Raw genomic sequence first — 46,175 nt, forward strand, 5'->3', positions numbered from 1 at the left:
CCGTAGCCGGACCCGCCCGCGCACCGCGACCGATCGACCTTCCCCGCCGGCCCCGCCCCCGCGGGGGTCGGCGGGCGTTCACCCCTCGGCGTCCAGTACCGCCATGAGCCGGGCGATCGTGGCCGCCTCCTCCCGCGCCCCGATCTCCAGGGCCCGGTCGTGGACCTGCCGCAGGGTGGAGACGACCTCCTCCAGCGGCGGCACCGGGACGGCCAGCTGCTCGACCAGGGTCCTCGGGTAGCGCCGGTGCCCCCCGAGTGTGCGGAGCGACATGAGCCGCCCCTCCCCCTCCCACCGGATGAGGGTCTTGGGGTCCACGCCGAGGACGCGCGAGGCCTCACGCGGGGTCAGCAACCTCTCCACCGGTCGTACGGAAACGTCTGGGGCGGGGTTCTCCGGGGCTCGCTCCGCCACCGGTCTCCCCCTTTCTTGTCGCGTCGTCACGGGCGGCACCTCAGATCCGGGCCTGCGGCCGGTCCAGCTCGAACCACACGGTGGTGCGGTTCCGGTCGTGGAAGGTCCCCCACCTGGCCGCCTGGACGTGCACGAGGCGGAGCCCCAGGCCGCCCTCCCTCTCCAGGTCGAGGGGGCGCATGTGCGGGGTGGAGCCGGCCTCGCCGCGCGGCCCCTGGTCGATGACCTTCAGCTGGACGCGGTCGGGGAACCAGTGGACGGTCACGGTCACGTGCCCTCCCTCGTCCCCGCTGCGCGAGTGGGTGATGGCGTTGTTGAAGAGTTCGCTGACCAGGTACTGGGCGGTGTCGGCGGTCGCGGGCGGCAGGACCGTGGCGATGCGCCTGCGCAGGACGGCGGCCTGTTCGGGGCGTCCGGCGACGGCCAGGGCGTGGCAGTCGGGGACCCCGCACGTGCGGTCGAGCACCATCGGCGCGCGGTCGTCGGGGTCCGTGACCCGGCGGGGCAGGGGCTCGGAGCCGCCGGTGTCGGGCTCGCGGTTCGGCACAATGCGGATGGCTGGTCGCACCTGTATTCCCTCCCTGGGTCGGCCACTACGCGCGTGGCCCGTGGCACCACCCTGGGGCCGCCCGTGGGCGGGTTCCAGCGAAATCACCGAACGGTCACACTTAGTCGTTACAGGCTCTATCGGGTCGTGTCCTGGTCTTGCATGGGTCGTAGTGGCGATAACCCGGAAATGGGAGTCGTAGTGAGCCTCAAGGCCAACCCCAGGCGCAAGACCCTGGGCAGGAAGATCGCGGCGGCACGGAGCCAGGCCGGAATGACGCAGGGACAGGTGGCCAAGGCGCTGAAGGTCGTCCAGTCCACGGTGTCCGCGTGGGAGAAGGGCAGGCGGAGGCTGCCTTCGGACCGGGCGGAAGAACTCGATGCGCTCTTCGATTGCGGCGGTGCGATAAATCGGGCCTGGAACGCGGCGAACGAGCCCGACGCACTACCGCCCTGGTACACGGAGGTCGGACAGCTGGAGCGGGAGGCGACCGAACTCCGGGAGTACCAACCGGTGATCTTCCCTGGACTGATCCAGTGCGAGAACTATGCGAGGGGACTGCTCTATGACAGCGGTCCTTGGTTCTCGGCAAAAGAGGTGGACCAGATGGTCACCCTGAGGATGGCTCGTCAGGAAGTCTTGGTGAAGCCTGAAAGCCCTCCGCTGGTGTCGATCGTGGTGGAGGAGCCGGTACTTCGTCGAACTGTTCAAGGTGGCAAGGGCGTGCTCCTGGAACAGCTGAGCCGCGTCGTTGGGTTAATCGAGAGGGGCGAAATCCGCTTCCAGGTCATCCCGAGCGACGCGGAGTGCCATCCGGGCGGTTCGGGGCCCTTTCGTCTCTACACGTTCCCCGACAAACCCGTGGTGGCCTCAGCCGAACACATGGAAGGTGAGCAGCTCATGGATGGCATGATGCAGGTGCAACACTGCGCGACGCTCTTCGGCGTTCTCCAGGCCGAAGCGCTGTCGCCCCGTGCGAGCCGGGAACTCATCAGGAAGGTCAGGGAAGAACTCGATGACGAAGCGTGAGCCCCACTGGCACAAGAGCAGCTACAGCGGTGCCTCGGGGAGTTGCGTCGAGGTCGCGGAGGGGAAGGCTGTTCTGGTGCGCGACACCCAGAACCGACCCCTCGGCCACATCGACTACACCGCCGAAGCGTGGGCATCATTCCTGCGCGGGGTGACCACCCACCGCGCCTGAGCCGACGAGGCAGAGGAGCCACCGTGAACGCCTGGCACAAGAGCACCCACAGCGGCGAAGCGGGCAGATGCGTCGAGGTCGCCGAAGGAGAGTCGGTCCTGGTGCGCGACACCGAGAACCGACCCCTCGGCCACATCGACTACACCCCCGAGGCCTGGGCGGCGTTCCTCGGCTCCACCACCCTTCTCCCCTGATCCCGGACACGACGACGGCCGACCAGCCCTCTGGTCGGCCGTTCTCCCGTTCCCGCCCCATGACGGGGTGCCTCCGCCGACGCACGCCGTCCGGCTGACGGGCCGACGCCCTCGCCCTCTGGGTTCACCCGGTCAGTGGTACTCCCACATGACCACTCGCGCGCCCGCAAAGTCCCTCTTCTCCAGGTCGCTGCGCCGGATGATCCAGAACGGGCAGCCTGTGCAGTCGGGGTCCGCCTGCATGGGGTACTGCGCCTGGGCCAGCAGGACCCACTCCTCCTTCGCCCTCTCCTCCGGTGACTGCATGACGGGCGGGTCCTGCGGGGAGTAGGCGTAGCCGCCCAGGAGCAGATCGACCGCCCACACCTGCTTCCGCTTGTCGTGGTGTTCCAGGCCGTACTGCCGGTAGACCCGTCGGAGCTCCGGGTCGTGGAGGGCGTCGTCGCCGTCCGTCGGCAGGCTCAGAATGGTCCGGGCGTAGAGCGGGCGCGGGTCCGTGTGGGGGGTGGCCCAGTATGCGGCCCCCTCCTCGTCCTCGATCTCCCCGAGGTCCTCGCGCAGGGGCTGGGGAGACCGTTCCTCCGTGACCGTCCCGACCGGGACGTACACCACGTAGTCGCCGTCGGCGGGCTCGTCGTCGTCGAGCGGGTCGTGCTTGTTGGCGAAGAACAGCAGGTGGCCGTCCTCCGGCAGCGGGATGTCTAGGGCGTCCCGTGGCAGGGCCGCGCAGTCGACCGACGCGACCAAGTGCGGGTAGGAGCCCCATGCGGCGTCCGGGGGAAGGGAGGGGAGACCGCCGTACCGCCCGGCCAGGACCCCGCCGTCCTCCGCCGAGGACGTCAGCTCGATCTGGGGGCGGGCGAGGCCGAGGGCCAGGTCGATGGCGTGTTCGGGCACACCGGCCTCGCGGGCCGCCTGGCGATACTGCTCAGGACTGTCCATGCCGGACATGCTGCCCCATTCGGCGGACACTCCGCCGCGCTCCGCACACGCCCCGGAACCAGGCCCCCGGGTCCCGGGCGGCGGCCCTCGACCCAGAAGCCCATATCCCCTGATCACGGACATAAAAACGGCCCACCGGCGAACCGGTGGGCCGTTTTCTCAACTTTCCCCGCCTTACTTTCCGATACCTCCCCCACCCCACCCCCCGACCCCCTACTCTCTGTCTCGACAAGCCACCTGCACCAAATGACCCCGCAACGGCTGAACACCGTTCGGGGTCGTGGCCAGCAACTCCAAACCTTTTAGACCCAAGGATTGCCAGCATGCGCCAGTTTAGCGCTGCGGCCCTGACCCCTGCCTTTCGGCTGGTCATGGCCCTGTTCATCGCCCCTCGCGGACGCCACGCCTCCCCCGGGCTGTTGCGCCGCCGCCGGTCCACCCGGGTCCGCCGCTACGCGCCCGTTCCCGTTCCGGCCCCGGTGGCCGCGCCCGACACCGCCACGGCCGCCGCTCCGACCCCGGGGACCCCTCCCCGCCCGGTGCGGGACCTGGCTCCCCCGCGCCACACCTGCGAGGCCGGGGACGTCGCCCTCGTCCGGCCCTACTACGAGGCCCACGAGCGGGAGAGCGATCGCGAACGGGCGCTGCTCCGCGTCCAGGCCGAGGCCAGCGCCCGCCTCCACGGCTGGGTCCCCCGGCCCCGCACCTCCGGCGACCTCCTCGCCGCCCCGTCCCCGCTGCCCCTCACTGCGTACGGGCCGCCGGTTCCGCTCGCCGGGACCGCGACCCCGGAGACCTGGGACGACCTGGCCGCCGCCACCCACGGGTGGGGCGGTCTGCGGGCCCGTCAGGGGGTCCCGGCATGAGGCCCCGCGTCTTCTGGGAGCACCGCGTCTACCCCGGGCACCTGTCCGGGCTGGGCGGGGTCCGCGCGGACCTCGCCGCCGACCTGGCCGGGTTCGATCCGGACACGGTGGACACGCTCACCCTCGTCACCAGCGAACTCTTCGCCAACTGCTGCAAGTACACCGACTCCGGCCACGAGGGCGGCGAGGTCCTGCGCGCGCTGTCCATGCCCGACCCGGGCACCCTGCGCGTGGGCCTGTCCGACTTCGGCGGGGGCGGCGGCGTCCCCGCCGTCCCCCGCGAGCGGACCGCCGACGAGTGGGACCGGGCGGAGGGGGAGCGCGGCCTGCTCATGGTCGAGAACCTGGCCTCCGCGTGGGGCCACCACCGGCTCGCGCCCTGGGCCGACCTGGGCACCCACGTGTGGGCGTCCCTGACCTTCGACCCGGCCGGGGTCCCGCCGGGCCTGCGCCCCTACGTGTTCACCCGCTGAACCGCCCCGGGGGGTCCCCGTCCCGTCCGCCGCGACGGGGACCCCCGGGGCTCAGCCGGGCAGCGAGTCCCAGAACCGGCGCAGGACGGCCGCGCCCCGCTCGGGGTCCTGGAGCATCCAGTAGTGGGTCAGCCCGTCCAGCTCCTCGTACTCCGCCCCCAGCTGCCGGGCCACGTCCCGGTCCTGGTCCGGGCGGGCCATCGGGTCCCCGGTCGGCACGAGCACGAGCCCGCGTGCCCGGACGGGCCCCTCGAACCCCTTGCCCCAGTCCGCGTGGAAGTTGGGCCACGCCGACCGGTAGAGCGCCAGGATGGCGGCGCTCATCACCTCGTCGTGGGCGGCGTCCACCTCCTGCGCGAGTTCCGCGCTCATGCCCCGGGACCGGAGCACCTCCCCGAAGGTCGCCCCGCTGCCGGGGACGGCCTCGCGCAGCCCGGCCAGCGACTCCTCCCCCTCGGGGCTCTTCTGCCACAGCGTGGCCGCGTCGTGCCACGTGTACCCGGGGTGCCAGCCGTGGGCGACGTCGGAGACCCAGCTGCGGACCGGGACGTCGTGGGCGGAGACCGCGCGCATGGCCAGGTGGGCGCCCCAGTCGTGGCCGACGAGGTCGACGGGCCCGCCGACGGCGCGGAGTTCGTCGGCCAGCCAGGCGGCGTACTCCTCCTTGCCGTGCATGCCGTCCGGCCGGGCGCTGCCGAAGCCGGGCAGGCGCAGGGCCACGCTCGGCTCGGGGACGAGGGCGCGGACGGCGTTCCAGAGCGACGGCGTCTCGGGCACACCGTGGACGAAGACGATGGTCATGCGGTTCCCCCCAAGGAAGTTGATAAGCTATCGATTTCACCGTAGCACGAGAAGTTGATGAGTTATCGACTTCCTGGACCCGGGGGGCAGCCATGCGGGCGGACGTCGCGCGCAACAACCAGAAGATCTTCGAGAAGGCCCGGGAGGCGGTCGGCGCCGGGGAGACCGACCTCAAGCTCAACGAGCTGGCCCGCCGCGCGGGGGTCGGCGTCGGCACGGTCTACCGCCTCTTCCCCACCCCGCGGGCGATGCTGGAGGCCGTGGTCGAGGAGGCCGTCACCGACCTCAACCGCGTGGCGGCCGAGGCGGTGGCCGACCCCGACCCCCGGCACGGCCTCGACGCCTTCCTCCGGGCGGCCCTGACCGCGGCGCTCGACCAGCCCGGCCTGTTCGACGTCCTCATCACCGTCGAGGACGAGCGGGAGTCCCTGCGGGAGGCCAAGGGCGAACTCGTCGCGGCGGCCTCGCGGCTCCTCGGACGCGCCCGCCCGGAGACGCCCCTGACCGGGGAGAACCTGCTCAAGCTGCTGTGCGGGCTGATCCACGCGATCACCGAGCACCCGGCCGAGCGCCGCCGGGCCGCCGCCGACGCCTACCTGCTCCTGCTCCGGAACGGCCTGGTCCCCGGCCCCTCCGCCTGAGGCGCGACCGGCCCGCCCGCCTCTCCCGATGATCTTGTACTTATAGCGAGGTTGGGCGCCCAACCTCGCTATAAGTACAAGATCATCGGGGTGGGGGCTCGGGGTGCGTCTCGGGGCCCGCCCTGGCCGGATGCGGGCACAAAGCCCCACAGGGGCGGATTTCTGGGATCATCAGGCCGTTCGAACACACGACCTCTGGCGGAGCGTGAAGCCATGGCCACCCCCCTGCGCGACGGCGATCCCCTCAGGATCGGCCCCTACCGGCTGGCGGGACGGCTGGGCACGGGCGGCATGGGGAGGGTGTTCCTGGGGCGCTCACCGGGAGGACGCCTGGTCGCGGTCAAGACCGTGCACCCCGAACTGGCCGAGGACCCCGAGTTCCGGCGGCGGTTCGCCGCCGAGGCGACCGCCGCGAGGAAGGTGGGCGGGTTCTACACCGCGCAGGTCGTGGACGCCGACCCCGACGCCGACCCGCCCTGGCTGGCCACCGCCTACATCCCCGGCCCCTCCCTCCACCGTGCCGTGGCCGACCACGGGCCGCTCCCGGCCGAATCGGTGGCCGTGCTGGGCGCAGGGCTGGCCGAGGGCCTGGCGGCGGTGCACGCCTGCGGGGTGGTGCACCGCGACCTCAAGCCCGCCAACGTCGTCCTCGCCGAGGACGGGCCCCGGCTCATCGACTTCGGCATCGCCCGCGCCCTGGACGCCACGTCCTTCACCCGGACCTCCACGGTGCTGGGAACGGCGGCGTTCATGTCCCCCGAGCAGGCGCGCGCCCTGCCGGTGGGCCCGGCCTCGGACGTGTTCTCGCTGGGGTGCGTGCTGGCCTTCGCCGCCACGGGGCGCAGCCCGTTCGGGCAGGGTCCGGCCCACGCGGTGGCCTACCGGATCGTGCACGAGGCCCCGGACCTGGACGGCGTCCCGACCACCCTCGCGCCCCTGGTCGCCCGATGCCTGGCGAAGGGGCCCGACGACCGCCCCGGGGTCGGCGGGGCGCTGGAGGAACTGGCCGCGCTCACGGCCTCCCTGCCCGCGCCCGCCCACGAGCGGTGGCTCCCCGAGGAGCTGACCCGGGTCGTCACCGCACGCCGGACCCTCGCGCTGACCGCCGTCGTCCCGGCGGCGGACGTTCCGGAGGAGGCCGCCCCCGCCATGGGAACCCCGGCCGGGGGTGTCCCGGAGGGGGACGCCCCGGCCCGAGGAGTCCCGGGAGGGGACGCCGCCCCCGAGGGGCGCGCCGCGCGGGGAGGTCGTCCGGGGGGAACCGTCCCGGAACCGGTTCCGGCGTCGGGCGGCCACCGCGGAACCGCTCCACGCCCGCCCGGCGTCCCCGCCCCGGGCCAACCGGTCGATCCGGTCGGCCCCGACGGACCGCCGGCGCCCCTGCTGGTCCACGAACGCCGCCGTGCACGCGGCGAGGCCCCGCCGCGTCCGCCGCGCGGGGAGCAGGCCGCCGTCCACTGGCTGCTCGTCCTCTTCGCGCTCGCCGCCGCGGTCGCGGTCGTCCACCAGCTCGTCGTGGCGGCCGAATCGGGCGTGGAGCTGAGCGGCCACGCCTATGCGGCGTCGAGGGAGCTGTGGGGGTGGCGGACCTTCGCCCTCGCCCTCTGGTACGTCCAGATCGCCCTGGGCGCGGGGCTTCTGGTGGCCTGGACGGTCTGGTTCCTGCGCGTGCGCACGCTCGCGGAGTCGTTCGCCCCCGGGCGTCTGCGCTACCGCCCGCGCATGGCGGTGCTCGGCTGGTTCGTCCCGGTGGGCAACCTCTGGCTCCCCAAGCAGATCGCCGACGACGTCTGGCACGCCTCCAGCCCCGCGGACCGGGGCGGGCGCACGGCCCCGGCCGGGGTGGTCCACCTCTGGTGGGCGCTGTGGCTGCCCGCCCTGGCGACCTGGCCCCTGTTCTGGACCCCGTGGGCGCTGATGATCGAGGAGAGGCACGGGATCGGCGACTTCGGCTCCATCGAGGTGTACGAGTTCGAGTTCCTGCCGATGGCCTGGGCCGCTCTGGCCGCACACGCGGTGGCGGTACCGGCAGCGGTCGCCGCGGCCGTCTTCGTGCGGCGGCTGACCGACATGCAGGCGGCCAGACTCGGCGGCTGACCGCCCCTCGCCCCGGGACCGGTCCTGTGCCCGGTCCTGCGCAGCGCCCGCCCGTGTCCTCCGTGGCCCGGCGCAGGCCCCGGCCCACGGAGGGGGAGCGGTCCGGCCACCGGGCCACCCGGTCGAAGAGAATTCGGTCGCTTGCCCCGTATGCGGCGTGACCTGCGCCCCAACAGCGCGCCGGGCGGTTTCTCGGCTTGCGTACGTGGACATTATGTGCTCAATACATCACCCAAAGTGATCGGAATGCCCGTGAAGCACACCATGGCCGCACTGCTCCTCACATCCTTCTCCACCCTCGCCCTCGGGGCCGCTCCGGCGCAGGCCGCCGGGGGCTCCCTCGTCATCAACGGCACGGAACACCGGGACCCCCGGGGCTGCTACGACACGGACCGGTGGCCCCTCGTGGTCGACAACCGGACCGACGGCCCGGTCCACGTCTTCTCGGACCCGGGCTGCACCGGCAGATACGTCACGACGGTGGACCCGGGCGAGCGGAAGGTCGACGAGCACGGCCAGAGCGTCCACGTCGCCTGACCCCGCCCGCCCCCGCGCCGACGGGGGCGGGCGGCGGCGCGTCCGGTTGCGGGGATTCCCCCGGAGTCGCCGCCGTGTTACGTTCTGTTCCCGACACGCTTGGTAAGCGCTTGCCTACATGCGTGCCGACCCCCGGCGGAGCGGGGCCGCACACCCCGCCCGCGACCCCCCGAGAGAAGGAACCCATGCCACCCCCCGCTCACCGACGGCGCCGGACCGCCGTCACGGCAGCCACGGCCGCCGCGCTGGCCCTCGGCGCCGGCGCGCTCACCCTCACCGACACCGGAGGCGTCGTGACCGCGACGGCCGCCCTCACCTCCGCCTCCTCCGACACCTCCGACGCCCCCGCCGGGGCACGCGTGGCCGAGCGGCTCGACCGCGGCGTCGTCAGCGTCGGCGGCCCCGACGGCAACCTCGTCACCTGGCGGCTCCTCGGCGGCGACGACCCCGCCACCGCGTTCAACGTCTACCGCGACGGCGAGCTCATCACCCCCGAACCCCTCACCGGGGCGACCAACCACCTCGACCCCGACGCCCCGGCCGGCGCCGCCTACACCGTCGCCGCGGTCGTCGGAGGCCAGGAGCAGCCCCCGTCCGCGCCCTCGCTCGCCTTCGCGGACGGCCACCTGGACGTCCCCCTGGACCGTCCCGAGGGCGGCAGCGTCAACGGCTCCGCCTACACCTACGAAGCCAACGACGCCTCCGTGGGCGACCTCGACGGCGACGGCCGGTACGAGATCGTCCTCAAGTGGGACCCGACCAACGCCAAGGACAACTCCCAGAGCGGGCACACCGGCCCCGTGCTCATCGACGCCTACACGCTCGACGGCACCCGCCTGTGGCGCATCGACCTGGGCGCCAACATCCGGGCGGGCGCCCACTACACCCAGTTCCAGGTGTACGACTACGACGGCGACGGCAGCGCCGAGGTCGCCATGAAGACCGCCGACGGCACCCGCGACGGCGAGGGGACGGTCATCGGCGACGCCGGGGCCGACCACCGCAACTCCGGCGGGTACGTGCTCAGCGGACCCGAGTACCTGACCGTGTTCGAGGGCGCCACCGGCCGCGCCCTCGACACCGCCGACTACGCCCCCGGGCGCGGCAACGTCGCGGACTGGGGCGACAACTACGGGAACCGGGTCGACCGGTTCCTCGCCGGGACCGCCTACCTGGACGGCGAGAACCCCAGCATGGTGTTCTCCCGCGGCTACTACACCCGCGCGGTCATCGCCGCCTGGGACTTCCGCGACGGCGAACTGACGCGGCGCTGGGTGTTCGACTCCGACGACCCCGGCAACGGGGCCTACGCCGGTCAGGGCTTCCACAGCCTGTCCGTCGCGGACGCCGACGGCGACGGGCGCGACGAGGTCATGTTCGGCGCCGCCGCCGTGGACGACGACGGAACCGGCCTGTGGGAGACCGGCCACGGGCACGGTGACGCCCTGCACGTCGGCGACTTCGTCCCCGACCGGCCCGGCCTGGAGGTGTACGGCGTCGGCGAGAACACCGCCTCCCCGGACGCCTGGCTCGCGGACGCGGCCACCGGCGACGTGCTGTGGACCCTCGGCTCCGGCAACGACAACGGACGCGGCGTGGCGGGAGACGTCTGGGCGGGCAGCCCGGGGGCCGAGTTCTGGTCCTCCAGCGTGTCCGGACTGCGCGACACCGACGGCGACGAGGTCGGGCCCAAGCCCGGCTCCGCCAACTTCCTGGTGTGGTGGGACGGCGACGGGAGCCGCGAACTGCTCGACGGGACCCGGATCGACGAGTACGACCCGGACGGGAGCACCCGCCTGCTCGACGGGGAGGGCGTCGCCTCCAACAACGGCACCAAGGCGACCCCCGCCCTGTCCGGCGACATCCTCGGCGACTGGCGCGAGGAGGTCGTCTGGCGCACCGCCGACAACACGGCCCTGAGGATCTACTCCACACCGCACGAGACGGACCTGCTCGTCCCGACCCTCGTGCACGACACCCAGTACCGGGTGGCACTGGCCTGGCAGAACACCGCCTACAACCAGCCGCCGCACCCGTCGTTCGCCCTCGGGGACACGGCGGCCGAGGGCGCCGGGGCGCCCTGGCCGGACATCCGCCACCCCTGACCCGTCGGCCCGGCGGACCGGCGACCCTGGTCCGGGTCCGGGTCCGGCGGGGCACGGCGGCCCGTCCCCTCGCGGGGCGGGCCGCGGTGCCCGCGGGCCTGTCGGCGGGTGGGCGGGAAGGCGGCCCGTCCGCCGACTGCCGCGCCGGGGCATGCGGGCCGGGGCGTGCGGAACGCCGGAACCGCCTCAGTGGTAGGTCAGCGTCACCAGGGCCGCCGCCGCGAAGTTCCCCGCCCCGAGCTCGTCGCGCCGGATGATCCAGAACGGGCACGCGGTGGTGCCGGAGACCCCGGGCATGTCCAGCTGCGTCTGGGCCAGCAGTACCCATCCCCCCTTCTCGTCCTCCGGGGAGGATCCCATGATCGGGGGGTCCTGCGGCGAGTAGGCGTACCCGCCCAGGATCAGGCTGTCTCCCCGGACCGGCCTCCTGTGGTCGTGATCGCCCAGCCTGTACTCCCGGAAGAGGCGCTTGGTCTCCGGGTCGGAGAGGACTGCGTCGTCGGCGCCCGACGGAAAACTCCGGACGGTCCGGGCGTAGAGGGTCTGCGGATCGAGGGCGGGGAGGGCGCCCCCGTCCCCGGGAAGCGCCCGTTCGGTCGTGGGCGTCCCGGCCGGGACGTGGATCACGGACCGGGAGTCCTCGATCAGCACGGCCCCCTCGGGGTCGGTCCTGTCGGCGAAGAACAGCAGGTGCCCGTCGCGCGGCAGCGGGAGGTCGAACCCGTCCGGGGGGAGGGCCGCGCAGTCGACCGTCGCGACGAGGTCCAGCCCGCCGCCCCACTCGACCCCCGCGGGGAGCGAGGGGAGACCGCCGTACCTCCCGGCCGGGACGCCGCCGTCGGCGTCCGACGTGGTCAGCTCGGTCTGGGGAAGGGTGAGGCGCAGGGCGTGGTCGATGACGTGTTCGGGGACGCCCTTCTCTCGAGCCGCGTCCCGATAGGTCTGGGGGTTGTCCATACCGGACATGCTGCCGCAGCCGGAGGACACTCGGCGCGGGCCCGGACCGCCGTCCCGCCGGATTGACCATGCCCCTGCGTCATGGTGTTGCGTTGGTTCCGGGGCCGTCCGCGGGAGGGCCCCGGGCAGCGGTGCGCACCGCACGGGGCGCGCCGCACGCTCACGCGACGCCGACCCCGACTGGAGCACCGGATGACCCAGACACCCAGCCGAGAGTCCCTTCCGACCCTGTTCGACGTCGAGGAGTTCTTCGCCGACCCGGAGTTCGCCGGCGCGTCGATCTCGCCCGACGGAACCCGGATCGCCTACCTGGCGCCGAAGCACGGCCGCACGAACGTGTGGGTGCGCGGCGTCGGGGAGGGCCACGAGGACGCGGTGTGCGTCACGCACGAGACCCGGCGCGGCGTCCACACCTACCACTGGACCGACGACCCGCGCTGGCTCCTGTACCTCCAGGACACCGACGGCAACGAGGACTGGCACCTCTACCGGGTGGACCTCGACGCGCCGGACGAACCCGCCGTCGACCTCACGCCCATGGCCCCGGGCTCCCGCGTGGCCGTCGTCGAACCGCACAAGCCCTCACCCGGCAGCGTGCGGGTCTGGATGAACCTCAGGCCCATGCTCTTCGACGTGTTCCGGATCGACGTGGCCACCGGCGAGACGACCGTGCTCGTGGAACAGACCGACCCGACCAGCAACACCCTGGTCGACAGCGAGGGGGAACCGGCCTTCCACGTGGAGGTCGCCGACGACGGCACCCACTCCTTCTACGCGATCGACGGCGCGGAGGGGGACAAGCGCCTCCTGTCCCGGCAGGGCGGCGCGGAGTACCCGTACGGGCTGCCCCTCCAGCTGGTGACCCCGGACGGGAAGGGCCTGCTGCTCGGCTCCCACCAGGACTCCGACGACATGCGGGTCGTCCGCCTCGACCGGGAGACCGGCGAGGAGACCGTGGTCGCCGCCGTGGACGGGCACAGCCTGTGCACCATGGGAATGGTGGCCCCAGGCATGCCCCCCGCCCTGTACTTCAGCCGGCGCACCGGAGAGGTCCTCGCGGCCCGCTTCGTGGGCGACCGGCCCAGGATCGAGGTGCTGGACCCGCACTTCGCCGAGGTGTACGCCGAGCTGTCCAAGCTCTCCGACGGCGTGCTCGGATCGGTGTCCTCGGACGAGTCCGAGCAGCGGTGGGTCGTCTCCTTCGTCCACGACCGCGACCCGGGGGCGACCTGGTTCTACGACCACGCGACCCGGGAGAGCAGGCTGCTCTTCCGCCCGCACCCGGAGCTGGACCCCGCCGAGCTGTCCCCCATGACCCCGGTCCGGTTCCCGGCCCGCGACGGGCTGCCGCTGCACGGGTTCCTGACCCTGCCGGCCGGGACGGCGCCCGAGAACCTGCCCCTGGTGCTCCTCGTGCACGGCGGGCCCTGGGCCCACGACACGTGGTCCTTCGACAAGACGGTGCAGTTCCTGGCCAACCGCGGCTACGCGGTGCTCCAGGTCAACTTCCGGGGCTCGACCGGCTACGGCAAGCGGCACATCTCCGCCGCGATCGGCGAGTTCGCCGGGAAGATGCACGACGACCTCATCGACGCCGCCGACTGGGCGGTGGCCCGTGGCTACGCCGACCCGGCCCGCATCGGCATCGCCGGAGGCTCCTACGGCGGCTATGCGGCGCTCGTCGGCGTCACGTTCACCCCGGACTACTTCGCCGCGGCGGTGGACTACGTGGGCATCTCGGACCTGGCGAACTTCATGCGCACCCTGCCGCCGTTCCTCAGGCCCAGCATGGCCAACAACTGGTACCGCTACGTCGGCGACCCCGACATCCCTGAGCAGGAGGCCGACATGCTGGCCCGCTCGCCCATCACCATGGTCGACCGGATCCGCACCCCGCTGCTCGTCGCCCAGGGCGCCAACGACGTCCGCGTGGTCCAGGCGGAGTCCGACAACATCGTCGGGCCCCTGCGTGCGCGCGGGGTGCCCGTCGAGTACATCGTCGCCGAGGACGAGGGGCACGGCTTCGCGAACCCCGAGAACCAGGTGATGCTCCACCGCGCGATCGAGAGGCACTTCGCGGAGCACCTCGGCGGGCGGTCCGGGGCGCTGTAGGACCGGCTGGTGGCGGGGTGGGGGTGAGGGTCGGGTGGGCGTGCGGACTACCCGGCCCCGCCCCGCGCCTCCTCGACCTGGTCGCGGTCACAGCGGGGCGCGCCGACGACGACAGACTTGAGGGCGCCTGACCGTTCAGGAGTCCTCGCGAGGGAAGCTACAGCCACGGAGCCGGGCGCTCCTCCCCGGTCTCGGGGTCCCGCAGCAAGCGCTCCGGAGGAAAGACCTCCTCCTTCACCATGTTCCCCGCCTCGTCCATCCCACGGAAGATGATGCGGTTGCCCAGCGCGTCGTAGATCGTCTCGGAGAGAAGCCTCCCCTCCTCGTCCCACTCGTGCCAGGGACCGACCGGACCGTAGGGATCTCGGGTAACCCCCTGGGTCACGAGTTTTCCGCTGGGCGACCACACAAGAAAAGGACCGTCCTCGGCCCCTTCCGCAAAAGTCCGCATCTCGGTCCGACCGGAACCTTCGACGAGCACCGCTTCGCCTGTATAGGCGACACCTTGATAAGTCACTCGGCTTTCGAAGTCCAACTCATCCATCCCGACAGCCTCCACATAGCCTTCACGCCCTGGTACGCCAGGACACGAAGGGACAGAGCGCCAAGGTCGGAAAATATTTTCCCCTGTCTCGGGATCCACAAACGGCATACGCGGCGAACTCTCCTCGAAGTGAACAAGGATTCCCGCTTCGTCCCATCGCCGCAGAACCCTCAGACTCCCGTCCGAGTAGTCCGAGACACCTTCTTCACGAAGCCTTCCGTTTTCATCCCAGAAGAAATATGGCCCAGTGGTGATATTTCCTACACGATTGGAATACTCAAGGGCCACACCGTGTTCATTCAGCAGGAAAACCGGACCGAGGGCGTAGCCCTTCACGAAGGTCTGGTAATGCGTGAACCTCCCGTCTTTCTCAACGGCCTGCCCGGTGAAACTTCCCCCTGGTATCCTGACTGAAATTTCATCCAGGTAATCGAGCTCTTCCGAATCAACTCGCCTCACGGGAACCAGAGCCTGCCCGACACGGCCTCGACCTGCTCCCTCAGCCAATCGGGGACGAACTCCTCGGCCCGGGGAAGGTCTTCAGGTCGTCCGCGAAACCCTCGGGGCTCGGGCGGAACGTGAAGTCCGGGTACTCGTCGTAGTTGAAGTCCACGCTGTAGTTCGAGGGGCGCTCGATCGTGTACTCGACCGAGAACCACGTCCCCTTCCCCTCCTGGTACATTCCCGCCCGCAGCCTTGCGAGCTTCGAGAGAACCGTGACCGGGCAGTCCACCATTTCGGACTCACCGTTCGAGTATTCAACCGTCAGACTGTCGGTTGCATATTTCGCAACAGCAGAATACTCGTAACGGAGTCGCCCCCAACCTTCAGGGGCAAAACCAAGAAGATCTCCACCGATCCCCTGAAGGATCTCCTGCTGCTCGATCAATCCCAATCCTCCCACGGGAAAAAATCCATTATTTCCCTACGGCGGTCAGGTAGGGAACTCTCCGTACCAGGACCCTTCCACGATGTGTTTGGGAAGATAATCCGACTCGACCTCGAGTTCGAAAGCGGGATCTACCTGACTGCGGTCGTGAGCCAGACAAGCCAACGCCAGGAGCCCCATAGGCACAACACCCGTCAAGGGGCCTTGGCCGGGACGATCAACGCTGTAGTAGTCCCTGAACCACTCCAACCCCTGTGTCAGGGTTTCGTTGAACTCGTCGGAGTCTCCCTTCAGAAGACACCTGAACACGTCCATCTGCGGAAAGGAGATCAGGTTCAGGTAGTCCCCGCCGAACGCGCCGGTGCGAGGGTCGGACAACTCCATCGCCTGGCGCAACTCTCCCACCAGAGAGTCACTGCCCCTGACGTAGGCCTGCAGCGCCGCAACCCAGTGGTAGGTGAACTCGTTGTACCTGGCACCGTCGCCCTCACCCGCTCGCCGGAGGAGGTCCACCGGGATCGAGCACAGGTTCTCCACACGCGTCCTGTCCCGGCACGTCACTGCCAAGTAGAACGCCGTCTCCCAGTTGCCGGCGTTCGTGAAGTACCTCGGCCCGATCCCCGTGATCCTCCTGACCTGGTGACCGAGTCGGCACTCGACCTCAGTGCCCTCGGGGCCCGTGGTCGCGGCGAGGGCCGCGCCGTAGTACTGCATCAGGGCGACCCAGGCCTCCCACGTCTCCAGTTTCCCCGCTTCCGGGTCCGCGACAAGAGCCTCCTTGGCGTACCTGTACATCGAATCGAACCACAGATCGAACGATGAGGCCTTCCGCACCACCGCATTGAAATGCTTTTCCCGCTTTTTGATGTTCTGTTCGAGCTTCACATCGTTGACCATGTGACTCAAGTCAGCCCGAGGAATTTTCTTCCCCAATTTCAACTCCCGCCAAAGACATCGAAAACCTGGTAATTATACCCGTTCGCAACCTCCAGAGGACCCCCTCCACCTCCCGCACCCGCAGGCTCCGCATTGCCCTTGAAAACCGCATAGACAACCTTGCCTTGGTCCAGCTTCTCGATAATTTCTTCCACAAGCTCCAACTCCCTCAGTGCGCTTTCGTCATCCAACCCCCTTTCCTCTTGAAGAATCAGAGCCCTCTCCTCCATCACTCTGAGGATATCCAGAAGATACTCTCGCGTTCCCTGCTGAACCTCCTGAGGAGGTCGCCCTTGCGGCCGGGCAATTCTTCCTCCCAGGTCCGTGCCGACATCAGCCTTTGCCTCGATGATGACGATATCACCATCCACGGTGCGGTAGATTTGGTCGAACTGGTCATTCCCATTGCCCGGGGCATTCTCGGCGGGCTCTATGTAGGTCGCGCCTTCGAGGTTCGGACGCACCTCCTCCCTCCGCACTTGACCGTTATCCTCGACCGGATTCCCGTCCGCATCTAGAACATCCCTCATCAGGGGTGTTCCGTCGGAACGCAGGACAGGTCTTCCATCGAACTGATGCCTTGCGGCAACCCTGGCCGACTCTTCGCCGAATCTCTCGGCAACCTCGGTCCTCACGGCATCGGCAAGCTTCTGGGATGCCTTTGCGTTCTCAAGGTCCACGTGGTTGTCACCACCCCTGAGATAGGATCCGTGGGTCCTCTGCATCGCCTCGAGATGGACCTGGGCTTTTTGAGACGCCGTGATGCTTTCCCGACGCCCTGTTGCCAGGTCATCGAGCATCGAGAACTCACCCCTGATCCACTCGCGCCGTTGGAGCTCTTCCGCTCCGATCTCCCCCCGAAGCTCTTCGCGTCGCGTTCGCTCTTCGTAGGAGAGCCCGTCGTGAACCTCAGGAATGAAGTCAGGATCATGGACCCGCATCATGACCCTGTCCCCGACATATGTCGCCTGCTTCGGAACGTCTAGGCATACCCACTGATGAGTGCTGGCATCCCAGGTGATCTTGGGCAGAGGATATTTTTCCGGACCGATCGTGGTTTGAACACTTCTCCTGTGGCCGTTTTTCTCCTTGTAGTACTCCTTGTAGATTTCATGATCAGAATTTATGAGGCGTTGGAGGTCCTGGCGAAAAGCCAGCCGGTTGGCCGGATCATTCTTGTCCCCCCAGGAATGGGACTCGAGCCCTTGCAAGGTGGTCGGACCCGGCGCGCGGTTGTCAGCAACGGGTCGAGCCCCCGAGCCGTTCTCCCCGTCCTCACTCGAGGCCCCACGTCCGTCGGAGCCGCTTGCCCCATCGGCAGGCAGGGTGAGGGGGAGGCCGCTTCCGGGCCGGGCCGGGCCGTCGGAGCCCGGGCCGGAGGCTCCGGCAGGGTCGCCGTGGAGGGGCACGGCGCGGATGTCGGCCGACCCGTCGCGGGGCGTCGAGGCGGGGGTGGCGGGTTTCGGATCCGGGTCGTGGGCGGCGGTGACGCGGAAGTCATGGTCGGTTCGGTCGCCGGTACCGTCCCCGCCGGGGACCTCCATCCCCCCGCCCCGGGCACCGGCGCCGACCGGCACCTCCTCACGTGCGAGGAGCCATGCGGGCCGCGCGTCGGCGTCCATGCCGCTGTAGCGCTCGACGTCGGCGACGAGCTCGGCGACCCCCACGTCGTCGCCGCGACCGGCCGGGACCGCCGCCGCGGGCGCCCCGGACCTGCCGTCCGGCACACCCCCGTCCCCCGCGTGCACCGGCGCCGGCAGCGGTCCGGTCCCGGGCACCGACTCGGCCCCGGGCCCGCCGCTCCCGCCGGGCTCCGGCGCGCCCTCCACCACCTCCCAGTGGGCGAACCGGGCCAGCACTCCCGTGCGCAGCTGGTCCAGGCGCAGCCCGATGCCGCTGGCGGTGTCGGAGAACCCGGTCCTGATCCCGCTCAGCGTCTGGGCCAGGCTGAACCCCGGCCGGGCCGCGGCGCCCGGCTCCCAGGCCACCCCCGGGCGCTCCAGCACGTCGATGTCCGGGAGGTCGGGCCCGCCACCGCCGATCCGGCTGAGCAGCATGCCGCCCCTGACGGGGAACGCCACCACGGTCAGCGCCAGGTTCCCGCCCGCCGTGGACAGCGTGTACGCGGGCCGGTCCTCCCACTCCCTCCAGGGGAACAGGTCGTGGCCGACCTCCGTCCACGCCGCCCCGGCGTTCTCCCGCCAGGTCCGCCCCGAGCCCTCCTCGGAGTCGAACGGGTTCATCCACCCGTCCTCGCCGTACATCCCGACGAGCGCGCCGTACCCCTGGAAGGTCTCCTCCTTGTGGGTGACGGCGTTGTCCACCGCCTCGCCGACGCTGCCGGCCCACCCGCTGCCCGCGCGCCACAACCCGATCGAGGACAGGGCTCCCACACCGAGGCCCCAGGCCATCCCGACGCCGAAGTGCTCCTGCTGGGCGGCGAACGCGTCGGCGGCCCAGTCGAGCGGCCACGGCTTGTCCGACCCCGTGAGGTGGGCCCAGCCCTCCTCCCCCGCGCGCTGCCACTCGGAGGACTCGGTGAGGTCGAACGCGATGTCGGGGACCTCGTCCGGGTCGAGGCCGTAGGCGACCTCCCGGGGACCGGGCGCCTCCCCGCCCACGGCCGTGTAGGTGTTGCCCTGCCCGTTCACCGCGGAGATGGCGGTGGCGCACTCCCTCTCCGCCTCCTGGAACGTCGCCCAGACGATGTTGGCCCACAGCTTCAGGGAGCGGTTCTTGCCGTAGTGCCACGGGTTGAGCGCCCAGAACTCCTCGTCCCGCACCTCCTCCACGAAGGCCACGGCGTCGTCCCTGATGTTGCGCAGCCGGGTCCGGGCACTCTCGGCCTCCTCGGCGAAGGTCTCCAGCGCGGTCACGACCGCTGAGACGTCCTCCAGGACGGTGTCGCCCTTGCGGGCGACCGGGCCCATCGCGGCGAGGAGGGTCTCCGACTCGGGCGCGGTGTAGTGGGCCTGGAGGGCCTGCCACGAACTCTCGACCCCCGCGCCTCCCTCCGCGACCTCCTCCGCGGCGGCCCTGAGGTTCGCCGCGGCCGTCTGGAGGACCTCCACCGAGGTGCCGGGCACGGGAATGGCCTCGGGGACGATCAGGACGGTGAAGTCGTTGTCGAGGGGCTGCTGGTTCCGGGGGTCGGGCTCGGGTCTCGTCACGTCGACAGGGGGCATGGCGACTCCGTGGGGAGGAGGTGGGGGATCCGCCGCCGGGCGGGAGCAGCCGGCCCGGCGGGGGCGGGGGTGGGGGGTGGATGAGGGGGTGACCGGGGCACGGAGGGCACGGCCCGGTCGGGGCTTCGCGACCGGTGCGCGGCAGGGCGTGCGCGCCGGACCGGCGCGGGTCAGTGCGGAGCGTTCATGGGGTTCTCGGCATACGTGGCGTTGGCCTGGGCCTCCTCCGCCATCTCCAGGTCACCGACGAGGTAGGCGTCCACCGCCAGGGCGCACCCCTCCAGGGCGGAGCCGGCCCGTTCGACCATCTCCTCCGCGAGGGCGCCGACGTGTTCGAGGAAGTGGTACAGCTCCCCCTCGACCGGTCCGCTGCACGCCGCCGTGGCGGCGTTCATGATCTCGTCGCCGGTGGTGGTCAGGGCGCCGTCGAGCGCGTCGCCGCTGCCGTCGCCGACCTTGCCCAGCACCTCGTTGAGCACCGTCCCGACGGAGGGGGCGTCGATGTCCCACGCGCTCACCGGTCACCGCCTTCCCGGGCGGAGAAGCGGTCGCCCCGGAAGTTCTGGGGCGGTTCGGCAGTCGAATCGTGGCCGGTATCGGCCAACTCGCGCTCGGAGCGGACGATGCTCGCATCCATGCGATTCAGGGCGGGGCGCACCGCCTCGATGATGCTGGTCAGATGTGTCCGCAGCTCCCCGGTGCGCTCGCGCATGCGCACGGCCACGATCTCGTGCGCGACGGGGACGCGCATCGGCGGGACGTCGCCGCGCGGGAGGTCGCCCGCGGGTTCCCCGAGCGCGCCCGGGACCTCTACCAGCTCGAATCTCATGTACCGGTCACCCTGCCCAGGTCCGTCGGAACCGCCGCCCCCTGGGGCGCGTTGTGCGTATTATGCCGATGCACCACGACAATGTGTGACCTCTCCCTCGCGGAAGAGGTTCGTACTGGCACGGAGTTCCGGATACCCCTTGACCGCAGGCCCCCTCTACCGGTTCCCCACCGGAGGGACGGGCCCCACGACGTCCGCTCCCACGCTTCCCCTCCCCGCAGGCCCCCGCACGCACGCATGCCGAGCCACCAGCACCGAGCCACCAGCCACCCGGCGCCGACCGTGCCCCCGTCCGGGTCCGGACCCGGACACCCCTCCCGCTTCGCCCGGTCACGCCGAACCCGACCCCGCCGTCCCCCCGGCGGCATCGCCAAGGAGAACCGTTGAGCTACGACGTGGTCGCACTGCTGGCGGCGGAACCCGGCATGGTCGCGGTCGCCCACTCGCTCCGCGACGCGGGGGCCGACCTCGCGGTGCGCCCCCTGGACGGCGGAGTCGTCCAGTTGCGGGACGCCGAGGCCCGTGTCCTGGCCACCCTCGAACCCGCCCAGCTGGTCGAGTCGCGGGGCGAGGTCTCCCGGCTGCTCGGCGCCGAGGCCGCCGTCAACCTGCCCGACACCTGTTGGTGGGCCGAGGTGCGTGCGCGGCCCGACGCCGCGGGGCGCGAGGCGGCGCACCGCGTCGCCGACGGCCTCGCCCTGCGTCTGGGCGGGGGGGTGTGGACCTCGGGCCCGGGCGACTTCTCGCTGTGGGAGGAGACCGGGCACCCGGCCGTCGAGTTCGAGGCCGAGGAGGCGTTCGTCGTCGCCCAGGACCGCGAGGTCGTCCCGCTGTCCTCCTGGATCACCGACGCCGTGTCGGCCAACGCGCTCCGGGGCACGGTCCTCCAGGTGCTCACCCCCAGGTCGTCGCGGCTCACCCACGGGCTGCGCACCCTGATCACGCAGCCGATGGCCCGCTGGGTGGTGCTGGACGGGAAGGGCGGCCAGTTCGACGGGGTCAGCGGCCTCCCGCTCCGCTGGGACCGGGTACACGGGTATGTGCCCGACGCCCGGAACGGGAGCGCTCCCGAACCCGCGTGCGGGTTCCTCGACATCTCGCCCCTGGGGGCGCACCTGCTGGTCGACCTGGCGGTCCGGCACGGCGCGTCCTTCGCGCCGCCCCTCTGCCGGGCGGTCGAGCTCGTCACCGGCCACCTGGCCGGGGTCCTCCCCGCCGGCTGGGGGCCGCACGAGCCGGCGCTCGCGCCCTGGGACCGGGAGCGGCTCGTACGGCTGGTGCGCCACCGCGCCCCGCGGACGGCCGTGCTCCAGTTCTCGGGGCACCAGGACGCCGGTCCCCCCTTCACGGGCGGCGCCCGGGTCTCGTGGGCCCCGGACGGGGAGAGGGCGGCGGAGCGGATCTCCCTGGCGATCGGGTTCGAGGACGAGGGGGCGCTGCCCCTGGGGGCGCTCCCCGGCCTGGTGGAGGCCCTGGCGGCGGAGAACCTTCTGGACGTGCTCCACGTGCGCCGGGCGCGCGGTCGCCGCGACGTCACCTTCGAGCCGCGCTGGCACGGGCTGGCCGCCCCGGTCGGCATGGCCCTCGGGCCCGACGGGGTGCGGCGGGCCGGGGAGGAGCACGCGCTGGCCGGCCCCCTGCGGGGGGAACCGCTGGGAGAGGCCGGTGCCCGCGCGATCTGGTACCCCGCTCCCGCCGAGGCGACCCGCCAACGGGCGGCCGAGGCCGTGGCGGCCCAGCTGCGCCACCTCACCGCGGCGCCCCGGTCCTGACGGCACGGACAGAGCCAACATGATTACTGTGTGTGATTTTCTCGCGACTCTTTGAAAGAATGCGGACACCCCCCGGCCGTCCGGCCTCCCGCCCGACAAGCAGGTCCGCACACCAAGGAGAATCCTCCGTGAAACCCAGCCGTTCGTTCGTCGCGCTGACGATGAGCACCATGCTCCTGCTCCCCGTCGGCATCGCGGTGACGGCCCCGGCCGCGCACGCCGCGCACCGGGGCGTGGTCGGCGAGCAGCCCGTCCAGTGGACCCCGCACGTCCTGGACGGGACGGTCAAGGACATCCTGAGGATCGGGAACACGGTCCTCGTCGGGGGTGAGTTCACCCGGGTCGCCGAGGTCGACGGCGACGAGCACACCCTCCGCAACCTCTTCGCCTTCGAGCACGGGACCGGGCGGATCATCCGCGACTTCGAACCGGACGTCAGCGCGATGGTCACCTCGCTCGCCCCGGGGCCGGACGGCAGCGTGGTCGTCGGCGGCCGGTTCACCGCCGTCGACGGCAAGCCCTCCCGGGGGCTGGCGCGGCTGTCCCTCTCCGACGGCGGCCCCGTGCGGGAGTTCGGCGCCGTCCTCGACGACGGCGCGACCAACCGCCTGGCCACCGACGGAGCCCGCCTCTACGTGGGCGGGAACTTCACGGGGGTGAGCGGCGCCGAGCGCACGGGCCTGGCCCGCCTCGACCTCCGGACCGGCGAGGTGGACCGCAACTTCGCGCCGCGCCTCGCCGAGCCGCGCCGCGGCAGCCTGCGCGTGCAGGAGCTGGCCCTGAGCCCGGACGGCCGACGGCTCGCCATCAACGGGACGTTCACGAAGGTGGACGACAAGAACCGCTACCAGATCGCCATGATCGACACCGCGGAAGCCTTCGTCACTCCGTGGTCCACGTCCGCCTACGAGGCCCCGTGCGACTACGAGCGGATCCACACGTACATGCGGCAGATGGCGTTCTCCCCCGACGGCTCGTACTTCGCCGTCGTGACCGGGGGCGGGCCCAAGGTCAAGCCCGGCCTGTGCAAGTCGACCAGCCGGTTCGAGAACACCGACAAGGCCGACTCCCAGCCCACGTGGAGCAACAAGACCGGGGGCGACTCCCTGTACTCGGTGGAGGTCACCGAGTCGGCCGTGTACGTGGGCGGGCACCAGCGCTGGATGGACAACGAGAAGGGCGAGCTGAACCCCGGACCGGGGTCGGTGGAGCGGGAGGGCATCGGCGCCGTGGACCCGCGGACGGGACGCGCGCTGGCGTGGAACCCGGGACGCGCGCGCGGGCACGGCGCGGAGGCCCTGCACGCCACGTCGGACGGGCTGTACGTGGGAAGCGACACCGAACGCCTCGCCGGCGAGTACCACGCGCGCCTCGGCATGTTCCCGCTGGCCTGAGGGCGGCGGTCCGGCGCGGCGCGCCGGGCGGCAGGTCCCGGAGTGCGACCCGTCCACCGGGGCGGCCGGCGCGGCGGGCCGCTCCGGCCCCCTGCCGCAGGGAGGCCCCGCCGTTCGGCGGGGCCTCTCCCCCTTCCCGGGGGAGAGCCCGAGGAGACGGCCGGAGGCCGGCCCCCTGGGTGAAGTGGCCGGGTGGGGCGGCCGGTTCCCCGGGCCGACCGGTACGCCCGGTCCCGGCGGGGCACGCCCGGTCCCCGGACCGTCGGGGCCGCGGCCGGTGTCCGGACGGGCGTGCGTCAGGTGTTCGTCAGGTGTCCTTGGACGCGGCGGCCGCGCCCTCGTCCCGCTTCGCGTCGGCGTCCGCGTTCCCGGCGGCGTTCCCGGCGCCGGCCTCCTCAGGAGCCGCGTCAACGGGCGTCCCGGCCGGCTCGGACGCGGCCGCGTCCTGGAGGTCGTCCTCACGGGAGGCCCCTCCGGACAGGCGGTCTCCCACGTTGACGCCCCGGCGGCTCTCCAGGCGCTCGACGGTCCGGGCCGACAGCTGGTCGCGCAGCCGGGACAGCAGAACATAGGACGCGAGGCCGCTGACCAGCCACGCCAGGATGAGCGCGACCCACGACCGGGCACCGAATAGGTAGACCACTCCGAAGGCCGCCAGGAAGAGTCCCACCCGGGCGGCGGTATAGGTCAGCCAGCTACGCATGAAAAAGCCTCACAACAGATGATTACCTGGTCTAGATTGGTCGCTACGCCCATCAGCACACGAGACGACCGGGTCCACACATGTGGCCCGGGCGGTACCGGGTCCCCGAACAGGACCGAACGGGTGGCTCCCGCATGTCCTCACCACCAGGTTAAGGGCGTGTCGGGCGCAGCGGGCACCGGGGCGGCGTGTCCCCCGCCGCAATGGCGACGGGACCACACAGGCCACTGGATTCACATAGTCATGGGATGTTTCCAATCCCGACAGCAGGGCCCGAACATCACGTTCCGGTCACATATCCGGTACTCCTCCCCCCATCACCGCAATTTCTCCGAAAACTAGGGAGGAAACGGACCAACTCGTGCACACTAGGGGATCAAACGCCCGCCGCCCCCACAGTCCGAGGCGGGCACGATTGGGGGAATGTGAAGGTGGAACGAGCAAGCGAACGCCTGTTGACCCCCGGGGAAGTGGCCTCACTCTTCCGGGTTGATCCCAAGACCGTCACGCGCTGGGCCGCCTCCGGGCGGATCAGCAGTATTCGCACCCCCGGCGGCCACCGCCGGTTCCGCGAGTCCGAGGTGCGTGCCCTCCTCCTCGGGGAGCCGAGCGAGAGCACCCCCTGAGAGCGAGGTAACGCCCCTCACCCCCTTCGGCCCCGGACATTCGGAATCAGCGGGGTCTCCCGCAGCCCTGGCTCGGTGTCCCGACCGTGAGGAGTCGACAGCAAGAGTAGGCTGGAACCATGGTGTGGCTTGGTGGCCTGATCACGCTCGTATCGATCGTTCTCTGGGTGTACGCGTTCTTCGACGCGCTGACCACCCCTGCGCAAGAGGTCCGGAACCTGCCCAAGGTCCTCTGGATGATCGTCATCGCGCTGTTCATGCCCGTCGGTTCGATCCTGTGGCTCTTCCTCGGCCGCCCGCGCCGGGCGGTCCCCGTGGACGGAAGCCCGCCCTCCCCGGCGCAAGCCGCGTCGGCCGACGACCTTGACCCGTCCGACTTCGCCAAGCCCTCCGACAGCCCGCACCCGCTCGGACCCGATGACGACCCCGAGTTCCTGCGACGCCTCAAACGGCGCATCGACCCGGAAGAATAGGTTCTCCTCGCCGGATCGGTCGGAGAAGGGGCCCGCCGGCCCCTCGCCGCCGGCCCGCCCGGGTGAACCTCGCCGACGGACCGCGTGGAACAGGGCCGCCCCGGCAGGCGGGGCACGACAGGCGTGAACACAACGGTGGGGCCGCACTCCTCGGAGCACGGCCCCACCGTCATGTCAGGGGCTCACGGCGGCCCCCCGGCCCGCCCCGGTTCAGAGCAGCCCGGCCCCCACCTTCCGCGGCAGCCCGCGCACCGCGTGCACCGGCTCCACGTCCGGGGCGAACTCGGGGACCCAGGTGCCGGCGGTGCCCAGCTCCATGCCGGGGTTGGCCGCGTTGTAGGCCTCCACCAGGTCGACCCGGGTCAGCCGCCCCCGGCCGTCGCGCATCACCGCGTTGCCGTGCTCGACGATGTCGTCGCCGCCCCAGTTGTACAGGACCTCCTCCGCCCCGATCCCGTCGTGCAGGTCGAACACGTTGTTCTCCGCGTGGACGTGGGACTCCACCCCGACGCCCAGGCTGTACTGGTAGAGCCCGCCCCGCACGGTGTAGTGGTTGTTGTACACGTGCACCTGGCCGTAGCGCACGCGCGGCGCCCTCTGCCCGAGCCCGTCGAAGTGGTTGTGGTGGTAGGTCACCCGGAGCCGTCCCCGGTCCGTGGTCCGGCTGTCGCTGTTGCCGAGCAGCATCGCCTTGTCCCGTTCGACGAAGTCGTTCCACGAGACCGTGACCAGGTCGGACCCGCGGACGATGTCCAGCAGCCCGTCGTGCACCTCGTACTTGCGGCCGAAGTGGTCGGGCAGCTCCGCCCCGGGGTTGTCCCCGTCGTCGAACGTGTTGTGGTCCACCCACACGTTGGTGGCCCCGGAGACCTCCACGTGGTCGTACTCCGAGTTCCAGTTGCCGGTCCCGCCGTCGGCGGGGTCCCAGCCGGGGAAGCAGTCGTGGGTGTCGGAGAAGGAGAGGTTGCGCAGGATGACGTTGTCCACGTCGTGGACCAGGAGGTTCATGCCGGAGATGACGGCGTCGTCGCCCGCGCCGACCACCGTGGTGTTGGAGCCGACGCGGACCCGGATCTGCTCGGCCTGGACGTCCTGCGAGGCGGCGCGGGCCTCCTCCAGCGGGCCGGACGGGTCCTCCCACCCCCACACAGCGGGGTCGTAGGCGGCCAGGTAGCCCTCCAGGGTGTAGCCGTCGACCGCGTAGTCCTCGCACGCGATCGGGGTGCCGTCCGGCGCCGTGTTGGCGTCGACGGTGCCCTCCACGCGGACGATCTTCGGGTGGTCGCCGGAGACCGCCTCGCGGAACTCCTCCAGGGTGGAGACGGTGACGACGTGCTCCGGCGCCGCCGCGGACCCGCCGGTGGTCCCGGCCCCGGCGGACCCCCATCCGTCACCGTCGGCCAGGACCTCCCGGCCGATGTCGGGGGCGGCGTTCGCGGAGGTGGCCGGCACGGCGGTCAGCGCCACCGCCGCGGCCAGGGGGAGTATGAGCCTGCGCATGTTCGTGCTCCTGGTGGGGGGATACCGGGTACTGGTCGGCACCCGGCTGCAAACGTTTGCATGAACATCTCCCGACTCCCCCGTCCACGTCAACCCTTCCGCCCCGCCTTCTCCGTGGAAAACCCCGGAAAACCCCGGAAAACCCGGCGACGGCAGCCCGGCCCGCACCCTGCCGCTCCGCAACCGGTTGCCGTACCCTCGGGTCCCAGCGGAGCACATCGGAACATCCACGGAACGGAGGCCCCGGGTGGCCGTCACCATCAGGGACGTCGCGCGGGAGAGCGGGGTCCACGTCTCCACCGTCTCCCGGGCCTTCTCCGCCGCCCACATGGTCAACGCGGTGACGCGGACCCGTGTCATGGCGGCGGCGGAGCGGCTCGGCTACCGCCCCAACCGAGCCGCGCGGGCCCTCTCCACGCGGCGGACCGCGAACCTCGGGGTGATCGTCGCCGACATCGCCAACCCGTTCTTCCCGCCGCTGATCAAGGCCGCCCAGGCGCAGGCGCGCGAACGCGACTACCACGTGTTCGTGGCCGACACCGACGAACGGGCACGGGTGGAGGAGGAGCTGGTGCGCTCCATGGCCAAGCAGGTGGACGGCGCGCTGCTCGTCGCCTCGCGGCTCAGCGGGCGCGTGATCGCCGAACTCGGCCGCGACGTGCCCTTCGTCGTCGTCAACCGCCGGGTCAGGGGCCTGCCCTGCGTGCTGATGGACGTGGCCTCGGGCACCCGGCAGGCCGTGGACCACCTGGTCGCGCTGGGGCACAGGGACATCGCCGTGCTGACCGGGCCGAGCGCGTCCTGGACCGCCCAGCGGATACGGGGAGCCGCGGAGGAGGCCGCCGCGCGCCACGGCGCCGGGCTGCACCCCGTCGGGCCGAACCCTCCCACCGAGGAGGGCGGGGCGTTCGCCGCCGCCGAGGTGGTGTCGGGGCCGGCGACCGCCGTGCTCGCCTACAACGACCTCGTGGCACTGGGCCTGATCCGGGAGGTGGAGGCCCTGGGGCTGTCGGTGCCCGGGGACCTCAGCGTGGTCGGCGTGGACAACACCCACATCGCCCGGCACTGCCGCCCGGCCCTCACCACCGTGGACATGCCGGTCGTGGCCGCCGGGCGCGGGGGCATCGACCTGCTGGTCCACCGGGTGACCACGGGGGAGGACCCCGGAACCGTCACCCTGGACACCCGCCTCGTCGTCCGGGAGTCCACGGCGCCGCCCCGGAGCCCCCTGACCCGCCCCTGACCGCCCCGGCGCCGGACCGCCGTGCGGAAAACCGGTCGCCGCCGACCGGGGGCGACCGGCAGTATGCGACGTATGCAGCCCCAGCGCCAGGTACGCGCCGAGTACGACGCGAGCACGATCGTGGTCTACCAGGCGTACCCGTCGGCGGTCGCGGACCCGTCCCTTCGCGCCGGGCGGTTCGTCGCCCCGTTCTCCCTCAACCGCATGACGTGGATCAAGCCGTCGTTCCTGTGGCTCATGCACCGCAGCAACTGGGCGCGCAAGGCGGGGCAGGAGCGCGTCCTGGCGGTACGCGTCACCCGCGGCGGCTGGGAGAGGGCCCTTTCCCTCGCCGTGCCGACCACCGCAGACCCGGCGGCCGTCGCCCGCGCCCGGGTCCACGTCCAGTGGGACCCCGAACGCTCGCTGCGCGGAGCCGCCCTCAACCACTACAGCATCCAGGTCGGTGTCGGCCGGGGGCTGATCCGGGAGTTTGCCGAGGAGTGGGTCGTCGGCCTTACCGACGTCACCCCCCGGGTTCGCAGGATCGAGCAGCTGGTGCGGGGCGGGCGCGCCTCCCGGGCCCGGGAACTGCTCCCGCCGGAGCGCGTCTACCCGGTGCCGGAGCCGGCCGCGGGACGCCTCGGCGTCGGACCGCAGAGCGGGGGCCGCAACGGCTGACGGCGGGGACCCGAGGGGTCCCCGCCGCCGTGCGCAGCCCGGGTCAGGCGTAGGAGTGCAGGCCGCTGAACATGTAGTTCACGGCGAAGAAGTTGAACAGGATGGTCAGGAAGCCCAGCACGTTGATCCAGGTGGCCTTGGGGCCGCGCCAGCCGCCCGTGGCACGGGCGTGCAGGTAGGCGGCGTAGATCACCCAGGAGATGAACGACCACACCTCCTTGGGGTCCCAGCCCCAGAAGCGGCCCCACGCCTCGTCCGCCCAGATGGAGCCGGCGATGATGCCGAACGTCCACAGCGGGAACGCGAACAGGATGAACCGGTGCGAGATGCGGTCCAGCAGCTCCGGGCTGGGCAGGCGCCCCGCGATGCCCGCGACCTTCTGTCCCAGGGCGCGCCTGGCCTCCGCGCGGTGCGACACCAGGTAGGTGACGCCCGCGACGCCGGACACCATGAACGCGCCGCCCGCGATGATCGTCGCGGTCACGTGGATCGGCACCCAGTAGGAGTGCAGTGCCGGGATCAGCGGGCCCGGGTCCACGTACAGCCACTTGACGCCGATGCCCAGCAGGAGCAGGACCGGGACCAGGACGAAGGCCCCGAGGAACCGCGCCTGGTAGCGGAACGAGGCGTACAGGAGCCCGCCCACCGCGACCAGGCACAGCGCCACGATGAACTCGAACATGTTGCCCCAGGGCCACCGGCCCGCGGCGAGGCCCCGGGTGACGATCTGGGCGACGCCCATCACGAACCCGAGCGTCGTCACGCCGAGCGCCACCCGGCCGAGGTTGCTCTGGGAGGCCTGCGCCTCCCCCTCGGTGGTGCGGACGTTGACGTCGATGTCGAGGTCGTCGTCACCGCTTCCGGCGGCTCCGGCGTCCTTCCCTGAGCCCGCGGCCACCGGCATGAGCTTGCCGGCCCTGAGGTTGGTGCGCTTTCCGTAGGCGGCCTCGATGGCGAAGAGGAACAGGGCCGCCGCGTACGTGACGATCATCGCGATGATCAACATGTCGCTGGTCGACGCCATCGTCTCGTCCACCGTTCCGGCGAGTGTGTACGTCACCGGTCACTCCCTCGTTGTCGTCGACTCTGGCGGGTCGGATGGTGTGCTGCTTCGGGGATTTCGGGGGTTGTCGTCCGACTCGTCGTTCCGGAGCCGTCCGGCAAGCTCTGTGGTGAGTTCGTGGAACTCGGCGTTGTTGCCCGCCGCCTCGGTCTTGCCGAGGCCGGACAGCTCGACCCGCGTGCGCCCGTCCGCGCCCCTGGTCGCGCGCACCCACACGCGGCGGGGGCGGACGAACAGCGTGGTGACCAGGCCCAGGACGGCGAGGCTGGCCGCCGCGAGCGCCGGGACGCGCGCGCCGTCGCGGTTGGTCTGGAGGCTGATGTACTCGCTGTACCCGGTGAACGTGATCGACCCGGCGCCGTCCGGGAGGTCCCAGCTGTCCCCGATCCCCAGCACCGGGGAGCTTCCGAGCTCCTCCATGCCGCTGGTCTGGAGCTGGTAGACCGACTGCGGGTCCAGCATGCCGAGGTCGCCGCGGTAGCCCTCCAGGGTCACCCTGGGGTTCTCCGCGCCCGGGAAATCGGAGACGAGGTCGCCCTCGGGCGTCTCCGCCGCGCTCGGCAGGAACACCCCGACGAAGCCCAGCTCCTCCCCGCCGGTGTCGGGGACCTTGACGACGCCGTCGGAGGTGAAGGTCGCGGTCTCCCGGAACAGGAACGGGACCGCCTGGTCGAAGACGACCTCGCCGTCGGCGTTGCGGACCTCGAACTCGGGCGCGTAGCCGTGGCCGAGCAGGTAGACCTGCACGCCGTCCACGGTGAGGGGGTGGTTGACCTCCAGCGTGTGCCGGGCCTCCTCCGCCTCCGGGGACTCCTTGTAGGTCAGTTCGGCGACGTAGGACTCGGCCTGTCCGCGCAGGTTGCCGTCCTCGATGAACGACGCCTCGAAGTCGTCCAGGTGCAGGGTGAAGGGCTCCAGGGCGTCGGTGTCGGTCCAGTGCCCGGGGTAGATGGCGTCGTAGGAGGGCAGGGTGTTCGCGAACCCGTCGCCCTCCACCAGCAGCATGTTGCCCCGGTAGCCGAAGAACGACCCGGCGGCCAGCGCGAGCAGCAGCCCCAGCAGGGCGAGGTGGAACAGCACGTTCCCGGCCTCGCGCAGGTATCCGGTCTCGCTGGAGAGGGAGTCCCCGTAGCGCTCGATCCGGTAGCCCTTGAGGACCTTGCGCGCCTGGCCGAGGACCGTCTCCGGATCGGCGCCCGTCGTGAACGTCGCCGCGTACGGCATCCGCCCCAGGTTCCTGGGGGTGTGCACCGGCCTGGCCCGCACGGCGCGGGCGTGGACGACGGCACGCGGGAAGACGCAGCCCGCGAGGGAGACGAACAGCAGCAGGTAGATCGCCGCGTACCAGGGCGACGAGAACACGTCGAACAGGTAGAACCGGTCCAGCCAGGGTGCCAGTTCGGGGTTCTCCCGAACGTAGGTGTTGACCTCGTCCACGCTCACGACGTTCTGCGGCAGGATCGAGCCGGGGATGGCTCCGACGGCCAGCAGGAAGAGCAGGATCAGGGCGGTGCGCATCGAGGTGAGGACGCGCCACGCCCAGCGCAGCCAGCCGAGCGGGCCCAGGCCCCTGGGCTGCCCGCCCTCCCGGTCCCCGGCCCCGGTCCCGTCTCCCGGGCCGGCCCCGCTCCCGGTGTCGTCGTCGGTCGTGGTCGTCGTACTCATCAGATCACCGTTTGGAAGTCGGCGGCCCAGCCCTGCATGGCGACGGTCAGCTGCGTCCACAGCCCGGTCACCATGGCCAGGCCGACGAGGACGAGCACGGCCCCGCCGATGACGGTGACGGTGCGGGTGCGTCGCTTGAGCCAGCCGAAGGCGGTCAGGGCGCGCCGGTAGAGGAGGGAGGCGAGGACGAAGGGCAGACCCAGGCCCACGCAGTAGACGAGGGACAGGAGCATGCCGCGGCCGGCGCCGCCCTCGATGAAGGCGAGGGTCTGCACGGCGGCCAGGGTCGGACCGATGCACGGGGTCCAGCCGAGGCCGAAGAGGACCCCGAGCAGGGGCGCACCGGCCAGGCCCGCACGGGGCAGCCGGTGGAAGCGGAACTCGCGCCCGAACCCGGGCATCACGCCCATGAAGGCGAGCCCGAGGACGATGGTGAGGACCCCGAGGACCCGGGTGAGGGGGTCGGTGTAGTCCACGAGGAGGTCGCCGAGCCAGCCGATGAAGCCGCCGACGGCGACGAACACGAGGGTGAACCCGGCGATGAACAGGACGCTGCCGGTGACCATGGTCCACCGGCGCGTGGCGAGTTCGGCGTCGACGTCGGCGACGGCCGTCGCCGTGGCGCCCCCCTCGGCCGCCCCTCCCCCGGCGGCGCGGGCGGCGGAGCGCTCGCGCACGTCGGCGCCGCTCATGCCGGTCACGTAGGAGAGGTAGCCGGGCACGAGCGGGAGCACGCAGGGGGACAGGAAGGACAGGAGCCCGGCGGCGAGCGCCAGGGGGACGGCGGCGAGGAGGGACCCGGTGAGGACGGTGGTGCCGATCGCGTCCATCAGCGGTCGTCCCCGTCCGAGGGGGCGTCGGAGGGCTGTTCCCCGCCCTCCTCCGGGGACGCCTCCCCGTCCTCCGGGGAGGCCTCCTGGTCGGCCACCCGGGGCCGCTCCTCGGGATCGCCGAGGCCGAACTCCACCACCACGGGGTTGAGCAGCCCCGTGAGCTGGCCGTAGGTGGTGGGACCGATGACGCGGGCCGCGATGCGGCCGTCGGGGTCGATGACGAGGGTGCTGGGGATCGCACGCGGGGGGACGGTGTCGCGGAAGGCCTGCGGCACCTCGCCGGGCTGGTCGTACAGGCTCGGGTAGGCGACGTCCTTGTCGGAGAGGTAGGCCCGGGCCGCGGTCTCGTCGTCCTTGATGTTGACGCCCAGGAAGTCCACCCCCAGGTCGCCGTACTCGGCGTGGACCTCGTCGAGCACGGGCTGCTCGGCGCGGCAGGGGCCGCACCAGCTCGCCCAGACGTTGAGGACCACGATGCCGCCCTCGTAGTCACCGAGGGACACGGTGTCGCCGTCGAGGGTGGTGCCCTCGACCTCGGGCGCCTCGACCCGCTCGGCGGCCTCGAAGGTGGTGGAGCTGCCGTCGCCGGAGATGAACCGGTCGTCCTCGCCCCCGGCCTCGATCTCGTTGCCCCCGGCGCAGCCGGTGAGGGCGATGGCGGCGGCCAGGGCGGTCGCCGCAAGGCGCGGCACGCCGCGGCGCGACCGCGTACCTGAGCTGGTACTGGGCATCGAGGGAACCTCGCGAACCGGGGGTGAACAGGGCGGACTACATCAACGACAGATTGTAGTAGATGCCCTGGCGCCCCTTCGGCCGCCCCGGCACAAGGGACCTTCGGTCCGGCGTGCCGGGCGGCCTGCGGCGAGGTGGGGAAACCTCGGTGGGGGCGGTGTCCGTCGGGCACCGCCCCCGGGGGTTGTGCGTCGGCCGGGGCGCGCGTGTCGCCGCCCCGGCCGGCCTCGGCCCTGGATCAACCAGCCTCGACGAATGCCTCGCGGAGGTAGTCGTGCACGGCCCGCTCGGGAACCCGGTAGGAACGCCCCACGCGAATCGCGGGGAGAACTCCCGAGTGCACCATTCGGTAAACGGTCATCTTGGACACACGCATGATCGTGGCGACTTCTGCCACGGTCAAGAACCTGACCTCTTCGAGAGGCGGTTTGCTCCCGTTCATCTTCCGACGCCCTCATTCCCGGACGTGAGCATTGTCCACTCTTCAGCCCGGCGTGATCTACGGCGGTAGGGGCAACCCCGGTATGTGCCCGTCCCAACCCCACGCCAGCGTGTCACTCTGTCACTACTGACACGTCCGTTTTCAGAGTAGAGCCGAGACCCCGTCTGCGAAAGGTCGATTGTCCTGTCTTCGGGGATACACGTTGACGACGGGACGGATGAGGTTTAACGGTGGGTATAAATGGTCGGCCCTGGTCAAATCAGACCGGCCCTCGCGAGGACGTACTCGCGCAGGGGGGCGTAGTCCTCGGTCAGGTATCCGTCGTCCAGAGGCACCGTGACCAGTAGCTTTCCCTCGTGTTCGGCCAGGAACAGAGCGGGGTCGTTGCAGTCCGCGAACCCCATCGTCGGCACTCCGGCCTCCCCCGCCGCACCCGCGAACCCGTGGTCCGCGATGACCAACTGCGGCCATGCCTCACCCCGGTTCTCCAGGTCCCCGAGAATGGCACGCATGGCGAAGGGGTGATGGCTGTGACGCGCGAGGTGCCCGTCCGTCACGATCGCGACTTCGTCCTTCCAGACCACGATCCGCCGGTTGGGCGGCTTCTCGGTAGTCACCTCGTACGAATATCCGCTTGCCGCGGTGACGACCGGGCAGCCGCGTGAGGCCAGTGCGTCCTTCCAGACCCGGTAGGTCTCACGGAGTTTGCTGGGGTGGCCGGTGGCGAACATGACCCTCTCGCGGCGCTCCGCCGCCAGCGCCATCCGGTCGGCCAGCGCCTCCAGGGCGTCCACGGTCAGGTCGGGGTCGATGGTGTCGATGCCCCACACGTACTCCTCGTCGCCCACGACGCCGCACCGCTTGCTCATGAGGGAGAGGACCTCGGAGAACGTCCAGTCGTGGGAGAACGTCAGACCGAACTGGTGGTAGGGGTCCTTCTGCACCAGCCGCCGGTAGTGCCGAAGGTTGTTCTGGCGGGGGGTGTCGACGTGCCCGGCGATCCCCGTGCGAACCAGATAGGTGATGAGTTCAGCGCGTGTCGGCGGCGTCACCTGGCGTTCCCCTTCCTCGACTGGGCAGCGAGCGTGCGCCCCGCCGTGATGCCACCACGACGCCGGCCTCTGTTCGCCCGGTATTCAACCTCTGTCCTACCCGCCTGCGGCGTACAACGCGCAATCCCCACGAATTCACCTCCGTACTCCCGGGCGCCGCTGCGGGCCGGGCCACGGACCGGAATCCCGGAATGCGCGGCGGTCCGAACCGGTCGTAATTCGGGCCGCGCCGGAACCGCTCCGGGTTCGGGACGGCCGGGGACGCGTGCGGAGGGGCCGCGGGCGGTCCGGTCGGCGGGGGCTAGAGGCTCGGGTCGATGCCGTGGCTGGGGAAGACGGCGGTGCGGGTGGCGTGGATCGCGCGGTCCACCGCGTCGCCGGGGTCGTAGCCGTCCACGAAGGGCGCGAACGAGACCTCTCGGCCGTCGGTCATGTAGAGGGGCGCCAGTTCTCCGGTGCGCTCCCGCACGAAGTCGCGCCACTTCTGCGGGGTCTCGGTGTCCGGGTCGATCGGGTGGCCCGCGGCCTCGGCGAGCAGGTGGGTCCAGGCCCGCGGGACCACGTGCACCAGCCCGTAGCCGCCGCCGCCGAAGAGCAGCCACCGGCCGCCCGCCGTCTTCTGCGCGAGCTTGTGCAGCTCGGAGTAGGCGCGCCGCTGGCCGTCCACGCTGAGGGTGAGGTTGGCGAGCGGATCGAGGGCGTGGGTGTCGCAGCCCTGCTGGGTCACGAGGATCTCCGGCTGGAACTCGTGCAGCAGCGGAGGGACGACGGCGTCGAAGGCGCGGTGCCAGCCGGTGTCCCCGGTGCCCGCCGGGAGGGCGACGTTGACCGCGTACCCCTCCGCGTCCGGGCCTCCGGTCTCGGACGCCTGCCCGGTGCCGGGGAACAGGGTCACCGGCGACTCGTGCAGGCTGATGGTGAGCACGCGGGGATCGTTGTAGAACGCGTTCTGCACACCGTCGCCGTGGTGGACGTCCACGTCCACGTACGCGATCCGCTTGGCGCCCTGTTCCAGCAGCCAGCTGATGGCGATCGCGGGGTCGTTGTAGACGCAGAAGCCCCACGCGTGGTTGCGCATCGCGTGGTGCAGGCCGCCCGCGATGTTCGCGGCGTGCGCGGTCTCCCCCGTCCACACCGCTCTCGCGGCGGCGACGGACGCGCCCGTGATGAGCGCCGCGGCGTCGTGCATGTCGGGGAAGACGGGGTTGTCCGCGGTGCCGAGCAGGTGGGTGTCGTCGGGCGCCAGTGTCCTGCCCGCGCGCTTGACCGCCTCGATGTAGGCGCGGTCGTGCACCAGCGAGAGGAGTTCGTCGGACGCGGGCTCCACGTCCAGGAGGCCGACCCCCGGGGCGTCCAGCACGCCGAGTTCGCGGCTGAGGGCCATCGTCAGCTCGACACGGATCGGCGCCATCGGGTGCTGGGGCCCGAAGTCGTAGGCCGTCAGTCCGTCATCCCATGCCACCCGAAGCGAGCAGGACGTGCGCCCTCCCATGTGGTGACCCCCGTTTCAGGTGTGCGTGCTCCGAAGCACACAGTACGCAAAACCGGGCCCCGATCCGAACCCCGGGTCCCGGGGACGGGCGCCGGACCGGCGGACGGCCCGGGCGGGCGGCGTCCGCCCGCCCGGGGCGGGAGGGGGACGCGGTGCGCACCGGCCCTCCCGCCGCTCCGGCTACTCGGTGATGAAGTAGCAGGACTCGTACAGGTCACCGGCCCCGAAGTCGACGGTGCCGTGCAGCGGCGCGGCGCCGAAGAACCCCTCGTTGGAGGTGAGCAGCACCCGGTACTCGCCGGGTTCGAGTTCGAGGCGCATGACCTCGCCGTTGTCGAAGCACGAGTTGCCGGTCGGGGGCGAGCTGTAGGTCTCGCACTCCTCGCACGCCTCGGTGACGACCTCGTCGTGCACCCGGTCGGGGCCGACGTAGAGGAACCTCATCTCGTAGGGCGTGTTGTTGGTGATCTCCAGGACGGTCATGCCGTTTCCGGAGCCCCCGGTGGGCTCCGGGGCGAAGTCGACCTCGCCGATGGTGGTCAGGGTGTCCATCTCGGCCTCGACGCGCCCGGCGCCGATGTGGACGACCATCCTCTCGACCTCGTCCGCCTCGTGGTCGGGGTACTCGTCGCCGAGCAGGGCGACCATGGTCTCGGCGGGATCGAACCGGCCCTCCTCCACGTGCTCCCAGCCGCAGTTGAACGCGGCGTCCGGACGCTCCTCGGCCAGGCGGTCGGCGATCTCGGGCGCGCCCTCCCAGGACAGGTCGTTGAACAGGTCGATCTGGTCGAAGGCCGCGCACCAGTTCTCGGCCGCGTACTCGGCCGTGCCGGTCCCGTACAGCTCCGCGAGCGCGGCGGGCACGTCCCCCGCGGCCTCGGTGCCCGCGTAGTCCACCGGGATCACGCTGTAGACCTCGTGGGCCTGCCTCATGCTCTCGCGGTACTCCTCGGTGACCTCGCCGTCGAACCCCTCCTCCGCCGTGGCGGCCAGGTCGGCCGCGTAGGAGAAGTGGATGTCCGCGATCTCGCCGTCGGTGTCCTCCCACCGGGACGAACCGTGGGCGAAGTAGGCCGAGTAGGAGTCGAGGGCCTGCCCGAAGTCGCCGGAGGCGACGTCGCCCTGGGCGCGCTCCAGCAGCGCGCACGCCTCCGCGCCCGCGCGGGCCCTGGACATGAGCGACGGGGAGAAGGACAGCTGGAAGAGGTCCTCGACGCTCCCGTAGGCGGCCACGGCCTCCGACGGGCCGCACTCGCCCCGGGCGTGGGCGGCGTCGGCGACGCGCAGCCGCCACTCTCCCGCCTGCCAGACGCCGGCGACGGAGGCCGCCATGACCAGCACGAGGCCGCCCGCGGTGAGGAGCGCCGCCCTGTTCCGCGCGGGCTGCTCGCCACGGGTGAGCGCCCGCTCGTCGCGGGAGCGCCCCGCGAAGAGGCCGTGCACGGCGGCCGCCGCGAACCAGGCGAGCAGGACCGGCGCCCAGACCAGCAGGTTGTCGGCGGCGCCCAGGACCGCGGCGGTGACCAGGAGGCCGGCGGTGACGGCGACCGCCGCGGCGAAGAAGGGCCACTGCCGCAGGTAGGCGTACCCGGCACCGAGGCCGGAGGCGTTGAGCAGGGAGGCCCGCACCGCCGAGGGCGAGGAGAGGACGGGCATGCGGGGAGGCTTCGGGGGAGGCGGGCCGCCGAAACCGCCGGGGGGCATCCCACCGGGGGGCGGTCCACCGGGAGGCATCCCGCCGGGAGGAGCGCCAGGGGGAAGGCCTCCGGGCGGAAAGCCGCCCGGGGGCGGTCCGCCGGGGGGCATCCCGCCCGAGTACACGCCCCCGGAAGGGACGCCGCCCGTGGGTGCGCCGCCCTGGGGACGGCCTCCGGGCGGGAATCCGCCCGTGGGCGGGCCTCCCATCGGACCGCGGGGGGCGCCGCCGTGCGGCGGGCCTCCCGAAGGCGGGCCTCCGGGCGGGAATCCGCCCGTGGGCGGGCCTCCCGCCGGACCGCGGGGGGCGCCGCCCTGCGGCGGGCCTCCCGCCGGACCGCGGGGGGCGCCGCCCTGCGGCGGGCCTCCCGGAGGGGGGCCTCCGCCCGGCGGCTGGGAGGGGTCGGACGGGGGAGGGGGAGATGTCATGGAGGACCCTGGAAGCAGGAGAGGGGGATGGCTCGCGCGGGCGAGACAGAGAGGGGCGTGCGCGCCCCTTCCCCTGCACAGTACACATGGACCACGACGTCCGGATTCGTCAAGAAAGGCCGTTTCCGGCCAACCCCCGATCGCCGACGTCCCCGGCGTCTCCCCCGCGCGGTGCGCTCCCCCGCCCCGCGCGCGGCCGGCGGTCCCGCCCGGCCCGGTCCCGCACCGCCGCGGGTCCCGCGCCGACCTGCGGTGGCGGCCGCCGTCCGGCGCCCCGGGGGGACCGGCGGCGGGCCCGCTCCGGCCCCGTCAGCTTCCGGAGAGCGCGCCGCTCCTGTCCCGGGCCGCCTCGATGGCGTCGGTGAACGCGGTCCGGACGCCGTGCCGCTCCAGCTCGCGCAGCGCGGCGGCCGTGGTGCCGCCCGGGGAGGTCACGGCCTCGCGCAGCACCACCGGGTGCTCCCCCGAACCGTTGAGCATGGCGGCGGCGCCGGTGATGGTCTGCCCGACGAGCTTCTGCGCCGTGACGCGCGGCATCCCCATGGCGACACCGGCCTCGATCATCGTCTCCGCGATGAAGTAGAAGTACGCGGGGCCGCTGCCCGAGATGGCGGTCACCGTGTCCATGTGCTGCTCGCCGACCCGGATCACCTCGCCGACCGTGGCCAGGAGCGCCTCCGCCCGGTCCAGGTGGGCCCCGTCGGTGTGGGCGCCGCCCGCGACGGCGGTCATCCCCTCTCCCATCAGGGCGGGCGTGTTGGGCATGGCGCGGACGACGGGCGTCCCGGCGGGCAGGTGGTTCTCCAGGACGGCGGTGGTGATCCCGGCCGCGACGGAGATGATCAGGCGCTCCGAGCCCAGGTGCGGGGACAGGTCGTCCAGCAGCGCCACCATGTCCTGGGGTTTGAGGGCGAGCAGGAGCGTGTCCGCGCGCTTGGCCGCGTCCGTCGCGGAGACCACCTCGACCCGGTAGCGGCGGCGCAGCTCCTCCGCGTGCTCCTCGCGCGGCTCGGTGACGAGGACGTCCTCCGGCGCGTGGCCCTTGGCCAGCATTCCGGCGAGCAGCGCCTCGCCCATCTTCCCGGCACCGATGATCGCGATCATGAAGAGTCCTCTCTGCGGGTCACGTCCACGCTAGCGGCCCCGCCGGCCCGGGGGGACCCCGCGTCCCGGCCTGTGGACGGCGGACCGCGCAGGCCCCGGACCCGCCGGGGCCGGACCGCGTCAGCTCCCGCCCGGGTCGACCGTGCCCTTGTCGTCGACCGTGCCGCCGCCGTCCACCGAGAAGCGGCGGGGCGGCGCCGACGGCTTCCGGCGCAGGAGGGCGATGCGCTCGCGGCGGTCGTGCGTGCGGCCGGACGCCGAGGAGGTCTGCGCGAAGTGCAGGCGGGTGAAGGCCAGGGCCTCGGCCAGCTCGCGCATGCGCGCCTGGCGGTCGGCGGCCTTGCGGGTGCTGACCTCCAGCACCAGCTGCCCGCCGAAGCCGCGCTCGGCCAGGTACTCCAGGAGTTCGCCGACCGGCTGGGTCCCGCGGCCGGGGATGAGGTGCTCGTCGAGGTTCTGACCGCCGAAGCCGTCCGTCACGTGGACGTGCGAGAGGCGGTCGCCCAGCTGCCTGGCCATCTGCATGGCGTCGGAGCCGGACATGGCGGTGTGCGACAGGTCGAGCGTGACGTCGGGGTAGTCGCGGTCGAGGGGGTTCCAGCTCGGCGCGTAGGGGACGACCTCGCGGTCGCGGACCCGCACGGGGTACATGTTCTCCACCGCGAAGACGACGTCGGTCTCGTCCTGCATACGGGAGATCCCGCTCTCGAACTCGCGCGCGTACTCGCGCTGCCAGCGGAAGGCGGGGTGGACGACGATGGTCTTCGCGCCCAGGGCCTCGGCCATCTCCTTGGAGCGGACGAGCTTCCCCCAGGGCTCCCTGCCCCACACACGCTGGGTGAGGACCAGGCAGGGCGAGTGGACGGCGGTGACGGGCATCTGGTGGTAGTCCGAGAGGCGCCGCAGGAGGTCGATGTCCTGGCTGGCCGGATCGGAGGAGACGAGGACCTCCACCCCGTCGTACCCCAGCTTCGCCGCGATCTCGAAGGCGGCCGGGGTCTTCTCCGGGTAGACCGACGCCGACGACAGGACGACGGGTGCGTCTGGGACCTGGATAGGACTCACGCCCCCAGACTATGCGCTGTCGGGCCCTCCGTGCGTTCCGCCCGGACGAGCGCGGCGCGCCGCGTCCCCCGGGCCTCCCCGCCCCCTCCCGCCCCGTCCCTCCCCCGCACGGCGCCCGGGCGGGGCGGGGCCCGCCGCGACCGGTCCGGGACCGCGGGAACACGGCACGGGGACCGGCGGGGGACCCGCAGGCCGGGTCGGGCCGGATGGCTAGTGTGCGGTGCATGATCCCCAGGGACGCGATCCCCAGCCCCAACATCTGGCGGAACCCGCAGACGTACGAGTTGGAGAACCGGGCGGTGGACCCCGAGGGCGTGATCGGCGCGGCCATGGACCGCGTCCGTCCCATGGACGGGGCCCACGTCCTGGACGTCGGCTGCGGCACCGGCTACCACCTGCCGGGGTTCGCCGCGCGGGCGAGCCGGGTCACCGGCGTGGAACCGCACCCGTCCCTGGCCGGGGCCGCCCGGGCCCGGGTGCGGGGCCTGGACCACGTCCGGGTCCTGGACGGAGTGGCCCAGCGGCTGCCCGTCCCCGACTCCGTCGTCGAGGTCGCGCACGCGCGCTGGGCCTACTTCTTCGGTCCGGGGTGCGAGCCCGGCCTGGCCGAGCTCGACCGCGTGATGCGGCGGGGCGGGGTCGCGTTCGTGATCGACAACGACGCCACGCGCTCCACCTTCGGCTCCTGGTTCCGGCGTTCGCTGCCGTCGTACGACCCGGCCGCCGTGGAACGGTTCTGGGCGGCCCGCGGGTTCACCCGCGAGCCCCTGACGATGCGCTGGTCGTTCACCGACCGCCGCGCCTTCGAGGCGGTGGTGCGGATCGAGTTCCCCTCCGCGCTGGCCGCGGAGATCGTGCGGTCCCATCCCGGGCTGTCGGTGGACTACGCGGTCAACCTGTGGTGGAAGCGGTACTGACCCGGTGGCCGGGTGTGTCCGGGGTCCCGGGTTCACCGCCCGGGACGCTCGCGGCCGCCGTCGGCGCCGCCCGCGGGGACCGTCCCCGTCACAGGCGTACCGCGCCGGCGAGGTTGTAGCGGTTGACGTCCCGCTCGCGGACCTGGTCCCCGGACTTCGGGGCGTCGATCATGCGGCCGCCGCCGAGGTAGATGGCGACGTGGTAGGCGTACCCTCCGCCGTCGGCCCAGTAGAGGATGTCGCCCCTCCTGGCGTCGGAGTAGGAGACCCTGGTCCCCTCCCGCACCTGGTCGTGGGCGATGCGGGGGAGGTCCACCCCGGCCTGCGCGAACGACCACTGGACGAGGCCGGAGCAGTCGAAGGAGTCCGGTCCGGTGCCGCCCCAGCCGTAGGGGGTGCCCTTCTTGGACTCGGCGGCGCTGATGGCCTTCTCGACGGTGGAGGAGGGCAGCGCCGCCTGGTGGACCCTCGTAGGTGCGCCGGCGCCCGGGGCCGCCGGCGCCGGTTGCGCGTGCTGGGCGAGGGCCGGGGCCGCGCCGGAGGACAGGAAGGCCGCGGCGAGCGCGGCGGCCGTGAGCGATCGCGGTCCGCCCCGGCGGGGGCGGGCGGGCGAGGCCTGTCGCCCCGGGTCCGTAGGACGACAGGCCTGCCTTTGCTCGTGCTGTCGCGGTAGTCGCATGACGGTGGTGCTCCACTCGTGTGAGTAGTCACGCCGGGGCGTCCGCGCCGCTGTGACGCGGATCTCTCCGCCTCGACGCACCACCATTCGTCACACAGCCACCCGAAGAAATCACTCTCCGTGGTCCAGTTGGCCGCCAAGGAGGGTAAAGGCTGCTTTACCCGAGGGGAGATAACGGTCATTCGACCAGTAAACGGACCCCCTATCCCTGGGTCGGCGACCCTCCGTCACAGAGCCGGGGAGGGCACGCCCACCGCGGCCTGGACGAAGTCCGCCGTCGCCTCCATACCGAGCCGGTTGGGGTGCACCGGGGCCCCGTTCTCCGGGATCAGGCCCTCGACCCAGCGGGTGCCGGAGGGCTTGCACACGTCCCTGCCCCGCTCCAGGACGTCCACGAACACCGCGCCGTTGGCCTCCGACTCCTCCTTGATCACCGCGTTGAGCGACGTCTGCGCCGCGTCGAGGAACGGGACGTCCCCGCGGGCGATGGGCGTGCTCGGCCAGCAGCCCCCGCTCTCCGGCAGGAGCTGGAGGTAGCCCACGCTGAGGACCGTCGCGTCGGGGCTGCGCTCCGCGATGTCGGCGTAGACCTGGGAGATCTCGCCGCGCAGGCCCTCGATCCGGACGTCGAGCTCGTCGCCGTAGTAGTTGGCGCACGGGCTGCCCAGGGGGTTGCCCAGGCTCCGCTTGGCGCACTCGACGAACACGTCGGAGAACCCGAAGTCGTTGCCCGCGATGCCGACCGTGACCAGGTCGGTCTCCGGCCGCAGCGCGTCGAGCTGCGGGAGCGTGTCGGTGAACTGGTTCTCGTAGAAGTGCTCCATCCGCGCGCCGGAGCAGCTGGCGTCGGTCAGCTCGGCGACCCCGATCCGCTCGGCGAGCATCTTGGGGTAGTTGTGGTTCGACTGCATGCAGCCGAGCAGGGGCACGCGGGCCTGGGCCTGCTGCTGGCGGACCAGGGGCCCGGCGACGAAGGAGTCGCCCAGCGCCACGTAGTGCTGGAAGGCGGCCGCCTCGGCCTCCTCCGCGGCGGCGGACGGCGGCGAGACCAGGGACAGGCCCAGGACCGCCGCGGCCGCGGGGACCAGGACTCGGCGGAGCCACCGGTGTCGGGGGGTGGCGGGGTTTGCGTCGTTACGGGGCACGCGGGTTCCTCTCCGGGGAGCGGGGGGCAGGGAGTAGTCGGACCCTTACAGATTCTTTAACACGACCTACCGGAAGTTCCCCATAACCCGTAGGTAACTTTCGTGTGTCGCGGAGAATCCGTTCCGCCCCCGACGGGCCTGTCCCCGGCAGCCGCTAGCGTGGCGACCATGGCAAAGGCAGCGAAGACGACGTTCCGGTGCGCGGAGTGCGGATGGACCACCCTCAAGTGGGTGGGCCGCTGCGGCGAGTGCCAGGCCTGGGGGACGGTCGAGGAGGCCGGGGCCCCCGCCGCGATGTCCGTCGCCGCCGCGCCCGTCACCTCCCGGGCCCGCCCCATCACCGAGATCAGCGTGGAGAGCGCCGAGGCCGTCCCCACCGGGGTCGGCGAGCTCGACCGCGTCCTGGGCGGGGGCGCCGTCCCCGGCGGCGTCGTCCTGCTGGCGGGCGAGCCCGGCGTGGGCAAGTCCACGCTGCTCCTGGAGGTCGCGGCGATGCGGGCCGCGGACGGGCCCGTGCTGTACATCACCGGCGAGGAGTCCGCCGGACAGGTGCGACTGCGCGCCGAGCGCCTCGGGGCCCTGTCGGACAAGCTCTACCTCGCCGCCGAGACCTCCATCGCCTCCCTCGTCAGCCACGTGGACCAGGTCGGCCCCCGGCTGCTGATCGTGGACTCGGTGCAGACCATGGTCTCCCCCGACGCCACCGGCGTTCCCGGCGGTGTCACGCAGATCCGCCAGGTGACCGGCGCGCTGATCCAGATCGCCAAGGAGCGCGGGATCGCCACCATCCTGGTCGGCCACGTGACCAAGGACGGCTCGATCGCGGGCCCCCGCATGCTGGAGCACCTGGTCGACGTGGTGCTGCACTTCGAGGGCGAGCGCCACTCCCAGCTGAGGCTGCTGCGCGCGATCAAGAACCGGTACGGCCCCACGGACGAGATCGGCTGCTTCGAGCTCACCGAGAGCGGCATCGTCGGCCTGCCGGACCCCAGCGGCCTGTTCCTCACCGAGCGCACCGACCCCGTGCCCGGCACCTGCGTCACCGTCGCGATGGAGGGCCGGCGCCCCCTGATCACCGAGGTCCAGGCGCTGGTCGCGCCCACGCCCCTGCCGGCCCCGCGCCGCGCCACCTCGGGCCTGGACACCTCCCGGGTCAACATGATCCTGGCGGTGCTGGAGAAGCGCACGGGCATGCGGCTGGCCAACATGGACGTGTACGCCTCGACGGTCGGCGGCGTGAAGCTCACCGAGCCCGCGGTGGACCTGGCGCTCGCCATGGCGGCGGCCAGCTCCAGCAACGACGTCGCCCTCCCCGTCGGGTTCATCGCGATCGGCGAGGTCGGCCTCGCGGGCGACGTGCGCACCGTCTCGGGCGTCCGCCGCAGGGTCGCGGAGGCGCAGCGGCTCGGGTTCACCGAGGCCATCGTGCCCAAGCACTTCGGCGACCCGATCCCGGGCATCCGCACCCAGGAGGTCGAGGAGCTGAGCGAGGCGCTCCTGCGCGTCGCCAGGCGCTCGCGCCGGCCCAGGAAGTCCCAGGACGACGACTGAGGCCGGCGGGCCGGGCCCCTGCCCCGCCCGCCGGCCCCGGGGCGGTCCCGGACCGTGGTCCGCGGGCCGTCCGGGGCCACGGCTCCGGGACCGCCGGAAGCGCCCGGGGAGCGCGTCTAGAAGTCGAAGAGGACGCCCTTCTGGCTCACGAGGAGGCAGGAGTTCGAGAACTCCTCCTCGTACCTCTCGGCGCCCTCGGCGACGGCCACGACGGGCTGGTGGATCATCGTGCACATGCCGCCCTCCCCCTTGGCCCGGGCGATCGATCCGGCCCCGTCGACGGCCGCGCAGGCCCGCTCCGCCTCGGGGTGGTCCCCGCCGGTCGGCCGGCACTCCAGGGTGACCTGCCGCACCTCTCCCGTGGACGGCGTCCGGATGCTCAGTGTGTGGCTGGTGGTCACGGTGCGCTCCGCCTGTGCGGGCACGGCGAAGGCGAGGGACAGGACGGCGGTGGCCGCGAGGGCCAGGGCGGTGCGGTGCACGACTGCTCCCGGTGTGCGAACGATCAGAACACCACGCATAGTAACCATTCGATCACCGGAATCGGCCGACTTTACCGAAACACGGGCGACTTCTTCCCCTCCGGGTTCGTCCTGGAATCGCCGGACCGGGCCCGGGGCGGCCCCGGTCCGGCGCGGCCCCGGTCCGGCGCGACCCCGGTCCGGGGCGACCCCGGTCCGGGGCGGCCTCAGGAGAACAGCGGGAGCAGGGACTCCAGCCAGCGGTCGGCGATCCTGCGGTCGCCGCTGCCCGAGGGGTGCACCCCGTCGTAGGTGTCGGTGCCGGTGTCGAACCCGGTCCACTGGTCCACCACGGTCACCGGCGACTCCGCCGTGCTCTCCCCGGCCGCCCACGCCGGGATGGCCGCGTTGAGGTCCTCGACGCCCCGCCCGCACCCGGCGCAGCTGCGGGCGGGGTCCATCGGGATGATCTGGGCGACCAGGACGCGCATGCGGGGGTTCTGGTCCCGCATCTGCGCGACGAGCACGCTGTAGGCGTCCAGGACCGTCTCCGCGGGGACGCCGCTCCACACGTCGTTGGTGCCGAAGTGCATCAGCACCACGTCGGGCTCCGTCCGCGCGAGCCAGTCCACGAGGAGGCCGCGGTCCGCGACGTCGGTGACGAGGAAGCCGCCGTGGCCCTCGTTGTCGCCGTCGTACTCGAAACCGCAGCCGTCGCCCGGCCGGGTTCCCACGAAGTCGGCGTCCGTGTGCCCGGCCTCCACCAGGTCGGCCCAGAGCAGGGCCCGCCAGCATCCGGGCGAGCCCGTGATCGAGTCGCCCAGCGGCATGATCCGCACCGTGTCCTCCTCCGTTCGCGCCGCCGCGGCGGGGGCGAGGGCGCCCGCGACGAGTGCCAGGGTGAGCCCGAGGCCCGCGCCGATGCGCCGGGCGGCCCGGGAGAGTCGTTGGTCCATGCGGAAACTCCTTGCTCTGTGCGGGTCCCCGGGAAGAGCGTCTTGGGAGCGCTCCCAACCGCAGGCAGAGTACCCCCGCCGCGTCCGCACGGGAAGGGGGGCTCCCGGAACGGGCAGGTCTTCGCGCGGCCGCACGGGCGCCCCTCCGGGCCGGAGGGGCGGGGCCCGTCCCGCCCAGCGGGACCGGAAGCGCGCCGCGCCCCGGGGTGCGGGGGGGGGGTGGGCGCCCCCGCGCCCCGGGGGGGGGGCCCCC

Annotated in this window: 46 protein-coding genes (1 of these 46 only partly in view); 19 read left to right on the forward strand and 27 right to left on the reverse strand. The window is 72.1% G+C overall.

Annotated elements, in window-relative coordinates; translation table 11 throughout:
• Window positions 1–6: the final stretch of a hypothetical protein gene (locus ACWGL3_RS02750; protein WP_267946802.1), read on the forward strand. Its footprint begins 189 nt before the window's first position; 6 of the gene's 195 nt are visible here — the last part of the coding sequence; the start codon falls outside the window, past its left edge; the stop codon is at window positions 4–6.
• Between the two features lie 72 nt (window positions 7–78).
• Here the strand turns inward: ACWGL3_RS02750 and ACWGL3_RS02755 are convergent, their stop codons facing one another.
• Together ACWGL3_RS02755 and ACWGL3_RS02760 are read right to left on the reverse strand one after the other, a co-directional pair.
• Window positions 79–354: a MerR family DNA-binding transcriptional regulator gene (locus tag ACWGL3_RS02755; RefSeq protein WP_431061459.1), complete on the reverse strand. Its 276-nt coding sequence runs from the start codon at window positions 352–354 to the stop codon at window positions 79–81.
• 100 nt (window positions 355–454) lie between these two features.
• Window positions 455–982 (reverse strand): ATP-binding protein, encoded by a 528-nt coding sequence (locus ACWGL3_RS02760; protein WP_267946804.1) that lies wholly within the window; start codon window positions 980–982, stop codon window positions 455–457.
• Between the two features lie 180 nt (window positions 983–1,162).
• Here ACWGL3_RS02760 and ACWGL3_RS02765 point away from each other — a divergent pair, with 180 nt between their 5' ends.
• Genes ACWGL3_RS02765 through ACWGL3_RS02775 form a run of 3 tightly spaced genes read left to right on the forward strand, consistent with a single transcriptional unit; the run spans window position 1,163 to window position 2,356 of the window.
• Window positions 1,163–1,990, forward strand: a complete 828-nt coding sequence (locus ACWGL3_RS02765; RefSeq protein ID WP_267946805.1) for a helix-turn-helix domain-containing protein — start codon at window positions 1,163–1,165, stop codon at window positions 1,988–1,990.
• The gene (locus ACWGL3_RS02770) at window positions 1,977–2,162 is read left to right on the forward strand and encodes a DUF397 domain-containing protein (RefSeq protein WP_267946806.1); all 186 of its coding nucleotides are present in this window, start codon (window positions 1,977–1,979) and stop codon (window positions 2,160–2,162) included. Before ACWGL3_RS02765 ends, ACWGL3_RS02770 begins: the two co-directional genes overlap by 14 nt.
• A 23-nt stretch (window positions 2,163–2,185) precedes the next feature.
• A complete protein-coding gene (locus ACWGL3_RS02775) occupies window positions 2,186–2,356 on the forward strand; it encodes a DUF397 domain-containing protein (RefSeq protein ID WP_452460712.1) in 171 nt (56 codons plus the stop codon).
• Window positions 2,357–2,488: 132 nt separating this feature from the next.
• Here the strand turns inward: ACWGL3_RS02775 and ACWGL3_RS02780 are convergent, their stop codons facing one another.
• Entirely contained in the window at window positions 2,489–3,298 is an 810-nt protein-coding gene (locus ACWGL3_RS02780; RefSeq protein ID WP_452460713.1) for a DUF1963 domain-containing protein, read from the reverse strand.
• A 323-nt stretch (window positions 3,299–3,621) separates the two neighbouring features.
• Here ACWGL3_RS02780 and ACWGL3_RS02785 point away from each other — a divergent pair, with 323 nt between their 5' ends.
• Complete coding sequence (locus ACWGL3_RS02785) at window positions 3,622–4,164, forward strand: hypothetical protein (protein ID WP_452460714.1); 543 nt, start codon at window positions 3,622–3,624, stop codon at window positions 4,162–4,164.
• Window positions 4,161–4,637 (forward strand): ATP-binding protein, encoded by a 477-nt coding sequence (locus ACWGL3_RS02790; RefSeq protein WP_452460715.1) that lies wholly within the window; start codon window positions 4,161–4,163, stop codon window positions 4,635–4,637. Before ACWGL3_RS02785 ends, ACWGL3_RS02790 begins: the two co-directional genes overlap by 4 nt.
• A gap of 51 nt (window positions 4,638–4,688) precedes the next feature.
• Here the strand turns inward: ACWGL3_RS02790 and ACWGL3_RS02795 are convergent, their stop codons facing one another.
• Window positions 4,689–5,438, reverse strand: coding sequence for an alpha/beta fold hydrolase (locus ACWGL3_RS02795; RefSeq protein WP_267946810.1), 750 nt, complete (start codon window positions 5,436–5,438; stop codon window positions 4,689–4,691).
• A 92-nt stretch (window positions 5,439–5,530) separates the two neighbouring features.
• Here ACWGL3_RS02795 and ACWGL3_RS02800 point away from each other — a divergent pair, with 92 nt between their 5' ends.
• From ACWGL3_RS02800 to ACWGL3_RS02815, 4 genes are all read left to right on the forward strand, one after another.
• Entirely contained in the window at window positions 5,531–6,079 is a 549-nt protein-coding gene (locus ACWGL3_RS02800) for a TetR/AcrR family transcriptional regulator (protein WP_452460716.1), read from the forward strand.
• A gap of 213 nt (window positions 6,080–6,292) precedes the next feature.
• A complete protein-coding gene (locus ACWGL3_RS02805; RefSeq protein ID WP_452460717.1) occupies window positions 6,293–8,176 on the forward strand; it encodes a protein kinase domain-containing protein in 1,884 nt (627 codons plus the stop codon).
• A 246-nt stretch (window positions 8,177–8,422) separates the two neighbouring features.
• Window positions 8,423–8,713, forward strand: coding sequence for a hypothetical protein (locus ACWGL3_RS02810; protein ID WP_267946813.1), 291 nt, complete (start codon window positions 8,423–8,425; stop codon window positions 8,711–8,713).
• Window positions 8,714–8,898: 185 nt separating this feature from the next.
• Window positions 8,899–10,818: a rhamnogalacturonan lyase gene (locus tag ACWGL3_RS02815; RefSeq protein ID WP_452460718.1), complete on the forward strand. Its 1,920-nt coding sequence runs from the start codon at window positions 8,899–8,901 to the stop codon at window positions 10,816–10,818.
• Window positions 10,819–11,004: 186 nt separating this feature from the next.
• Here ACWGL3_RS02815 and ACWGL3_RS02820 read toward each other — a convergent pair whose 3' ends face one another.
• Window positions 11,005–11,775 carry a DUF1963 domain-containing protein gene (locus tag ACWGL3_RS02820; protein WP_267946815.1) on the reverse strand — a complete coding sequence of 257 codons (771 nt, stop codon included), beginning with the start codon at window positions 11,773–11,775 and terminating at the stop codon, window positions 11,005–11,007.
• Window positions 11,776–11,967: 192 nt separating this feature from the next.
• On the opposite strand from ACWGL3_RS02820, the gene ACWGL3_RS02825 reads away from it, so the two are divergent.
• The gene (locus tag ACWGL3_RS02825; RefSeq protein WP_452460719.1) at window positions 11,968–13,887 is read left to right on the forward strand and encodes an alpha/beta fold hydrolase; all 1,920 of its coding nucleotides are present in this window, start codon (window positions 11,968–11,970) and stop codon (window positions 13,885–13,887) included.
• Window positions 13,888–14,044: 157 nt separating this feature from the next.
• Here the strand turns inward: ACWGL3_RS02825 and ACWGL3_RS02830 are convergent, their stop codons facing one another.
• The 6 genes from ACWGL3_RS02830 to ACWGL3_RS02855 form a co-directional block, all read right to left on the reverse strand.
• Window positions 14,045–14,938, reverse strand: a complete 894-nt coding sequence (locus ACWGL3_RS02830) for a toxin-antitoxin system YwqK family antitoxin (protein ID WP_267946817.1) — start codon at window positions 14,936–14,938, stop codon at window positions 14,045–14,047.
• A complete protein-coding gene (locus ACWGL3_RS02835; protein ID WP_267946818.1) occupies window positions 14,931–15,320 on the reverse strand; it encodes a hypothetical protein in 390 nt (129 codons plus the stop codon). The genes ACWGL3_RS02830 and ACWGL3_RS02835 overlap by 8 nt, the downstream gene beginning before the upstream one ends.
• Window positions 15,321–15,365: 45 nt before the next feature.
• On the reverse strand, window positions 15,366–16,205 hold the full coding sequence (locus ACWGL3_RS02840) for an immunity 49 family protein (protein ID WP_267946819.1): 840 nt from the start codon (window positions 16,203–16,205) through the stop codon (window positions 15,366–15,368).
• Between the two features lie 50 nt (window positions 16,206–16,255).
• Complete coding sequence (locus ACWGL3_RS02845) at window positions 16,256–19,441, reverse strand: hypothetical protein (protein ID WP_452460720.1); 3,186 nt, start codon at window positions 19,439–19,441, stop codon at window positions 16,256–16,258.
• Between the two features lie 170 nt (window positions 19,442–19,611).
• On the reverse strand, window positions 19,612–19,959 hold the full coding sequence (locus tag ACWGL3_RS02850) for a DUF6507 family protein (protein WP_267946821.1): 348 nt from the start codon (window positions 19,957–19,959) through the stop codon (window positions 19,612–19,614).
• Window positions 19,956–20,270, reverse strand: coding sequence for a hypothetical protein (locus ACWGL3_RS02855; protein WP_267946822.1), 315 nt, complete (start codon window positions 20,268–20,270; stop codon window positions 19,956–19,958). The genes ACWGL3_RS02850 and ACWGL3_RS02855 overlap by 4 nt, the downstream gene beginning before the upstream one ends.
• Window positions 20,271–20,653: 383 nt before the next feature.
• On the opposite strand from ACWGL3_RS02855, the gene ACWGL3_RS02860 reads away from it, so the two are divergent.
• Together ACWGL3_RS02860 and ACWGL3_RS02865 are read left to right on the forward strand one after the other, a co-directional pair.
• Window positions 20,654–22,042 (forward strand): DUF6177 family protein, encoded by a 1,389-nt coding sequence (locus tag ACWGL3_RS02860; RefSeq protein ID WP_267946823.1) that lies wholly within the window; start codon window positions 20,654–20,656, stop codon window positions 22,040–22,042.
• Window positions 22,043–22,170: 128 nt separating this feature from the next.
• The gene (locus tag ACWGL3_RS02865) at window positions 22,171–23,436 is read left to right on the forward strand and encodes a hypothetical protein (RefSeq protein WP_452460721.1); all 1,266 of its coding nucleotides are present in this window, start codon (window positions 22,171–22,173) and stop codon (window positions 23,434–23,436) included.
• A gap of 307 nt (window positions 23,437–23,743) precedes the next feature.
• Here the strand turns inward: ACWGL3_RS02865 and ACWGL3_RS02870 are convergent, their stop codons facing one another.
• Window positions 23,744–24,139 (reverse strand): DUF4229 domain-containing protein, encoded by a 396-nt coding sequence (locus tag ACWGL3_RS02870; RefSeq protein WP_267946825.1) that lies wholly within the window; start codon window positions 24,137–24,139, stop codon window positions 23,744–23,746.
• 425 nt (window positions 24,140–24,564) lie between these two features.
• Between ACWGL3_RS02870 and ACWGL3_RS02875 the strand changes: the two genes are divergently transcribed.
• Window positions 24,565–24,765 carry a BldC family transcriptional regulator gene (locus tag ACWGL3_RS02875; RefSeq protein ID WP_017535950.1) on the forward strand — a complete coding sequence of 67 codons (201 nt, stop codon included), beginning with the start codon at window positions 24,565–24,567 and terminating at the stop codon, window positions 24,763–24,765.
• A gap of 119 nt (window positions 24,766–24,884) precedes the next feature.
• A complete protein-coding gene (locus ACWGL3_RS02880) occupies window positions 24,885–25,238 on the forward strand; it encodes a PLD nuclease N-terminal domain-containing protein (RefSeq protein WP_267946826.1) in 354 nt (117 codons plus the stop codon).
• Window positions 25,239–25,448: 210 nt separating this feature from the next.
• Here ACWGL3_RS02880 and ACWGL3_RS02885 read toward each other — a convergent pair whose 3' ends face one another.
• A complete protein-coding gene (locus ACWGL3_RS02885; RefSeq protein WP_267946827.1) occupies window positions 25,449–26,738 on the reverse strand; it encodes a pectate lyase family protein in 1,290 nt (429 codons plus the stop codon).
• Window positions 26,739–26,985: 247 nt separating this feature from the next.
• On the opposite strand from ACWGL3_RS02885, the gene ACWGL3_RS02890 reads away from it, so the two are divergent.
• Complete coding sequence (locus ACWGL3_RS02890) at window positions 26,986–27,981, forward strand: LacI family DNA-binding transcriptional regulator (protein WP_267946828.1); 996 nt, start codon at window positions 26,986–26,988, stop codon at window positions 27,979–27,981.
• Window positions 27,982–28,053: 72 nt separating this feature from the next.
• Entirely contained in the window at window positions 28,054–28,641 is a 588-nt protein-coding gene (locus ACWGL3_RS02895; protein WP_267946829.1) for a DUF4291 domain-containing protein, read from the forward strand.
• A 43-nt stretch (window positions 28,642–28,684) separates the two neighbouring features.
• Here ACWGL3_RS02895 and ccsB read toward each other — a convergent pair whose 3' ends face one another.
• From ccsB to ACWGL3_RS02945, 10 genes are all read right to left on the reverse strand, one after another.
• Window positions 28,685–29,701 (reverse strand): c-type cytochrome biogenesis protein CcsB, encoded by a 1,017-nt coding sequence (ccsB, locus tag ACWGL3_RS02900; RefSeq protein ID WP_452460722.1) that lies wholly within the window; start codon window positions 29,699–29,701, stop codon window positions 28,685–28,687.
• A 3-nt stretch (window positions 29,702–29,704) separates the two neighbouring features.
• Window positions 29,705–31,369, reverse strand: a complete 1,665-nt coding sequence (gene resB / locus ACWGL3_RS02905; protein WP_452460723.1) for a cytochrome c biogenesis protein ResB — start codon at window positions 31,367–31,369, stop codon at window positions 29,705–29,707.
• Entirely contained in the window at window positions 31,369–32,199 is an 831-nt protein-coding gene (locus ACWGL3_RS02910; protein ID WP_267946832.1) for a cytochrome c biogenesis CcdA family protein, read from the reverse strand. The genes resB and ACWGL3_RS02910 overlap by 1 nt, the downstream gene beginning before the upstream one ends.
• Window positions 32,199–32,933 (reverse strand): TlpA family protein disulfide reductase, encoded by a 735-nt coding sequence (locus ACWGL3_RS02915; protein ID WP_378553516.1) that lies wholly within the window; start codon window positions 32,931–32,933, stop codon window positions 32,199–32,201. The genes ACWGL3_RS02910 and ACWGL3_RS02915 overlap by 1 nt, the downstream gene beginning before the upstream one ends.
• Window positions 32,934–33,172: 239 nt before the next feature.
• A complete protein-coding gene (locus tag ACWGL3_RS02920) occupies window positions 33,173–33,376 on the reverse strand; it encodes a helix-turn-helix domain-containing protein (protein WP_013155995.1) in 204 nt (67 codons plus the stop codon).
• Between the two features lie 254 nt (window positions 33,377–33,630).
• Window positions 33,631–34,428 carry a phosphatase gene (locus ACWGL3_RS02925; protein ID WP_267946833.1) on the reverse strand — a complete coding sequence of 266 codons (798 nt, stop codon included), beginning with the start codon at window positions 34,426–34,428 and terminating at the stop codon, window positions 33,631–33,633.
• 301 nt (window positions 34,429–34,729) lie between these two features.
• Window positions 34,730–35,890, reverse strand: coding sequence for an acetoin utilization protein AcuC (locus tag ACWGL3_RS02930; RefSeq protein ID WP_267946834.1), 1,161 nt, complete (start codon window positions 35,888–35,890; stop codon window positions 34,730–34,732).
• A 210-nt stretch (window positions 35,891–36,100) separates the two neighbouring features.
• The gene (locus ACWGL3_RS02935) at window positions 36,101–37,624 is read right to left on the reverse strand and encodes a DUF1109 domain-containing protein (protein WP_267946835.1); all 1,524 of its coding nucleotides are present in this window, start codon (window positions 37,622–37,624) and stop codon (window positions 36,101–36,103) included.
• 729 nt (window positions 37,625–38,353) lie between these two features.
• Entirely contained in the window at window positions 38,354–39,148 is a 795-nt protein-coding gene (gene proC / locus ACWGL3_RS02940; RefSeq protein WP_267946836.1) for a pyrroline-5-carboxylate reductase, read from the reverse strand.
• Between the two features lie 120 nt (window positions 39,149–39,268).
• Window positions 39,269–40,213, reverse strand: coding sequence for a sugar phosphate isomerase/epimerase family protein (locus ACWGL3_RS02945; protein WP_267946837.1), 945 nt, complete (start codon window positions 40,211–40,213; stop codon window positions 39,269–39,271).
• 299 nt (window positions 40,214–40,512) lie between these two features.
• On the opposite strand from ACWGL3_RS02945, the gene ACWGL3_RS02950 reads away from it, so the two are divergent.
• Window positions 40,513–41,130, forward strand: coding sequence for a class I SAM-dependent methyltransferase (locus ACWGL3_RS02950; protein WP_267950538.1), 618 nt, complete (start codon window positions 40,513–40,515; stop codon window positions 41,128–41,130).
• Between the two features lie 88 nt (window positions 41,131–41,218).
• Here the strand turns inward: ACWGL3_RS02950 and ACWGL3_RS02955 are convergent, their stop codons facing one another.
• Together ACWGL3_RS02955 and ACWGL3_RS02960 are read right to left on the reverse strand one after the other, a co-directional pair.
• Window positions 41,219–41,809 carry a C40 family peptidase gene (locus ACWGL3_RS02955; RefSeq protein WP_267946838.1) on the reverse strand — a complete coding sequence of 197 codons (591 nt, stop codon included), beginning with the start codon at window positions 41,807–41,809 and terminating at the stop codon, window positions 41,219–41,221.
• A gap of 227 nt (window positions 41,810–42,036) precedes the next feature.
• Complete coding sequence (locus ACWGL3_RS02960) at window positions 42,037–42,954, reverse strand: SGNH/GDSL hydrolase family protein (protein WP_378553520.1); 918 nt, start codon at window positions 42,952–42,954, stop codon at window positions 42,037–42,039.
• A 168-nt stretch (window positions 42,955–43,122) separates the two neighbouring features.
• Here ACWGL3_RS02960 and radA point away from each other — a divergent pair, with 168 nt between their 5' ends.
• On the forward strand, window positions 43,123–44,505 hold the full coding sequence (gene radA, locus ACWGL3_RS02965; protein ID WP_267946839.1) for a DNA repair protein RadA: 1,383 nt from the start codon (window positions 43,123–43,125) through the stop codon (window positions 44,503–44,505).
• Between the two features lie 116 nt (window positions 44,506–44,621).
• On the opposite strand, the gene ACWGL3_RS02970 is transcribed toward radA, so the two are convergent.
• Window positions 44,622–45,026: an SSI family serine proteinase inhibitor gene (locus ACWGL3_RS02970; protein WP_267946840.1), complete on the reverse strand. Its 405-nt coding sequence runs from the start codon at window positions 45,024–45,026 to the stop codon at window positions 44,622–44,624.
• Between the two features lie 167 nt (window positions 45,027–45,193).
• Entirely contained in the window at window positions 45,194–45,922 is a 729-nt protein-coding gene (locus ACWGL3_RS02975; protein ID WP_452460724.1) for an SGNH/GDSL hydrolase family protein, read from the reverse strand.
• Between the last annotated feature and the right edge of the window lie 253 nt (window positions 45,923–46,175).

The organism is Nocardiopsis sp. NPDC055824, from assembly GCF_053616335.1.

Excerpts from the sequence above, each read along its gene's own strand:
- ACWGL3_RS02810 (WP_267946813.1), top strand. The coding sequence starts at position 8,423 with ATGCCCGTGAAGCACACCATGGCCGCACTGCTCCTCACATCCTTCTCC.
- ACWGL3_RS02870 (WP_267946825.1), bottom strand. The coding sequence starts at position 24,139 with ATGCGTAGCTGGCTGACCTATACCGCCGCCCGGGTGGGACTCTTCCTG.
- ACWGL3_RS02780 (WP_452460713.1), bottom strand. The coding sequence starts at position 3,298 with ATGGACAGTCCTGAGCAGTATCGCCAGGCGGCCCGCGAGGCCGGTGTG.
- ACWGL3_RS02825 (WP_452460719.1), top strand. The coding sequence starts at position 11,968 with ATGACCCAGACACCCAGCCGAGAGTCCCTTCCGACCCTGTTCGACGTC.
- ACWGL3_RS02975 (WP_452460724.1), bottom strand. The coding sequence starts at position 45,922 with ATGGACCAACGACTCTCCCGGGCCGCCCGGCGCATCGGCGCGGGCCTC.
- ACWGL3_RS02910 (WP_267946832.1), bottom strand. The coding sequence starts at position 32,199 with ATGGACGCGATCGGCACCACCGTCCTCACCGGGTCCCTCCTCGCCGCC.
- ACWGL3_RS02785 (WP_452460714.1), top strand. The coding sequence starts at position 3,622 with ATGCGCCAGTTTAGCGCTGCGGCCCTGACCCCTGCCTTTCGGCTGGTC.
- ACWGL3_RS02970 (WP_267946840.1), bottom strand. The coding sequence starts at position 45,026 with ATGCGTGGTGTTCTGATCGTTCGCACACCGGGAGCAGTCGTGCACCGC.
- ACWGL3_RS02955 (WP_267946838.1), bottom strand. The coding sequence starts at position 41,809 with ATGCGACTACCGCGACAGCACGAGCAAAGGCAGGCCTGTCGTCCTACG.
- ACWGL3_RS02800 (WP_452460716.1), top strand. The coding sequence starts at position 5,531 with ATGCGGGCGGACGTCGCGCGCAACAACCAGAAGATCTTCGAGAAGGCC.
- ACWGL3_RS02845 (WP_452460720.1), bottom strand. The coding sequence starts at position 19,441 with ATGCCCCCTGTCGACGTGACGAGACCCGAGCCCGACCCCCGGAACCAG.
- resB (WP_452460723.1), bottom strand. The coding sequence starts at position 31,369 with ATGAGTACGACGACCACGACCGACGACGACACCGGGAGCGGGGCCGGC.
- ACWGL3_RS02855 (WP_267946822.1), bottom strand. The coding sequence starts at position 20,270 with ATGAGATTCGAGCTGGTAGAGGTCCCGGGCGCGCTCGGGGAACCCGCG.
- ACWGL3_RS02915 (WP_378553516.1), bottom strand. The coding sequence starts at position 32,933 with ATGCCCAGTACCAGCTCAGGTACGCGGTCGCGCCGCGGCGTGCCGCGC.
- ACWGL3_RS02805 (WP_452460717.1), top strand. The coding sequence starts at position 6,293 with ATGGCCACCCCCCTGCGCGACGGCGATCCCCTCAGGATCGGCCCCTAC.
- ACWGL3_RS02920 (WP_013155995.1), bottom strand. The coding sequence starts at position 33,376 with ATGAACGGGAGCAAACCGCCTCTCGAAGAGGTCAGGTTCTTGACCGTG.
- proC (WP_267946836.1), bottom strand. The coding sequence starts at position 39,148 with ATGATCGCGATCATCGGTGCCGGGAAGATGGGCGAGGCGCTGCTCGCC.
- ACWGL3_RS02880 (WP_267946826.1), top strand. The coding sequence starts at position 24,885 with ATGGTGTGGCTTGGTGGCCTGATCACGCTCGTATCGATCGTTCTCTGG.
- radA (WP_267946839.1), top strand. The coding sequence starts at position 43,123 with ATGGCAAAGGCAGCGAAGACGACGTTCCGGTGCGCGGAGTGCGGATGG.
- ACWGL3_RS02815 (WP_452460718.1), top strand. The coding sequence starts at position 8,899 with ATGCCACCCCCCGCTCACCGACGGCGCCGGACCGCCGTCACGGCAGCC.
- ACWGL3_RS02795 (WP_267946810.1), bottom strand. The coding sequence starts at position 5,438 with ATGACCATCGTCTTCGTCCACGGTGTGCCCGAGACGCCGTCGCTCTGG.
- ACWGL3_RS02820 (WP_267946815.1), bottom strand. The coding sequence starts at position 11,775 with ATGGACAACCCCCAGACCTATCGGGACGCGGCTCGAGAGAAGGGCGTC.
- ACWGL3_RS02790 (WP_452460715.1), top strand. The coding sequence starts at position 4,161 with ATGAGGCCCCGCGTCTTCTGGGAGCACCGCGTCTACCCCGGGCACCTG.
- ACWGL3_RS02895 (WP_267946829.1), top strand. The coding sequence starts at position 28,054 with ATGCAGCCCCAGCGCCAGGTACGCGCCGAGTACGACGCGAGCACGATC.
- ACWGL3_RS02885 (WP_267946827.1), bottom strand. The coding sequence starts at position 26,738 with ATGCGCAGGCTCATACTCCCCCTGGCCGCGGCGGTGGCGCTGACCGCC.
- ACWGL3_RS02935 (WP_267946835.1), bottom strand. The coding sequence starts at position 37,624 with ATGCCCCCCGGCGGTTTCGGCGGCCCGCCTCCCCCGAAGCCTCCCCGC.
- ACWGL3_RS02770 (WP_267946806.1), top strand. The coding sequence starts at position 1,977 with ATGACGAAGCGTGAGCCCCACTGGCACAAGAGCAGCTACAGCGGTGCC.